Origin of the sequence: Streptomyces sp. NPDC088707, from assembly GCF_044752725.1 — a bacterium.
Lineage (GTDB): Bacteria > Actinomycetota > Actinomycetes > Streptomycetales > Streptomycetaceae > Streptomyces.
The window spans coordinates 1-57,119 of sequence record NZ_JBIVLV010000015.1 but is presented as its reverse complement, the minus strand read 5'-3'; the positions used below and the strand labels follow the sequence as shown (position 1 = coordinate 57,119).

General features: G+C 72.9%; 47 protein-coding genes and 3 tRNA genes. 25 read left to right on the top strand and 25 right to left on the bottom strand.

The annotated features are described in order from the left end of the window. Positions 1-23: 23 nt before the first annotated feature. Positions 24-1,049 (bottom strand): aldo/keto reductase, encoded by a 1,026-nt coding sequence (locus ACIP84_RS34315; RefSeq protein WP_355966613.1) that lies wholly within the window; start codon positions 1,047-1,049, stop codon positions 24-26. Continuing rightward, complete coding sequence (locus ACIP84_RS34310) at positions 1,046-1,489, bottom strand: MerR family transcriptional regulator (RefSeq protein WP_355966615.1); 444 nt, start codon at positions 1,487-1,489, stop codon at positions 1,046-1,048. The genes ACIP84_RS34315 and ACIP84_RS34310 overlap by 4 nt, the downstream gene beginning before the upstream one ends. Before the next feature lie 51 nt (positions 1,490-1,540). Between ACIP84_RS34310 and ACIP84_RS34305 the strand changes: the two genes are divergently transcribed. Then, positions 1,541-2,371: a serine hydrolase domain-containing protein gene (locus ACIP84_RS34305; RefSeq protein ID WP_401803343.1), complete on the top strand. Its 831-nt coding sequence runs from the start codon at positions 1,541-1,543 to the stop codon at positions 2,369-2,371. 23 nt (positions 2,372-2,394) lie between these two features. Here ACIP84_RS34305 and ACIP84_RS34300 read toward each other — a convergent pair whose 3' ends face one another. Genes ACIP84_RS34300 through ACIP84_RS34280 form a run of 5 tightly spaced genes read right to left on the bottom strand, consistent with a single transcriptional unit; the run spans position 2,395 to position 8,237 of the window. Beyond that, positions 2,395-3,078: a hypothetical protein gene (locus ACIP84_RS34300; RefSeq protein ID WP_401803340.1), complete on the bottom strand. Its 684-nt coding sequence runs from the start codon at positions 3,076-3,078 to the stop codon at positions 2,395-2,397. Continuing rightward, on the bottom strand, positions 3,075-4,634 hold the full coding sequence (locus ACIP84_RS34295; RefSeq protein ID WP_401803337.1) for an ATP-binding protein: 1,560 nt from the start codon (positions 4,632-4,634) through the stop codon (positions 3,075-3,077). The genes ACIP84_RS34300 and ACIP84_RS34295 overlap by 4 nt, the downstream gene beginning before the upstream one ends. Then, positions 4,631-5,323, bottom strand: coding sequence for a response regulator transcription factor (locus ACIP84_RS34290; RefSeq protein ID WP_030321847.1), 693 nt, complete (start codon positions 5,321-5,323; stop codon positions 4,631-4,633). Before ACIP84_RS34290 ends, ACIP84_RS34295 begins: the two co-directional genes overlap by 4 nt. Before the next feature lie 47 nt (positions 5,324-5,370). Further along, entirely contained in the window at positions 5,371-7,065 is a 1,695-nt protein-coding gene (murJ, locus tag ACIP84_RS34285) for a murein biosynthesis integral membrane protein MurJ (protein ID WP_401803334.1), read from the bottom strand. Further along, entirely contained in the window at positions 7,062-8,237 is a 1,176-nt protein-coding gene (locus tag ACIP84_RS34280; protein ID WP_355966625.1) for a peptidoglycan bridge formation glycyltransferase FemA/FemB family protein, read from the bottom strand. Before ACIP84_RS34280 ends, murJ begins: the two co-directional genes overlap by 4 nt. A 206-nt stretch (positions 8,238-8,443) precedes the next feature. Here ACIP84_RS34280 and ACIP84_RS34275 point away from each other — a divergent pair, with 206 nt between their 5' ends. Continuing rightward, positions 8,444-9,622, top strand: coding sequence for an Ig-like domain-containing protein (locus tag ACIP84_RS34275; RefSeq protein WP_401803331.1), 1,179 nt, complete (start codon positions 8,444-8,446; stop codon positions 9,620-9,622). Between the two features lie 19 nt (positions 9,623-9,641). On the opposite strand, the gene ACIP84_RS34270 is transcribed toward ACIP84_RS34275, so the two are convergent. After that, the gene (locus ACIP84_RS34270) at positions 9,642-10,400 is read right to left on the bottom strand and encodes a pirin family protein (RefSeq protein WP_401803328.1); all 759 of its coding nucleotides are present in this window, start codon (positions 10,398-10,400) and stop codon (positions 9,642-9,644) included. A 153-nt stretch (positions 10,401-10,553) separates the two neighbouring features. On the opposite strand from ACIP84_RS34270, the gene ACIP84_RS34265 reads away from it, so the two are divergent. The 5 genes from ACIP84_RS34265 (at position 10,554) to fabF (ending at position 15,439) form a co-directional block, all read left to right on the top strand. After that, the gene (locus ACIP84_RS34265; RefSeq protein WP_073917732.1) at positions 10,554-11,735 is read left to right on the top strand and encodes a CdaR family transcriptional regulator; all 1,182 of its coding nucleotides are present in this window, start codon (positions 10,554-10,556) and stop codon (positions 11,733-11,735) included. A gap of 89 nt (positions 11,736-11,824) precedes the next feature. Beyond that, on the top strand, positions 11,825-12,742 hold the full coding sequence (locus ACIP84_RS34260) for an ACP S-malonyltransferase (RefSeq protein ID WP_401803325.1): 918 nt from the start codon (positions 11,825-11,827) through the stop codon (positions 12,740-12,742). A gap of 18 nt (positions 12,743-12,760) precedes the next feature. Further along, positions 12,761-13,792, top strand: a complete 1,032-nt coding sequence (locus tag ACIP84_RS34255; RefSeq protein WP_401803322.1) for a ketoacyl-ACP synthase III — start codon at positions 12,761-12,763, stop codon at positions 13,790-13,792. Between the two features lie 56 nt (positions 13,793-13,848). Continuing rightward, positions 13,849-14,097, top strand: coding sequence for an acyl carrier protein (locus ACIP84_RS34250; RefSeq protein ID WP_015033413.1), 249 nt, complete (start codon positions 13,849-13,851; stop codon positions 14,095-14,097). A gap of 79 nt (positions 14,098-14,176) precedes the next feature. Next, a complete protein-coding gene (fabF, locus tag ACIP84_RS34245; RefSeq protein WP_355966637.1) occupies positions 14,177-15,439 on the top strand; it encodes a beta-ketoacyl-ACP synthase II in 1,263 nt (420 codons plus the stop codon). 315 nt (positions 15,440-15,754) lie between these two features. Here fabF and ACIP84_RS34240 read toward each other — a convergent pair whose 3' ends face one another. Next, positions 15,755-16,249 (bottom strand): DUF3145 domain-containing protein, encoded by a 495-nt coding sequence (locus ACIP84_RS34240; protein ID WP_030321864.1) that lies wholly within the window; start codon positions 16,247-16,249, stop codon positions 15,755-15,757. A 259-nt stretch (positions 16,250-16,508) separates the two neighbouring features. Here ACIP84_RS34240 and ACIP84_RS34235 point away from each other — a divergent pair, with 259 nt between their 5' ends. Next, a complete protein-coding gene (locus tag ACIP84_RS34235; RefSeq protein WP_355966641.1) occupies positions 16,509-17,450 on the top strand; it encodes an SGNH/GDSL hydrolase family protein in 942 nt (313 codons plus the stop codon). Positions 17,451-17,507: 57 nt separating this feature from the next. Here the strand turns inward: ACIP84_RS34235 and ACIP84_RS34230 are convergent, their stop codons facing one another. Continuing rightward, positions 17,508-19,979 (bottom strand): glycoside hydrolase family 3 protein, encoded by a 2,472-nt coding sequence (locus tag ACIP84_RS34230; protein ID WP_401803317.1) that lies wholly within the window; start codon positions 19,977-19,979, stop codon positions 17,508-17,510. A gap of 147 nt (positions 19,980-20,126) precedes the next feature. Between ACIP84_RS34230 and ACIP84_RS34225 the strand changes: the two genes are divergently transcribed. Both ACIP84_RS34225 and ACIP84_RS34220 read left to right on the top strand, forming a co-directional pair. After that, positions 20,127-20,702, top strand: coding sequence for a TetR/AcrR family transcriptional regulator (locus ACIP84_RS34225; protein WP_319309180.1), 576 nt, complete (start codon positions 20,127-20,129; stop codon positions 20,700-20,702). Further along, positions 20,699-21,412, top strand: a complete 714-nt coding sequence (locus ACIP84_RS34220) for a carbon-nitrogen hydrolase family protein (RefSeq protein WP_401803314.1) — start codon at positions 20,699-20,701, stop codon at positions 21,410-21,412. Before ACIP84_RS34225 ends, ACIP84_RS34220 begins: the two co-directional genes overlap by 4 nt. A gap of 133 nt (positions 21,413-21,545) precedes the next feature. Here the strand turns inward: ACIP84_RS34220 and ACIP84_RS34215 are convergent, their stop codons facing one another. Beyond that, a complete protein-coding gene (locus ACIP84_RS34215; RefSeq protein ID WP_401803312.1) occupies positions 21,546-23,732 on the bottom strand; it encodes a M4 family metallopeptidase in 2,187 nt (728 codons plus the stop codon). Positions 23,733-23,878: 146 nt separating this feature from the next. Between ACIP84_RS34215 and ACIP84_RS34210 the strand changes: the two genes are divergently transcribed. Then, positions 23,879-24,841: a LysR family transcriptional regulator gene (locus tag ACIP84_RS34210; protein WP_401803309.1), complete on the top strand. Its 963-nt coding sequence runs from the start codon at positions 23,879-23,881 to the stop codon at positions 24,839-24,841. Positions 24,842-24,868: 27 nt separating this feature from the next. Here ACIP84_RS34210 and ACIP84_RS34205 read toward each other — a convergent pair whose 3' ends face one another. The 4 genes from ACIP84_RS34205 to ACIP84_RS34190 form a co-directional block, all read right to left on the bottom strand. After that, complete coding sequence (locus ACIP84_RS34205) at positions 24,869-25,693, bottom strand: pectate lyase (RefSeq protein ID WP_401803307.1); 825 nt, start codon at positions 25,691-25,693, stop codon at positions 24,869-24,871. A 13-nt stretch (positions 25,694-25,706) separates the two neighbouring features. Beyond that, complete coding sequence (locus ACIP84_RS34200) at positions 25,707-26,549, bottom strand: EI24 domain-containing protein (protein WP_401803304.1); 843 nt, start codon at positions 26,547-26,549, stop codon at positions 25,707-25,709. 149 nt (positions 26,550-26,698) lie between these two features. Beyond that, a complete protein-coding gene (locus ACIP84_RS34195; protein WP_355966659.1) occupies positions 26,699-27,121 on the bottom strand; it encodes an organic hydroperoxide resistance protein in 423 nt (140 codons plus the stop codon). A 64-nt stretch (positions 27,122-27,185) separates the two neighbouring features. Continuing rightward, positions 27,186-28,205: an NADP-dependent oxidoreductase gene (locus tag ACIP84_RS34190; protein WP_355966661.1), complete on the bottom strand. Its 1,020-nt coding sequence runs from the start codon at positions 28,203-28,205 to the stop codon at positions 27,186-27,188. A 115-nt stretch (positions 28,206-28,320) separates the two neighbouring features. Between ACIP84_RS34190 and ACIP84_RS34185 the strand changes: the two genes are divergently transcribed. After that, the gene (locus ACIP84_RS34185) at positions 28,321-28,758 is read left to right on the top strand and encodes a MarR family winged helix-turn-helix transcriptional regulator (RefSeq protein ID WP_231074866.1); all 438 of its coding nucleotides are present in this window, start codon (positions 28,321-28,323) and stop codon (positions 28,756-28,758) included. 102 nt (positions 28,759-28,860) lie between these two features. Here the strand turns inward: ACIP84_RS34185 and ACIP84_RS34180 are convergent, their stop codons facing one another. Then, on the bottom strand, positions 28,861-29,268 hold the full coding sequence (locus ACIP84_RS34180; RefSeq protein ID WP_401803300.1) for a MerR family transcriptional regulator: 408 nt from the start codon (positions 29,266-29,268) through the stop codon (positions 28,861-28,863). Positions 29,269-29,339: 71 nt separating this feature from the next. On the opposite strand from ACIP84_RS34180, the gene ACIP84_RS34175 reads away from it, so the two are divergent. After that, on the top strand, positions 29,340-30,248 hold the full coding sequence (locus tag ACIP84_RS34175; protein ID WP_401803298.1) for an NAD(P)-dependent oxidoreductase: 909 nt from the start codon (positions 29,340-29,342) through the stop codon (positions 30,246-30,248). A gap of 45 nt (positions 30,249-30,293) precedes the next feature. Here the strand turns inward: ACIP84_RS34175 and ACIP84_RS34170 are convergent, their stop codons facing one another. Beyond that, the gene (locus ACIP84_RS34170; protein ID WP_401803296.1) at positions 30,294-31,304 is read right to left on the bottom strand and encodes a hypothetical protein; all 1,011 of its coding nucleotides are present in this window, start codon (positions 31,302-31,304) and stop codon (positions 30,294-30,296) included. 251 nt (positions 31,305-31,555) lie between these two features. Here ACIP84_RS34170 and ACIP84_RS34165 point away from each other — a divergent pair, with 251 nt between their 5' ends. The 4 genes from ACIP84_RS34165 (at position 31,556) to ACIP84_RS34150 (ending at position 37,081) form a co-directional block, all read left to right on the top strand. Then, positions 31,556-32,617: a rod shape-determining protein gene (locus ACIP84_RS34165; RefSeq protein ID WP_030321900.1), complete on the top strand. Its 1,062-nt coding sequence runs from the start codon at positions 31,556-31,558 to the stop codon at positions 32,615-32,617. Between the two features lie 54 nt (positions 32,618-32,671). Further along, a complete protein-coding gene (locus tag ACIP84_RS34160; RefSeq protein WP_401803294.1) occupies positions 32,672-34,243 on the top strand; it encodes a GAF domain-containing protein in 1,572 nt (523 codons plus the stop codon). A gap of 99 nt (positions 34,244-34,342) precedes the next feature. Next, complete coding sequence (locus ACIP84_RS34155; protein ID WP_401803292.1) at positions 34,343-35,578, top strand: nitrate/nitrite transporter; 1,236 nt, start codon at positions 34,343-34,345, stop codon at positions 35,576-35,578. A gap of 60 nt (positions 35,579-35,638) precedes the next feature. Further along, positions 35,639-37,081, top strand: coding sequence for an acyl-CoA synthetase (locus ACIP84_RS34150; protein ID WP_401803289.1), 1,443 nt, complete (start codon positions 35,639-35,641; stop codon positions 37,079-37,081). 76 nt (positions 37,082-37,157) lie between these two features. Here ACIP84_RS34150 and ACIP84_RS34145 read toward each other — a convergent pair whose 3' ends face one another. The 4 genes from ACIP84_RS34145 to ACIP84_RS34130 form a co-directional block, all read right to left on the bottom strand. Next, positions 37,158-40,844, bottom strand: coding sequence for a S8 family serine peptidase (locus tag ACIP84_RS34145; protein WP_401803286.1), 3,687 nt, complete (start codon positions 40,842-40,844; stop codon positions 37,158-37,160). Positions 40,845-40,999: 155 nt separating this feature from the next. After that, positions 41,000-42,292, bottom strand: a complete 1,293-nt coding sequence (locus ACIP84_RS34140) for an MFS transporter (RefSeq protein ID WP_401803283.1) — start codon at positions 42,290-42,292, stop codon at positions 41,000-41,002. Continuing rightward, a complete protein-coding gene (locus ACIP84_RS34135; protein WP_401803280.1) occupies positions 42,289-42,735 on the bottom strand; it encodes a GNAT family N-acetyltransferase in 447 nt (148 codons plus the stop codon). The genes ACIP84_RS34140 and ACIP84_RS34135 overlap by 4 nt, the downstream gene beginning before the upstream one ends. Before the next feature lie 35 nt (positions 42,736-42,770). Further along, positions 42,771-46,199, bottom strand: coding sequence for a BTAD domain-containing putative transcriptional regulator (locus ACIP84_RS34130; protein ID WP_401803278.1), 3,429 nt, complete (start codon positions 46,197-46,199; stop codon positions 42,771-42,773). Between the two features lie 209 nt (positions 46,200-46,408). Here ACIP84_RS34130 and ACIP84_RS34125 point away from each other — a divergent pair, with 209 nt between their 5' ends. From ACIP84_RS34125 to ACIP84_RS34115, 3 genes are all read left to right on the top strand, one after another. Further along, complete coding sequence (locus ACIP84_RS34125; RefSeq protein WP_401803276.1) at positions 46,409-47,176, top strand: SDR family oxidoreductase; 768 nt, start codon at positions 46,409-46,411, stop codon at positions 47,174-47,176. A gap of 114 nt (positions 47,177-47,290) precedes the next feature. Further along, positions 47,291-48,019 (top strand): NAD(P)H oxidoreductase, encoded by a 729-nt coding sequence (locus ACIP84_RS34120; protein ID WP_401803273.1) that lies wholly within the window; start codon positions 47,291-47,293, stop codon positions 48,017-48,019. Next, positions 48,016-49,497, top strand: a complete 1,482-nt coding sequence (locus ACIP84_RS34115) for an MFS transporter (RefSeq protein WP_401803270.1) — start codon at positions 48,016-48,018, stop codon at positions 49,495-49,497. The genes ACIP84_RS34120 and ACIP84_RS34115 overlap by 4 nt, the downstream gene beginning before the upstream one ends. A 72-nt stretch (positions 49,498-49,569) precedes the next feature. On the opposite strand, the gene ACIP84_RS34110 is transcribed toward ACIP84_RS34115, so the two are convergent. Then, positions 49,570-50,052 carry a MarR family transcriptional regulator gene (locus ACIP84_RS34110; protein WP_355970285.1) on the bottom strand — a complete coding sequence of 161 codons (483 nt, stop codon included), beginning with the start codon at positions 50,050-50,052 and terminating at the stop codon, positions 49,570-49,572. A gap of 113 nt (positions 50,053-50,165) precedes the next feature. Here ACIP84_RS34110 and ACIP84_RS34105 point away from each other — a divergent pair, with 113 nt between their 5' ends. Beyond that, positions 50,166-50,582 (top strand): organic hydroperoxide resistance protein, encoded by a 417-nt coding sequence (locus ACIP84_RS34105; RefSeq protein WP_055603198.1) that lies wholly within the window; start codon positions 50,166-50,168, stop codon positions 50,580-50,582. 233 nt (positions 50,583-50,815) lie between these two features. Then, a complete protein-coding gene (locus ACIP84_RS34100; protein ID WP_401803265.1) occupies positions 50,816-52,870 on the top strand; it encodes a phosphocholine-specific phospholipase C in 2,055 nt (684 codons plus the stop codon). 297 nt (positions 52,871-53,167) lie between these two features. Here the strand turns inward: ACIP84_RS34100 and ACIP84_RS34095 are convergent. From ACIP84_RS34095 to ACIP84_RS34085, 3 genes are all read right to left on the bottom strand, one after another. After that, positions 53,168-53,244 (bottom strand) — tRNA-Ile (locus ACIP84_RS34095). Between the two features lie 166 nt (positions 53,245-53,410). After that, positions 53,411-53,483 (bottom strand) — tRNA-Asn (locus ACIP84_RS34090). Between the two features lie 5 nt (positions 53,484-53,488). Further along, positions 53,489-53,561: transfer RNA gene (locus ACIP84_RS34085), tRNA-Asn, on the bottom strand. Between the two features lie 191 nt (positions 53,562-53,752). Here ACIP84_RS34085 and ACIP84_RS34080 point away from each other — a divergent pair. From ACIP84_RS34080 to ACIP84_RS34070, 3 genes are all read left to right on the top strand, one after another. Continuing rightward, on the top strand, positions 53,753-54,064 hold the full coding sequence (locus tag ACIP84_RS34080) for a YtxH domain-containing protein (RefSeq protein ID WP_355970290.1): 312 nt from the start codon (positions 53,753-53,755) through the stop codon (positions 54,062-54,064). Between the two features lie 30 nt (positions 54,065-54,094). Beyond that, the gene (locus ACIP84_RS34075) at positions 54,095-55,534 is read left to right on the top strand and encodes an FGGY family carbohydrate kinase (protein WP_355970293.1); all 1,440 of its coding nucleotides are present in this window, start codon (positions 54,095-54,097) and stop codon (positions 55,532-55,534) included. A 137-nt stretch (positions 55,535-55,671) separates the two neighbouring features. Further along, positions 55,672-57,119 (top strand): ABC transporter ATP-binding protein (locus ACIP84_RS34070; RefSeq protein WP_401803262.1); only part of this gene is annotated, 1,448 nt, incomplete at its 3' end.

The window sequence follows — 57,119 nt, the reverse complement described above, 5'->3', positions numbered from 1 at the left end:
GGGCCGGCGGGACGCGGGGTCCCTCAGGCCTCGCGCGACACCGCCGTGAAGCGCATGTCCGGGTAGCGGTCGCCCGCCACCAGACCGGCGATCGGCTCGAGTTCGGCGAGTTCGGCTCCGGTGAGGGTGATCCGGGTGGCGGCGGCGTTCTCCTCCAGGCGGGAGCGCTTGCGGGTGCCGGGGATGGGGACGACCGTCAGGCCGTGCACGGAGGCCCGCTGCTGCACCCAGGCGAGGGCGATCTGGGCCGGGGTCGCGCCGTGCGCGGCGGCGATCTTGCGGACCGGGTCGAGCAGGGCGGCGTTCCGCTCCGCGTTCTCGCCGGTGAACCGGGGCTGGTGCCGGCGGTAGTCGCCGCCCGTGAGGTCCTTGGCGGCGTCGGCGAAGGATCCGGTGAGGAAGCCGCGGCCGAGCGGCGAGTACGGCACGACGGTGACGCCGAGTTCGGCGGCGGCGGCGACGGCGCTGCGCTCCACGTCCCGGGAGAAGAGCGACCACTCCGACTGGAGGGCGGCGATCGGGTGGACGGCGTGGGCCTCGCGCAGTTCGGGCCCGGTGACCTCGCTGAGGCCGAGCTGCTTGACCTTGCCCTCCCGGACGAGTTCGGCCATCGCGCCGACGGACTCGGCGAGCGGGACCTGCGGGTCGCGGCGGTGCATGTAGTAGAGGTCGATGGTCTCGACGCCGAGGCGGCTAAGGCTGCCCTCGACGGCGGTCCTGATGTACGCGGGGTCGTTGCGGATGCCCCGGTAGGCGGGGTCGTCGGCGCGCCGCTCCAGGGCGAACTTGGTGGCGAGGGTGACCTCGTCGCGGTGGGCGGCGAGGAACGGGGCGAGGAACCGCTCGTTGGCGCCGCTGCCGTAGGCGTCGGCGGTGTCGATCAGGGTGACGCCGGCCTCCAGGGCCGCGTCGAGGGTGTCGCGGGCGGCGGCCTCGTCGGTGTCGCCGTAGAACTCGCTGATGCCCATGGCGCCGAAGCCCTGGACGCCGATCGCGGGTCCGTCCTGGCCGCCGAGCCGTACGGTGTCGATCCTGGTCGCGCTGGTCATGAAGACGTGCCTCCGCATGTGGTCCCGTAATGACTGATCTTGATGTCGAGCACGGCGAGCGTGTCCTGGAGTTCGGTGATCCGGGAGAGCACGTCGCGCCTGGTGGTCTCCAGGAGTTCCCGCCGTTCGTCGCGGGTGTGGTCCCCCTCGCGGACGAGCTCCGCGTACCGGACCATGTCGGCGACCGGCATCCCGGTCAGCCGCAGCTTGCCGACGAAGGCGAGCCAGCCCAGGTCCCGCTCGGTGAAACGGCGCTGGCCGGTGTGCGAGCGGTCGACGTGCGGCATGAGTCCGATCCGCTCGTACCAGCGCAGGGTATGGGCGGTGAGCCCGGTCAGGGCCGCGACCTCGCTGATCGTGTAGTACGCCCGGGGGATCCGGGTAGCGCTCGTACTCGTGCCTGTCGTCGTGCTCGTGCTCGTGCTCGCCATCACGCTCATGCCCCCACGCTAAAACGTTGGAGTGCACTCCAAGCAAGTAGGCTCGGCCCCATGCAGAGCAGCGTGCCGAGCCTGGCGTCGATCGAGAACTGGCCCGTCCCCACCGCGGCGGCCGCCGTGGTCCGCGCGGACGGCACCCTGGCCGGGTCGTACGGCCCCACCGGGCAGCGCTTCCCGCTGGCCTCCGTCACGAAGCCGCTCGCGGCGTACGCCGTCCTCGTCGCGTACGAGGAGGGGGCGATCGACCTCGACGAGCCGGCCGGGCCCGAGGGCGCGACCGTACGCCATCTCCTCGCCCACACCTCGGGGCTCGCGTTCGACGAGAACCGGGTCATGGCCGCGCCGGGCACCCGCCGGATCTACTCCAACGCCGGTTTCGAGGCTCTCGGCGACCACCTCGCCAAGGCGACGGACATCCCCTTCGCCGAGTACCTGCACCAGGCGGTCCTGGAGCCGCTGGGCATGACGTCGACGTCGCTGGAGGGCTCGCCCGCCAAGGACGCCGTCTCGACCGTGGACGACCTGGTGCGGTTCGCCGCCGAGGTGCAGGCGCCGCGGCTGCTCGACCCGCGCACCGTCCTGGACGCGATGAGCGTCGCGTACCCCGGTCTGACCGGCATCCTGCCCGGTTACGGACACCAGCGGCCCAACGACTGGGGCCTCGGCTTCGAGATCCGCGACGGCAAGTCCCCGCACTGGACGGGTGCCCTGTCCTCGCCGCGTACCTTCGGGCACTTCGGGCAGTCCGGCACGTTCCTGTGGATCGACCCGGACGCGCGTGCCGCGTGCGTGGCGCTGACCGACCGGCCCTTCGGGGCGTGGGCGGTGGAGGCCTGGCCGCCGTTCACCGACGCGGTCCTCGCGGACCTGCGGACGGCCTGAGACACGGCTGTCCGCGGACGCGGTCAACCGTCGCAGCGGGCGGTGGGCAGGGTGCCGTCCGGGCCGTTGAGCGACACCTCGACCAGGCCTTTCGCGTCTTCCGCGAAGGCGGTCGTGCAGATCAGCTGGCGGACGGCCGCCTCGGACAGCTTCTTGACGGGGAAGGGCGTCCGGACCCAGACCAGCCGGCGCGCCGGGTTCCCCTGCGGGGCGTTCCCCTCCGAGGCCTGCAGCATGGTCGGGGCCTCCCCCTTCGCCTCGGGCAGGGCGGTGGTGATGCCCGCCGCCCTCTCGTTCTCCCGGGGGCCGGCGAGGAGCATGGCGAGGATCTTGTCGGTGACGATCCCGCTGCGGTCCAGGTCGTCGCGGGATATCTCGTAGCCGGGACCGAACACGTCGGTCGGGACGTTCTCTCCCGAGTCCCCCGACGGGGAGGTGGCGTCCGGGAAGGGCCGGCTGAGGTCGCGGGCCACCGGCATCGACCGGCCGTCGGGCCCGACGAAGTAGAGCACGATCCGTTCCTCGGGCATCGGCGGCGCGACGTGGAGCGTCGCCGCCCCGCCCGCCTCGACGACGTCGGTCTTCTGTATGCCGCAGCCGGCCAGCGCGGGCGGGGCCAGCAGGGCGAGCAGGGCGACGGCGGCCGCGCCGCGGCGCTTCGCGCCCGCTCGCCGGCGGGGCACGGCGGTGGCCTCCGGGATGTTCACAGCGGCATCCGCACGGTGAAGACGGCCCCGCCCTCGGGGTCGTTGGCGGCCGTGACCGTGCCTCCGTGGAGCCGTACGTTCTCCAGGGTGATCGCGAGACCGAGGCCGCTGCCCGCCGAGCGGGTACGGGCCTGGTCTGCCTTGTAGAAGCGGTCGAACACGTGCGGCAGGACGTCCGGGTGGATGCCGGGGCCCCGGTCGGCGACCTCCGTCACGAGCCGGTCCCCCTCGGCCCAGAGCCGGACCGTCACCGGAGCCCCGCCGTGCCGCAGCGCGTTCCCGACGAGGTTGGCGACGACCACGTCGAAGCGGCGCGGGTCGAGCCGGGCCCTGATCCCCTCCGTGAGGTACGGGACGACCTGCTCCGGGTCGGTCCAGTACCGGTGCTGGAGGGTTTTGCGGACGCAGTCGGCGGCGTCGACCTCGTCGGTGTGCAGCTCGGCGGCGCGGGCGTCGAAGCGGGAGATCTCCATGAGGTCTTCGACGAGCACGGCGAGCTTCCCGGTTTCGGCGCTGATCAGGCGGACGGCGCGGGCGGTGTCGCTGTCGAGGCTCCCGGCGTCCTCGTCGAGGACCTCCGTGACGGCGAGCATCCCGGCGAGCGGGGTGCGCAGTTCGTGCGAGACGTCGGAGGCGAAGCGGCGGGCGCGGGCCTCGGCGTTGCGGAGTTCCGCGACGGAACGTTCCAGCGCGGCGGCCGACTCGTTGAACGTCCGGGCGAGATCGGCGAGTTCGTCGCTGCCCTTGGCGTGGATACGGGTGTCGAGCCGGCCTCGGCCCATGCTGTGGGCCGCGTGGCGCAGCTCCCGTACCGGCCGGAGCACGCCGCGCGCGGCGATCAGGGCGGGGATCAGGGCGATGGCGAGCGCGGGCAGGGCGCCGTCGCGGGCGGCCGTGACCATGGCCTCGACGTTCGCCTCCTCCTCGTCCAGTTCCATGACGGCGTAGAACACGAGACCGGTGCGCTGCGGCGGGCCCTCGGGCGAGCGGGCGAAGAAGACGGCGGGAACGGCCATCGTGAGGTACGGGGTGCCGTTCTTGACCACCCGCTGGAAACTGCCGTGCGGGACGGCCTCGTCGTCGGCGGCGCGGGCCCGCAGCTCCGGGGTGATGACGGAGGAGGTGGGCCGGTCGGTGGAGGAGACGCGGAGGGTGCCGTACTCGGCGTAGACGCGCCAGGTGCGGGGCTTGCCCTGGCGGGCGACCAGCATGAGCGAGTCCCGCAGCATCTCGGGCTCGACGGGCAGGGTGATGCCGAGCGCGTCGACCTGCTCGCGGAAGGCCGAGACCGCGGTGTCCTGGGTCTGCTCCAGGATGGCGTTGCGGGCGGCCCGGTAGGTGAGGGCGGCGGTGGTGCCGCAGCCGACGGCGGCGACGAGCAGGAAGGCGAGGACGAGCCGGGTGCGGAGACCGAAGGGGTGCGGCCGCAGCCGCGGGCTGCGGCCCCCGCGGCGGGACGCGCGCCCGCGCCCGGTCGCCCCGTGACCGTCATGGCCGCCGTGACCGCCGGGCCCCTCGTCCCCGGTGTCCTCGTCCGGGGTGACGCAGGCCTTCACTGCGGGCCCAGCGGACCGAAGCGGTAGCCGAAGCCGCGGAGGGTCTGGATGTAGCGGGGGTCACCCGGGGTGTCCTCGATCTTGTTCCGCAGCCGGCGGACGCAGGCGTCGACCAGCCGGGCGTCCCCGTGGTAGCTGTGCTCCCAGACGTGTTCCAGGAGCTGCTGCCGACTGAAGACCTGCTCGGGCGCGGCGGTGAGATGGAGCAGCAGCTTCAGCTCGGACGGGGCGAGGGCGATCCGCTCGCCCGCCTTGGCGACGGTGAGACCGGCCCGGTCGATGGCCAGCTCCCCGTGGAACTCGACGGCGGCCCGGCCGCCGGCCGGCTCCTCGATGCGGCGCAGCACGGCCCGTATCCGCGCCTCGATGACCTCGGTACGGGCGGGCTTGACGATGTAGTCGTCGGCGCCGGCCTCCAGACCGATGACGACGTCGAAGTCGTCGCCGCGGGCGGTCAGCATGATGATCGGCAGCTGGCTGCTCTCGCGGACCCGGCGGCAGACCTGGACGCCGTTGATGCCGGGCAGCATGAGGTCGAGCAGCAGCAGGTCCGGCCGGAACTCCGCGAGCGCGTCGAGCCCGGCCTCCCCGGTGGCGGCGGTGCGCACCTCGTGCCCGCGGCGGCGGAGCCCGAGCTCGACGCCTTCACGGACGGAGGGGTCGTCTTCTATCAGGAGCACGCGGGGCATCTGTGAAGTATCCAAGGTCGAAGGGACCCTCCTGCCGGAGGGGTGGCTCAGGTGCGGTGGGCGAGACCGCGCAGCCGGCCGGTCCCGGCTCCGATGAGGGACTGGACCTCGGTGAGCCGGAGGGGCTGGGCGAGGACGGCGAAGACGGTGAGGACGGTCAGCGCGCCGGCGGTCCCGGAGGGGACGGCCCCGGCGGGACCGGTGAGGTCGGTGACGAGGAGCCCGTAGCCGGCGGCGGGCACGGCGGCGAACAGCAGCCGCGCGAGCGCGGAGACGGAACCGCCGGAGGCCGGACCGCCCGCGCCGCCGGAGGTCGGACCGGGCGCCGGGCCGGTCCCGGGCGCCGGGCCGCTCCCCTTGAGCCGCCTCCTCAGCACGTACGCGGTGAGGCCCCAGCCCGCCCAGAGGGCGAGCGTGTACCCGGCGGCCATGCCGGCGACGGCCCACCTGATGGGCAGGTACTGGTACGCGGCGAACGACAGCCCCGCGTTGAGCCCGGCGATCACCAGGTTGAGCAGGAACGGGGTACGGGTGTCCCGCAGCGCGTAGAAGGCGCGGTTGCACACGTACTGACCGGAGAGGGCGACGAGGCCGGGCGCGAAGGCCATCAGGATCCAGGACATCGCGCGGATGTCGTCGCCGGTGGTCGCTCCGTACCGGAAGACGACCGTCATCAGCGGGACGGCGAGCGCGAGGAGGGCGCAGGCGGCCGGGACGACGGCGGCCTGGCTGGTCCGCAGGGCGTACGAGACGTCCCGGCGGACCCCCGCGAGGTCGCCGTCGGCGGCGGCGGCGCTCATCCGGGGCAGCAGCGCGGTGACGAGGGAGACCGTGATGATGCCGTGCGGGACGGACCACAGCAGATAGGCGTTGTTGTACGCGGCGAGGCCGCCGCCGCTGACGCTGCCGCCCGCCGAGGTGGCGAGCAGGGTGGTCAGCCAGTACGCGCCCTGATTGGTGAGAACGAGCAGGACCAGCCAGCCGGCCGAGCGCAGCGGGGTGGCGAGGCCGCTGCCGCGCCAGTCGAAGCGGGGCCGCCAGCGGAAGCGGGCGGCGCGCAGCGAGGGCACGAGGGCGAGCGCCTGGATCACGATGCCGGCGGTGGTGCCCCAGCCGAGCAGGGCGGTCTCCCCGGGGGTGAGGGTGCCGCCGTCGCTGACCACGAGGAACAGGGCGAAGACGGAGACGACGACCACGTTGTTGAGGACGGGCGTCCACATCATGGCGCCGAAGCGGCCCCGCGCGTTGAGGACCTGGCCGAGGAGGGTGAACAGGCCGAGGAAGAAGATCTGCGGAAGGCACGCGCGCGCGAAGGCGACGGTCATCTCCCGCTGCTCGCCGACGTAGTCGGTGTACGTGTCGACGATCAGGGGTGCGGCGAACACCGCGCCGGCCGTGAGGGCGACGAGGGCGAGCCCGCAGAGGGTGAGCAGCCGGTCGGTGTAGGCGACTCCGCCGTCCTCGTGCTCCTTGGCGGCCTTGACCAGCTCGGGGACGAAGACGGCGTTGAGGGCGCCGCCGAGGAGGAGCGTGTAGATGATGGTGGGGACGGTGTTGCCGACCGCGTAGCCGTCGGCGACGGCGGCCGCGCCGAGCGCGGCGGCGACGACGGAGGCGCGGACGAAGCCGGTGGCACGGGAGACGAGCGAGCCGGCGGCCATGAGCGCGCCGCTGCGCAGCGCGGACGGCTTGGCCTTCGCCCGGCCCCTGCCGGGCCTTTCCGCGGTGAGCGTGGCCGTCATCGGCGGGCCAGATACGCCTGGAAGGCGCGGAACAGCGCGTGGTTGGTCGTGCCCTGCATCGGTGTCTCCCACTCCCCCAGCGTCTCGACGACCTGTCCGCCCGTGCCGAGCTTCCAGCGGAGGAGCCCGTGGGCACGGTCGCCCGGGTCGAGGGTGGAGGGTACCCCGCGCAGGTCGTAGACGGCGGCGCCGAGCGCGTGGGCGTCGAGCATCATGCGCCACTGGAGGGCGTTGGAGGGCCGGACCTCGCGGCGGTGGTCGGCGGAGGCACCGGTCTGGTACCAGACGCGGCCGCCGACGGTGACCATCGTGTGGGCGGCGAGGATCTCGCCCTCGTGGCGGGCCAGGTAGAGCTTCATCCGGCCGGGGTGTTCGGCGTTGAGGACGGCGTACTGGCGCTCGTAGTAGGCGAGGGAGCGGCCGAGCCGGAAGCCGTCGCGCTCCTCGGTGACGCGGAGCAGCCGGTAGAACTCGGGGAGGTCGGCGGCGGATCCGACGGTGATCTCGACCCCGGACTTGCGGGCCTTGCGGACGTTGCGCCGCCATTCCTGGTTGAGGCCGGTCCACAGGTCGTCGGGGGTGCGCCCGGTGAGCGGCACCTGGAAGACGTGCCGGGGCTGGGCGTCGGCGCCGTCCTCCGACTCGCCGCCGCAGCGGCGCCAGCCGCGGGCGCGGAGCCGTTCGGCGACGGCGGTCCCCAGCGGGTCGACCTCGTCGGCGAGGACGTCGGAGAGCCGGCGGCCGGGTCCGGCGGCGGCCTTGACGGTGGCGGCGTTCCACCGCCGGTAGGCGGGCCCGGGGCCCATGCGTACGGCGAAGGCGCCGCAGGAGCGGAGATACCCGAGGAGCGGGCCGAGCCAGCCGTCGATGTCGGCGTCTGCCCAGTCGGCGACGGGGCCTTCCGGCAGGTAGGCGAAGTACTTGCGGGTGCCGGGGAAGGGCCGCAGGAGGACGAGGGCGACGCCGGTCAGTCCACCGGACTCCGGTCCCCAGCCGATCAGTTGGTGCTGCCAGCCGTCCTTCACCTGGGCCCAGGCCGGGACCTGGAGGAAGCTGGGCCCGCCCGCACCGGAGCGGGACGCGAGGAAGGCGCGGTAGACCTCGGGGGTCACGGGGCCGAGCCGCAGGGCGCGGCGCTCGGTGGGTGCGGCCGTCACGAGCAGGGCTGACACAACGGAGCCTCCTTGTTCCGCCCCTCGGTGGTGGGGCGCACAGCAGGCTCACAGCCGAATTCGACGGAGTCGCGCGGCGAATGTGACCGGACGATGACCGTTTTGCCGCAGGCCTCGTCATACGGGCCCCGGGCCCCCGTGCGGCGCGGGGAGCGACCTACAGTCCGAAACATCCCACTCACTCCTCATCACTGCGGAGGTCTCCCGTGCTGCGCATACGCACACCCCGTCCCGTTCTCGCGGCAGTCGCGCTGACCGTCTCCCTGACGGCCTGTTCGGCTCAGGCGGCGAGCGGTCCCGGGGGGACCGGTGCCCCCGCGGCGGACGCGTCGAAGGGACCGCCGGCGAAGGTGACGGTCGTGGACCCGGCGGCCGGCGCCCCGGTGACGGTGACGGCGACGGGCGGCACGATCTCCGAGGTGAAGGTCGTGGACGCGGACGGCGGTTCGCTCGCGGGGCGCGCGGCCGCGGGCGGCACGCGCTGGGTCTCGGACCGCAAGGCGGCGCCGGGCACCGCGTACACCGTCGAGGTCACCTCGCGCACGGCCGACGGCAAGGAGTCGACGACCCGGTCCTCCTTCAGGACCGCCGAGGCGGACAAGGTCAACAAGCTGACCCTCGCCCCCGGCAAGAACACCACCGTCGGCATCGCCCACCCCGTCTCGATCGTCTTCGACCTGCCGGTGACGAAGAAGGCGGACGTGGAGCGGCAGTTGAAGGTGACCACCTCGAACGCGACCGAGGGTTCCTGGGGCTGGGTCAAGGACTACTCGGGCCGCGACAGGGCGGACTGGCGCCCCCGTACGTACTGGAAGCCCGGTACGAAGGTCACCCTGGAGGCGAATCTGAACGGCACGGACTCGGGCGGCGGTTGGTTCGTACGGGACTACCGCACCGGCTTCACGATCGGGGCGGCGCAGATCGTCAAGGTCGACCTGGACCGCCACAAGCTGACCCTGAGCAAGGAGGGCCGCACGGTCCGCACGATCCCGGTCTCCGGCGGCACCCCGGGCGGCGACAAGCGGTCCTGGCGGGGCACGGCCGTGCTGATGGCGAAGGAGGGCACCATCAACATGAACTCGGAGACGGTCGGCCTCGGTGACGCCTACGACAAGATGGTCGACTACTCGATGCGGCTGACCTGGTCGGGCATGTACGCGCACGCGGCCCCGTGGAACGCGCCGTACTTCGGCAACGCCAACAAGAGCTCGGGCTGCATCGGCATGAGCGACGCGAACGCCGCGTCCTTCTACGGCGCGGTGAACGTCGGCGACCCCTTCGAGATCACCGGCAAGGACACCAAGGGCACGGTCGACGAGGGCAACGGCTACGGGGCGTGGAACCTGAGCTGGGAGCAGTGGAAGAAGAAGAGCGCGCTCGCCTGAAGCCACGGCCCCCGGTCGCTCAGCCGAGGGCCTTGCGCCAGTCCCGCATCTCCCAGATCAGGACCTCCGCATCGGTCGTGGCGACGAGGGTGTGCCCCCGGGCGTCGGTGAGGCGGGCGGAGTCGCCGGGGCGCAGCGGCTCGCTGCCGGGCTTCCCGCCGTCGAGCTTCCCCTCGTCGGGCTTCTCCCCGCCGGGCTCCTCCCTGCCGGGCTTCCCCTCGCCGGGCTTCCCCTCGTCGAGCCCGACCGTGCCGCGCACGACGTGGACGTACGCGAAGTCGGCGGCCGGCAGGGCGACCCGCTCGCCCGCCGCGGGCCGGCGGACGTGCAGCCGCGCGTCCGCCGCCGGGAGGTCGTACGGCTCCGCGAGCCCGCGCACCACCTCGTACGAGGGCTGCCCGCCCGGCGACAGCGGTGCGAGCCACATCTGCACGAAGACGAGCGGCACGCCGGCGTCGTTGCGTTCGACATGCCGCACTCCCCCGGCGGAGCTCAGCCGCTGGAGGTCACCGGGGCGGACGACCGTGGTGTGGCCTGCCGTGTCGTGGTGGGTGAGCTCCCCCTCGACGACCCAGGTGACGATCTCGGTGTGGCTGTGCGGATGCTCGTCGAAGCCCGCGCCGGGCGCCAGCCGCTCCTCGTTGCAGGCGAGCAGGGCGCCGAAGCGGAGGTTGTCGGGGTCGTAGTGCGGCCCGAAGGACAGGGCGTGCCGGGTCTCGATCCCGGCGGCCGGGTCGCCCCCGGGGTACCGCTCCCCCGCGCGCTGGATGCGTATCACGGGCCCTACGGTAGTGCGGCCGCCCGGGGTCTCACCCGGGTCCCGCCGCGAGGCGCTCCCGGAGGTTCCGGCGTCGTCCGGCCGCCGACCCCGCCGGGGACGAACCCGCCCCGACCCCGCACGCTGCCGTCCCGATAAGGCAGTCTTGTCCCCGTGCCAGAACCCACGAACGCCCCTCACCCGCACGCCGCGACCCTGAAGCGCCTCGAACAGTCCTCCGGGCGGCTCGCCGCCAACGCCATTGCCCGCATGGACGAGACGCTGCCGTGGTACCGGGCGATGCCGCCAGAGAACCGGTCGTGGATCGGTCTGGTCGCCCAGGCCGGTATCGCCGCGTTCACCGAGTGGTTCCGGCACCCGGAGACCCCGCAGGCCATCTCGACGGACGTCTTCGGCACCGCGCCCCGCGAGCTGACCCGCGCGATCACCCTGCGCCAGACCGTCGAGATGGTGCGGACCACCATCGAGGTCATGGAGACGGCGATCGAGGAGGTCGCCGCCCCCGGCGACGAGTCCATCCTCCGCGAGGCGCTCCTCGTCTACGCCCGGGAGATCGCCTTCGCGACCGCCCAGGTGTACGCGCAGGCCGCCGAGGCCCGGGGCGCCTGGGACGCGCGCCTGGAGTCGCTCGTGGTGAACGCGGTCCTCTCCGGCGAGGCCGACGAGGGCGCGGTCTCGCGGGCCGCGGCGCTCGGCTGGAACTCGCCGGACCATGTGTGCGTGATCCTCGGCACGGCCCCCGACGGTGACAGCGAGCTGACCGTGGAGGCGATCCGCCGCGCGGCCCGGCACGCCAAGCTCCAGGTCCTCACCGGCGTCCTCGGCAACCGGCTGGTCGTCATCGCCGGCGGCAACGACAACCCGCTGGCGGTGGCGAAGGCCCTGATCGGCCCGTACGCGGCGGGCCCGGTCGTCGCGGGCCCCGTCGTCCCCGACCTGCTGGCCGCCACGCGCTCCGCGCAGGCCGCCGCGGCGGGCCTGAAGGCCTGCTCGGCCTGGCAGGACGCCCCCCGCCCGGTCCTCGCGGACGATCTCCTGCCGGAGCGCGCCATCGCCTCCGACCCTTCGGCGCGCGAGCAACTGGTGGAGGAGATCTACAGACCGCTGGAGGAAGCGGGTTCGGCGCTGCTCGAAACTCTCAGTGTCTACCTGGAGCAGGCCAGCAGCCTGGAAGGCGCGGCCCGGATGCTGTTCGTGCACCCGAACACCGTGCGCTACCGGCTTCGACGTGTGACCGACGTCACCGGCTGGTCACCCTCTGATGTCCGCTCCGCGTTCACTCTGCGGATCGCGCTCATTCTCGGACGCTTGGCCGACGGAGATCCGCAGTCCTAGACTTTTGTCGAACACCAACAATTCCCCCGACGGTTCTTCGTCCCTGTCCCCACGGGCGCTCGGAGCCGTCCGCAAGAGAGAGTGTGAGGGTGCTCGTACTCGTCGCTCCCGGCCAAGGCGCCCAGACGCCCGGCTTCCTGACTCCCTGGCTCGAACTCCCCGGCGCCGCCGACCGCATCGCGGCCTGGTCGGACGCCATCGGGCTCGACCTCGCCCACTACGGCACGAAGGCGGACGCGGACGAGATCCGTGACACCGCCGTGGCCCAGCCGCTCCTCGTCGCCGCCGGCCTGCTGTCCGCCGCCGCCCTCGGTGACGTGACCCCCGGCGTCGTCGCCGGTCACAGCGTCGGCGAGTTCACCGCCGCCGCGTTCGCGGGCGTCCTCGACGACACCGCCGCGCTGCGTCTCGTACGGACCCGTGGGCTCGCGATGGCCGAGGCCGCCGCGATCGCCGAGACCGGCATGTCCGCGCTGCTCGGCGGCGACCCCGAGGTCACCGTCCCGCACCTGGAGAAGCTCGGCCTGACCGCGGCCAACGTGAACGGCGCGGGCCAGATCGTGGCCGCCGGCACCATGGAGCAGCTGGCCGCCCTGGAGGCGGACAAGCCCGAGGGTGTCCGCCGGGTCGTCGCGCTCAAGGTCGCCGGCGCCTTCCACACGCACCACATGGCCCCGGCCGTGGCGAAGCTGGAGGCGGCCGCGAAGGAGCTGTCCCCGGCCGCCCCGACCACCCGCTACGTCTCGAACAAGGACGGGCAGGTCGTCACCGACGGCGCCGAGGTCGTGGCCCGCCTGGTCGGACAGGTCGCGAACCCGGTCCGCTGGGACCTGTGCATGGAGACCTTCCAGGCGCTCGGCGCGACCGCGCTGATCGAGGTGTGCCCCGGCGGCACCCTGACCGGCATCGCCAAGCGCGCCCTGCCGGGCGTGTCCACGGTCGCCCTCAAGACTCCCGACGACCTCGACGCGGCCCGTACGCTCATCGCTGAGCACGCGGCCGTCTGACAAGGAGTGTCGAGAAGCATGTCGAAGATCAAGCCCAGCAAGGGCGCCCCGTACGCACGGATCCTCGGTGTCGGCGGCTACCGCCCCACCCGGGTCGTGCCGAACGAGGTGATCCTCGAGAAGATCGACTCGTCCGACGAGTGGATCCGCTCGCGCTCCGGTATCGCCACCCGTCACTGGGCCTCTCCCGAGGAGACCGTCGCCGCCATGTCGGTGGAGGCCTCGGGCAAGGCCATCGCCGACGCCGGGATCAGCCCCGAGCAGATCGGCGCCGTGATCGTCTCCACGGTCTCGCACTTCAAGCAGACCCCGGCCGTCGCCACCGAGATCGCCGACAAGATCGGCGCCGGGAAGCCGGCCGCGTTCGACATCTCCGCCGGCTGCGCGGGCTTCGGCTACGGCCTGACGCTCGCCAAGGGCATGGTCGTCGAGGGTTCCGCGGAGTACGTGCTCGTCATCGGTGTCGAGCGGCTCAGCGACCTGACGGACCTGGAGGACCGCGCGACGGCCTTCCTGTTCGGCGACGGCGCCGGTGCCGTGGTGGTCGGCCCCTCCGACGAGCCGCACATCGGCCCCACGGTCTGGGGCTCCGAGGGCGACAAGTCCGAGACGATCAAGCAGACCGTGCCGTGGAACGAGTTCCACGTCGGTGACGTGTCCAAGCTGCCTCTCGACAGCAGCGGCGAGATCAAGTTCCCCGCCATCACGCAGGAGGGTCAGGCGGTCTTCCGCTGGGCCGTCTTCGAGATGGCGAAGGTCGCCCAGCAGGCGCTGGACGCCGCCGGCATCGCGCCGGACGACCTGGACGTCTTCATCCCGCACCAGGCGAACATGCGGATCATCGACTCGATGGTGAAGACGCTGAAGCTGCCGGAGCACGTCACGGTCGCCCGTGACGTCGAGACCACCGGCAACACGTCCGCGGCCTCGATTCCGCTCGCCATGGAACGACTCCTGGCGACCGGCAAGGCGAAGAGCGGCGACACGGCGCTCATCATCGGCTTCGGGGCGGGTCTCGTCTTCGCCGCGACGGTCGTTACCCTCCCCTAGGCACTCCGGTTCTCCCGGAAGCCTTTTCACAAGTAATCACAAGAAGGAGCGCCACCATGGCCGCCACCCAGGACCAGATCGTCGAAGGCCTCGCCGAGATCGTCAACGAGATCGCCGGCATCCCGGTCGAGGACGTCCAGCTGGACAAGTCCTTCACCGACGACCTGGACGTCGACTCGCTCTCCATGGTCGAGGTCGTCGTCGCCGCCGAAGAGCGCTTCGACGTCAAGATCCCGGACGAGGACGTCAAGAACCTCAAGACGGTTGGCGACGCTGCCGACTACATCCTGAAGCACCAGGCCTGATTCGGCCCTCGCTGACTCGGTCCGCCACCCGGCGGTGGCGCCGTATTCCGACCATCACACACATGGAGAACGAATTCCTGTGAGCTCGACCAATCGCACCGTGGTCGTCACCGGTATCGGCGCAACCACACCGCTGGGTGGCGACTCCGCGTCGACCTGGGAAGGTCTTCTCGCGGGGCGCTCCGGCGTCCGGCCCCTGGAGGGCGAGCGCTTCGCCGAACTGCCCGTGCAGATCGCCGCGACCGCCGCCGTCGACCCCGGTGACGTCCTGCCCCGCCCGCTCGCCCGCAAGCTGGACCGCTCGGCGCAGTTCGCGCTGATCGCGGCCCGTGAGGCCTGGGCCGACGCGGGCTACACCGCCCCCGCCGGCGAGGACGCGTCCGTCGCGCCCGAGCGGCTCGGGTCGGTCATCGCCTCCGGCATCGGTGGCGTAACGACTCTGCTCGACCAGTACGACGTGCTGAAGGAGAAGGGCGTCCGCCGCGTCTCCCCGCACACCGTGCCCATGCTCATGCCCAACAGCCCCTCCGCGAACGTGGGCCTCGAGGTGAACGCCCGGGCGGGCGTCCACACCCCGGTCTCCGCGTGTGCGTCGGGTGCCGAGGCCATCGGCTACGCCGTCGAGATGATCCGTACCGGCCGTGCCGACGTGGTCGTCGCCGGCGGTACCGAGGCCGCGATCCACCCGCTGCCGATCGCCGCCTTCGCCAACATGATGGCGATGTCCAAGAGCAACGACGAGCCGACGAAGGCCTCGCGTCCCTACGACACCGGCCGTGACGGCTTCGTGCTCGGCGAGGGCGCGGGCGTCGTGATCCTGGAGTCCGAGGAGCACGCGAAGGCCCGTGGCGCCCGCGTCTACTGCGAGGTCCTCGGCCAGGGCCTGTCGGCCGACAGCCACCACATCGCGCAGCCCGAGCCGACCGGCCGGGGCATCGCCGCCGCGATGCAGAACCTGCTCGACGCGACGGACCTCAAGCCGTCCGAGGTCGTCCACCTCAACGCGCACGCCACGTCGACGCCGCAGGGCGACGTCGCCGAGATCAAGGCGCTGCGGAAGGTCCTGGGCGACGACCTGGACCACGTGGCGATCTCCGCGACGAAGTCGATGACCGGCCACCTTCTGGGCGGCGCGGGCGGCATCGAGACCGTCGCGACGGTCCTGGCGCTCCACCACCGCCTGGCCCCGCCGACGATCAACGTCGACGAGCTGGACCCGGCGGTCGACGCGGACATCGTCCGCGACGAGCCCCGCGCACTCCCGCAGGGCACGATCGCCGCGATCAACAACAGCTTCGGCTTCGGCGGCCACAACGTGGTCCTGGCGTTCCGCACGGTCTGACCCGCACGTCCGACACACAGGAGGCCCGCCCCCGCCCTGGGGTGGGCCTCCTTCGTGTGCCGGCGCTCAGCGCAGCGACCCGGGCGGGCACGACGCCGTCCCGCTCGGCCGTCGTGACCAGTCGGCCGTCGCGGACGACGTTCCGGGCGGTGCGCCCGTCGCCGGCCCCCGGGAACGTCGCCGCGGCCCCGAACGCGGCGCCCGACAGCAGAACGTCGGCCGTGACCGGCGCCGTGCGTTCTCGCGTCACTTCTCTCCCGCCCGGCGCGCCCCCGCGCACCCGGGCGGGATCTGCCGCTCGCCGGTGACGGCCGGTCAGACGACCTGGTGCAGCCAGCGGACGGGGGCTCCCTCGCCCGCGTACCGGAAGGGCTCTAGTTCGTCGTCCCAGGGCTTGCCGAGCAGCCGGGCGATCTCGGCCTCCAGCTGGGTCTCGCCCTGCGCGGAGCGGGCGAGCGCCGCCCGCAGCCGGTCCTCGGGGACCAGGATGTCGCCGTGCATGCCGGTGACGGCGTGGAAGATGCCCAGGTCGGGGGTGGCGCTGTAGCGCTCGCCCTCGGCGGTGGGACAGGGCTCCGCGGTGACCTCGAAGCGGAGCATCTGCCAGCCGCGCAGTGCGGAGGCGAGTTCGGAGGCGGTGCCGGTACGGCCCTGCCAGGAGAACTCGGCTCTCCAGGTGCCGGGGGAAGCCGGCTGACGGATCCAGTCGAGCTGGACCCTCGCACCGAGGACACCCGCCACCGCCCATTCGACGTGCGGGCACAGCGCGCGCGGTGCGGAGTGAACGTACAGGACTCCACGTGTCGTCACCGGGACCTCCAGTGTGGGACGAGGTTCGCCTTTCCCAGCGGCCTCAGTAAACAGCATCAGGAGCAAAAGGTCACAAACCCTCAAAAAGGGGACAGGATGTGACGTGATGTAATTTACCGGAGCCGGTCGGCAAAGGTGCCTCTGGTTCGACGGGGGAAAAGCTACCGTGCCGCACCGTCATCGGTGTGACGTACGGTCGGTCCGGGGGCGGGTGAACACGAAGCTTTCACCCGCCAGGACGCCGAAGGAGGGGCCGGGGATGCGCGGCCGACGCAGAATCCGTACCGCTGTCGCCACCGCGACGGCGGCGCTCCTGTGCGCGGGGGCGCTGTCCGGCTGCACCGCCGGGGAGCCCGCGGCGAAGCCCCCGGAGGCGGGTGCCACCCCGAAGACGACACCCGGGACGACACCCGGCACGGCATCCGAGGCGGCCCCGGAACCGGCCCCGAGGCCGACCTCGCTGTGGGACGTCTCCCCCGCCTCCGTCGCCGCCGTCGGCGACTCCGTCACCCGCGCCTTCGACGCCTGCGCGGTCCTCGCGGACTGCCCCGAGTCCTCCTGGGCGACGGGTACCGACACCGCCGTGAACAGCCTCGCGCTGCGCCTGCTCGGCCCGGAGAAGGTCGCCACCCGCAGCTGGAACCTGGCGCGGACCGGGGCCCGGATGGCCGAGCTTCCGGAGCAGATGGCCGTGGCGGCCGCCGAACGTCCCGCGCTGGTCACGGTGATGATGGGCGCGAACGACGCCTGCCGCGCCACCCCGGACCTGATGACCCCGGTCGCCGACTTCCGGACGCACTTCGAGACGGCGCTCGCCCGGCTGCGGAAGGGCGCTCCGAAGGCGCAGGTGTACGTGGCGAGCGTGCCGTCCCTGATGCATCTGTGGTCCACGGGGCGGGTCATCCCGAGGGGGCTGGACGTGTGGAAGCTGGGGATCTGCGGCGCGATGCTGTCTGACGCGGAGGACCTGAGCGCCGCGGCGGAGCGGCGCCGCGCCGAGGTGCAGGACCGGGTGGTCGCGTACAACCGGGTGCTTTCGGAGGTGTGCGCGAAGGACGAGCGCTGCCGGTACGACGACGGGGCGGTCTTCGGGTTCCGTTTCGACACCGGCCAGTTGAGCCCCTGGGACTTCTTCCATCCGAGCCGCGACGGGCAGGCGCGGCTCGCGGAGCTCGCGTACCGGCGGATCACGAAGGAGTGAGGACCCCGGGGCGGTTGTCAGGTGCCGCCCCGGGGCCGGTCGTGGGGACCCCCGCCGTCAGATCTCGACCGTGGTGGTCAGGCGGGCGTCCGTGAGGGAGTGCGCCGCCAGGACCTCGTACGTCCCGGCGACGAGGGTCCAGTCGTCCTTCTCCTCGTCCCAGATCTCGAAGGCGCGGCGGGGCAGCTCGATCGCGGTCTCGACGGTCTCGCCGGGGCCCGCCTCGACGTTCGCGAAGCCGGTCAGCCAGCGGGCGGGGCGCTCCACGGAGTCGTCCACGGGCGCCAGGTAGAGCTGGACGACCTCGCGGCCGGCGCGGTCGCCGGTGTTGGTGAGCCGGACGGTCACGGTGTCGGGTCCGGCCGTCAGGGTGTCGTACGACCAGCTCGTGTAGCCGAGCCCGTGACCGAAGGCGTACGCGGGGACGGCGCCGGCCTTGTCCCAGGCGCGGTAGCCGATGAACACGCCCTCGGTGTAGTCGAGTTCGCCCTCGGTGGGGGTGGTCTCGGTGACGGGGGCGTCGGCGAGGGCGACGGGCCAGGTGGTGGGGAGGCGGCCGCCGGGTTCCTCGGCGCCGGTGAGGACGTCGGCGAGGGCCGCGCCGCCCTCCTGGCCGGGGAACCAGCTGAGCAGGACCGCGGCCACGTCCTCGCGCCAGGGCAGTTCGACCGGGGAGCCGGCGTTGACCACGACGACGGTGTTGGGGTTGGCGGCGGCGACGGCCCGGACGAGGTCGTCCTGGCGGCCGGGGAGGGCGAGGTCCTTGCGGTCGAAGCCCTCGGACTCGACGCGTTCGGTGGTGGCGACGACCACGACGGCGGTGTCGGCGGCACGGGCCGCCTCGACGGCCTCGGCGATCAGTTCGTCGGGGTCACGGCGCGGACCGAGGTGGACGAAGGAGAACATGACGGCCGGCAGCGGGGCTGCGAACTCCTTGTCGAGGGTGTGGAGCAGGGACACCTCGACGGTCTCGCCCGCGGTGAGCGCGACCTTGGCGCGCTCGACCGGAGAGCCGAAGAAGGCCTCGAAGGGGTCGGTCTCGGGGCCCATGGCCTGCACGCCCTCGTAGACGGTCGCGCCGTCGACGGTGAGGGTGTACGCGCCGAGGCCGCGGGTGCCGAAGGAGTGCTCGCCGGACTCGCGCGGGGTGAAGGTGCCGACGACCTCGATGGAGGCGAGGGCCTCGTGGGTGACGCCGGGCGGGAGGTCGTCGCCGATCCACTGGACCTGGCCGTTGGGCAGGGAGCCCTCGCCGAGCACGGCGCCGGAGGCGTCGCGGCAGCGGGCGCGCAGGGTGAACCCCTGATCGGCGGGCGCGAGTTCGTCGCTGGGATCGGCGCCGACGGTGAAGGTGAGCGTGCCCCCTTCGGGGCCGGCCGCGAGGGCGGCGGTGAGGCCGGCCAGCGGGGAGACGACGTGCTCGGGGAAGACCTGGGCGGAGCCGCCGCCGAGGACGCGGGCGTCGCGGGCGGCGGCGCCGGAGAGGGCGACGGTCGTTCCGGCGGCGAGGGGCAGGGCGCCGTTCTCGTTGCGGACGAGGACGAAGCCGCGACGGGCGACCTCGCGGGCGAGCGCGTCGCCGTCGAGGGGGGCCGGGGGTTCGGTGACGACCGGCGGGGCGCCTTCGAGGACGCCGACGCGGGCGGCGAGCCGCAGGACGTTGCGTACGGCCGCGTCGACCGCGGTCTCCTCGACCTCGCCGGCGCGGACGGCGGCGGCGAGCGCCTCGCCGTAGACGGTCTGCGGGCCGGGCATGGCGACGTCGAGGCCGCCCTCGATGTCGCCGGTGGTGGAGCGGGCGGCCATCCAGTCGGAGACGTTGTAGCCGTCGAAGCCCCACTCGCCGCGCAGGACCTCGTTCACGAGGTGGCGGTTCTCGGTCATGGTCACGCCGTTGACCCGGTTGTAGGCGGTCATGATGCCCCAGGGGTGGGCGTTCCTGACGATGGCCTCAAAGGGGGCGAGGTAGAGCTCGCGGAGGGGGCGCGGGGCGATCCTGTTGTCGACGGTGAAGCGGTCGGTCTCGGCGTCGTTGGCGACGAAGTGCTTGACGGTGGTGCCGACGCCGCCGTCCTGGACGCCCTGGACGTAGCCGGTGCCGACGGCGCCGGTGAGGAAGGGGTCCTCGCTGTAGGCCTCGAAGTGGCGTCCGCCGAGCGGGGTGCGGTGCAGGTTGACCGTGGGCGCGAGCAGGACGTGGATGCTCTTGCGGCGGGCCTCCTGGGCGAGGAGGCGGCCCGCGCGGCGGGCGAGGGCGGGGTCCCAGGCCGCGGCGAGCGCGGTCGGGGACGGCAGGGCGACGGACGGGTCGTCGGCGGTCCAGCGGACGCCGCGGACGCCGATGGGGCCGTCGGACATGACCAGGGACTCCAGGCCGATCTCCGGCAGGGCGGGCAGGGACCACATGTCCTGGCCGCCGAGCAGCCGGGTCTTCGTGTCCAGGTCGAGCTTGGCGAGCGCCGCCTCGACGACCTCTTCCCGTGCGGCGTCCGCCGCTGCCCGTGCCGTGTCCGCGCTGGTCTCCGCCATGGCGTACCTCCTCGTTGACGTACCGATGACCCCGATGACGCCATCGTGCACCCGGCTCCCTGTAGATCGGTAGGTGATGTTACTTCTTCGTTACCTTAGGACGGGGTACGGTCCTGTCGGAACGACGAGCGGAGAGGGGCCACGGCGATGGTGCGGGCCAGGAGCGAGGAGCGGCGGGCGGACATCCTGCGCGCGGCCCTCGAAGTGATCGCCGAGCGCGGCTACCGGGGCGCCACCCTCGGCTCCGTCGCCGAGCGCGTCGGGCTCACCCAGCAGGGGCTCCTGCACTACTTCCCGACGAAGGAGGCGCTGCTCGTCGCCGTCCTGGAGGAGCGCGACCGCTGGGACACGAGCGGCGGCCGGGACCGCGAGGGCTGGCGGCTCGACCTGCTCGAATCGCTCGTCGAGTACAACGCCATGCGGCCCGGCATCGTGCAGACCTTCTCCGCGCTGCTCGGCGAGAGCGTGACGGACGGGCACCCGGCCCGGGAGTTCTTCACCGAGCGGTACGCCCTGGTGCGGACGAACATGGCGCAGGTGCTGCGCCTGGAGTTCGGCGACCGGCTGCCGAGCGGGCTGAGCCCCGAGCGCGCGGCGCCGCTCCTGACGGCGGTGATGGACGGACTCCAGTACCAGTGGCTCCTGGACCCGACGGCGGTGGACATGCCGGCCGCCTTCCGCGACTTCCTGCACCTTCTCCACGGAACGGACCATCGATCGTGATCGTCGCAGCCACCCAGTTCGCCCCGGTCGCCGGGGACATCGCCGCCAATGTGCGGACCGTCGCCGACATGGTGCGGGCCGCCGGGGCCGAGGGCGCCCGTGTGGTCGTCTTCGCCGAGCTCTGCCTCAGCGGGTACGAGCCGACCCTGATCCGGGACCGCCCCGACCTGGTCCTCACCGAGGACGACCCCCGCCTGGAACCCGTACGGGAGGCCTGCCGCGCCGTCTCGGCGGCGGCCGTCGCCAACGGGCCGGTCCGGACGGCGGACGGCCGCCCCGCCCTCACGACGCTGGTCATAGGACCGGAGGGCGAGCTCCTCACCCGGTACGACAAGCAGCATCTGTACGGGATCGAGCAGGAGGTCTTCGCGCCGGGCACGGCCGACGGGCGGTTCACGCTCGACGGGGTCCGGTTCGCCACGGCCACCTGCTACGACAACCGCTTCCCCGAGCTGGCCGAGCGCGCCGCCGCCGACATGTGCGCGGTGTACCTGGCGAGTTCGGTGCTCTCCGCGGACAACGACTCGTTCGACACGGTGTATCCGGTACGCGCCCGGGACTTCGGCCTGTACGTGGTGCTCGGCAACGTCCTCGGGGCCAACGAGGACGGTGTGGGCGGCGGCGCGGCCGGTACCTGGGGCCCGGACGGCGAGCGGATCGCCGACGCGGGCCCGGACAAGCCGGGGTTCGTGCTCGCCGAGGTCGGCTGACCCGCGGCGCCGGCTCGGAAGGAGCCGGGCGGCCGGCTCACGGGAAAGGGCCGGGCGGCCGCGGGACATCGGCCGCCCGGCTCCGGACCGCCGTCACGGAACCCCCTGGTCCGCGACGGCGCCCCGTCCCCCGTTACGGGGCGCTCAGGCCCAGCGTGTACGCGCCGGAGCCGCTGTACGCGTGGACGATGTACCGGTAGTAGCCGGCGGTGCCGTAGTAGCTGGTGTCCTCGTCGGCCGTCGCGGTGCCGCCGACGGCGACGTCCACCCAGCCCGAGCCGTTCCACTTCTGCAGGTAGAGGTCGAAGTCCTTGCCGGCCGGGCCGCGCAGGCAGCCCACGTGGGTGCCGGAGGTCGCCGCGTAGTAGTAGGAGCCGTCCGGCTGGACCGCCCGCTGGCCGGAGGTCAGGCTGCCCTGGTAGGTGTGCTCGGAGTTCGCGCAGCCGGTGGGCGGGGTCGTGGTGCCGACCGACAGCTGGTAGGTGACCGTGTGGGTGGCGGAGCCCGTACCGGTGACGGTGATCGGGTAGGTGCCGTTGGCCGTGCCCGCCGCGACCTGGACGGTCATCGTGGACGAGGAGCCGGAGGTCACCGAGCTCGGGCTGAAGGAGACGGTGACACCGCTCGGGGCGCCGCTCGCGGAGAGCTGGACGGTCTGCGCGCTGCCGCCGGTGGTGCTGGTGTTCACCGTGGAGGTGACGGAGGCACCGGGCTGGACCGAACCGGAGGACGGGTTCAGGGCGAGCGAGAAGTCCGGGGTGGTGGTGCCGCCGCAGTCGGTCTCACCGGACTGGGCGGGCACGCCGATCGCGTTCCAGGCCGCCTTCACCGCGTTGCACTCGACGCTGCCGTAGGTGTTCTTCGCGCTGGTCAGGGTCGCCCTGCGGGCGGCCAGGTGGTTCCAGGAGGAGGTCTTCATGAGCAGGGCGCCCATGAAGATCTTGCCGGCCTTCTGGATGCCGATGCCGGTCACGGACGACGGACCGCCCGAACATATGGGGCTGTTGGGCTTGCCGCCGCCCGGGTTGGAACCCTCGGCGAGCAGGTAGAACCAGTGGTTCTGCGGTCCTGCCGCCGCGTGCACCTCGGTGCCCGAGGTCAACTGGGGGTAGCAGTTGGGGTCGTTGCCGACGAGCGAGGGGTTGTACATGTTCCGGATCGGCTTGCCGTCGCCGAAGAAGTTGACCTTCTCGCCGACCGTGTAGTCCGGGGTGTCGTTCGGGTTGTTGGCGTAGTGCTCGGTGAGCGCGCCGAAGATGTCTCCGGTGGACTCGTTGAGCCCGCCGTTCTCGTTGGAGGAGCCGGCGCTGCCCGGGGTCCGGTCGAAGATCTCGTGGCCGTACTCGTGCGCCACGACGTCGATGCCGGTGAGCTGGTTCGAGCCGGTCTGGGCTCGGCCGTAGGTCGTCTTCGTACCGTCGTAGTAGGCGTTGACCTCGGAGAGTCCGGCGCGGGCCGGGACCATGCCGCCCTGGCCGTTCTGGCCGTTGTAGCCGAACCACTCCTTGAGCATGGAGTGTTCCTTCTGCGCCGCGTACATGATGTCGACGCAGGCGGTCACCAGGTCGTTGGCGCCGTTGTTGCCCCACGGCGAGGAGCCCGTGTACGCGCTGCCGTTCTGTCCGCCGCACTTGAAGCCGCCGCGGCTGGTGTCGGTCATGGAGCTCGCGGCGGTGTCGATGGTGACGTTGCCGTTGTGGTAGCCGCGGCCGTCGGCGTGCAGGATCTTGTCGGTGGCCCGGGCGACGGAGCCGGTACGGGCGTCGACGAAGGTGTCGAGGGAGCTCGGGGCGTCCTGCGCGGTCCGGCCGATGACCAGGGTGTGCCAGGTCAGCACCGCCTTGCCGCCCTTGAGGAGCACGGTCAGCTCGGGGGCGCTCGCGCTCTCCACCGAGGCCAGCTGCCGGCGGGCGGTGGCGAGGGCCGCGTCGGCGGTCACCTTCGCCCGGGTGGAGACCTTGATGGCGGGCGCCGGGGCGCCGGTGACCTCGCGGACCCTGCCGGAGCTGTCGGAGACGACGACAGCGTCGCCGCCGACGACCGGGAGGCCGCGGTAGGTGCGCTCGTACGAGGCGTAGTACAGGCCGTTCGCCCAGGGGGTGACGGACGTCCGGACGAGGTCCTCGTCGGCGCCGTGCCGGAGCTCGTCGAGGCCGCTGGCCGCGGCGCCGTCGGCGGCGGCGAGCGCGAGGGACCTGCCGTGGCCCGGGGGTACGGGCTGCGCCTGCGGGGCGGCGGTGGCGGTGCCGGCGAGGGCGGTCGCGAGGCTCGCCGAGAGTGCCAGGGCGGCCACGGCCGCCGTGATTCTGCTGGGGTGCAACGTCTGCTCCGATCGGGGTGGGATCGTGGTGGGGGAGACGGATCGTCGCGCCGAGTATGGGCGTGGACATGACTGGTTAGGGACATCTCATCCGGCATAAGACGCGGGTTATGGTGCGGCCGCGCGGTGCTGCGTACGCTGCTGAAATGCAGCTGGAGTTGAGGCATCTGGAGGCGGTCTGCCGGATTGCGGAAGCGGGCAGTCTGGGACGCGCGGCCGGCCGGCTCGGGGTCTCTCAGCCGGCGCTCTCCGCGCAGCTCCGGCGCATCGAGCGGGTCGCGGGAGGGGAGCTCTTCCTGCGCGGCCGCAACGGCGTGGAGCCCACCCCGCTGGGCGAGTTCGTCCTCTCCAAGGCGCGGCTCGTGCTCGGCGAGATGGACGCGCTCGCCGCCGGCGCGCGGGCCGTCGCGCCCGGCACCCCGCTGCGGCTCGGCTGCATCCTGCTCGTCCTGGTCGACGGGCTGCTCGGGCAGTTGGAGCGGGTGATGGCCGGTCAGGACATCTCGGTGACCGTGGAGCACTCGGCGACCACCCTGACCCGGCAGCTCGGCGCGGGCCGGTACGACGCCGTGCTGTACGGGGAGGTCAACGAGCACGAGGTCGCCCTGCCCGAGGGCACCACGGCCAGGACCCTGGTCCCCAGGGAGCCGTTCTGCGTGCGCCTCTCGGCCGGGCACCCGCTGGCGGGGAAGGAGCGGATCGCACTGGCCGAGCTGGCCGGCGAGTCCTGGATGACGCTGGTGGAGGACGACGACGGCGGGCCCGAGGCGCTGGTCGCCGCCTGCGCGAAGGCCGGGTTCACGCCCTCGCTGCGGCACCGGGTCGCCGACCGGAAGATGCACTACGACCTGATCGCCGCGGGCCGGGCGATCTCGATGAGCCAGCCGACGGCGCCGCACGCGGAGGGCACGGTCCTGCGCCCCCTGGAGGGCGACCCGGTCCTGGGCCGGATCCGGCTGGCCTGGAACAGGGCGGCGGTCCCCGCCCGGCAGGCGGAGCTGCTGTACCGGGCGGCGGTCCACGCCTATCTGGCGAACGTCGGCAACAACGCCTTCTACCGGGAGTGGTGGGACGCGAGGCCGGAACTGCACCCGGTCCTCGACGTCTGAGCCGACGCCGGGACCGGGTGCGGACGCCTAGTCGTACGAGAGGTCGCCGGCGGAGTACCGGCACGTGGTGCCGTCCGGGCCGGTGCCGATCTCCTTGGGCTCCTTGCCGGTGTTGTTGCCGGTGAAGCGGGTGCACGGCTTGATCTTCTTCTTGGTGTCGCCGTGGATCCGGACGTTCCGCAGGGACGCGGTGTCGCCGTAGTTGGCGTTGACCCCGACGATCGACTTGCCGGGCGTGGTGATGTCGACGTCGTTGACCAGGATCGTCCGCTTGTACTGCTTCCCGCAGTTGCCGCAGGACCGGACGAGCTTGCCGAAGTCGGAGACCTGGAACCTGGTCACGACCAGCTTGCCCGCGCCGTTGAACTGGAAGACCTTGTCGGACGCGCTCCTCGCGCCGCCGCCGTACACCGTGTAGACCGATGACGCCGAGGCGCCCTTGAAGGTGGCGGCGTCCTCGCCGACGTTCTCCCACCAGACGTTCTGCAGGGTGCAGCTGCCGAGGCAGTGGACCCCGTCGGCGGCCGGGGAGCCGATGATCACGTTCTTGAGGACCGCGCCGTCCTTCAGGACGAAGAGCGGCTGCTGGTTCTCGTCCTGGCCGTCCGAGCCGAGCTCACCGGTGCCGTGGAAGCGCTGGAGCTTGCCGTCGTAGGTGCCGGAGACCTCGATGGAGGCGGGGACCGGCTTGCCGCCCTTGGCCTGCGGCCAGGCGGGCAGGGCGCTCGCGGCGCCCGCCGGGGCGAGCAGGGTCGTGGTGACGATCGCCGCCCCGGTGACCCCGAGGGCGCTCAGGCCGCCGATGATCGCCCGCCGACGGCCCGTCTTCCGCTTGTGTGACGCTGAGGTCATGATGCTTCTTCCTTCAGTGGGGGAGGTGGTGCACCCCCTGGTCGCCACCGGAGGAAGGAAGGTTGCCGCCCGGATGACCGTTTTCCCGGGAGTTCTCGTCCCGGTGGTCGTCGCCACCGGTCTCGCCGCCCAGCTCGCGGGCCATCAGGGTGGCCCCGGCGACCGCTCCCGGCATCAGGAGGACGGCGACGAAGGGCACGATGAAGGCGAGGGTCAGCGGAACGCCGAAGCCGAGGACGGCCATCCGGCGCCCGCGCAGCAGCTGGAGCCGCTCCTTGAGCTCGACGCCCCGGCGCTGGAACGCGACGGACGTCAGCTCCTCGGCGAGGAAGAAGCCGGAGACGCAGAAGCCGATGACGGGGACGACGGTCTGGCCGATCACCGGGATGAAGCCGCAGGCGAAGAGCAGGACGCCGTAGAACGCGACCCGCAGCAAGACCCGCAGGCTGTCACGGGCCGAGATCCACAGCTCGCGCCAGAGCGGAAGCCCGGACTCGGGCACCTCACCGCCCTCGCTGCGGTCGACCTCCTCGGAGAGCGACTCGTAGAACGGCTGGCCGACGAGCAGGGTCACGGCGGTGAAGGTGATGACCGCGAGGAAGAGGCCGAGGGCGACGACGAGGGCGGTCAGCGTGCCGCGGAAGATCCCGCGCCAGGGAGAGCTCCAGTCGTCGGCGAAGGGGGTCACCCAGGCGGCCAGGTCGTCGGCTCCGTAGCCGAGGCCGACGAGCGCGCCCGCGTAGAGGACGAGGGTCACGAGTCCGGGCAGCAGCCCGAATCCGAACCACCGTCCGTGCGTGCCCACCCACTTCTGGCCCTTTACCAGGTAACCGAAACCCACCCCGAGATCGCGCATGAGGGTCACCCTATCGGGGCCCCCGCGGCGGCCCGCACGCAGCGAGGACCGCACCCCGACGACGGTCGGGGGCGGTCCTCGGACAGCGGTCGGTCAGTGGCCGGTCACGTCCCTGACCGGCTCGTGGACCGGGACGTCGGCCGGTGGGCTCAGACGGCGAGCTCGACCGTGATGTTGCCGCGGGTCGCCTTGGAGTACGGGCAGACCTGGTGCGCCTTCTCGATCAGGCTCTTCGCCGTCTCGGCGTCCACGTTCGGGATGGCCGCCGAGATCTTGACGATGATGCCGAAGCCGTCGTCGTTCTTGCCGATGCCGACCTCTGCGGTGACCGTCGAGCCGGAGATGTCGGCCTTCTCGTTGCGGGCGACGACACCGAGCGCGCCCTGGAAGCAGGCGCTGTAGCCCGCCGCGAAGAGCTGCTCGGGGTTGGTGCCCTCGCCGGAGCCGCCCATGGTCTTGGGCGGGTTCACGACGAAGTCGAGCTTGCCGTCGTCGGTGGCGACACGGCCGTCACGACCGCCCTCGGCGGTGGCGACGGCGGTGTAGAGGACGTCGGAGTGCTGGATCGGCATGCGAGGTACTTCCTTCATGGGTTCGCCGCGACTCGCGCCCACGATCGCGGCGGCTGAGGGAAGACTAACCGGTCACCGAGACGATCATCTTTCCGGTGTTGTCACCGCGGAGCAGTCCGAGGAAGGCGTCCACGCCGTTCTCGATGCCCTCGACGAAGGTCTCGCGGTGCTTCAGCTCGCCGGCCGCGAGCCAGCCGCCGACCTCCTGGACGAACTGCTGCTGGAGGCCGTAGTGGTCGCCGACGAGGACGCCCTGGAGGCGGAGCCGCTTGCCGATGATCATCGCCATGTTGCGCGGGCCCGGGACCGGCTCGGTGTCGTTGTACTGGGCGATCATGCCGCAGATGGTGGCGCGGCCGTGCACGTTGAGCGAGGAGATCGCGGCTTCGAGGTGGTCGCCGCCGACGTTGTCGAAGTAGACGTCGATGCCGTCCGGGGCGGCCTCGCGGAGCTGGTCCTTGACCGGGCCGTTCTTGTAGTTGAAGGCGGCGTCGAAGCCGAGCTCCTCGACGAGGAACTTGACCTTCTCGTCGGAGCCGGCCGAGCCGATCACGCGGGAGGCGCCCTTGAGGCGCGCCATCTGGCCGACCTGGCTGCCGACGGCACCGGCGGCGCCGGAGACGAAGACCGCGTCGCCCTCCTTGAAGGAGGCCACGTCGAAGAGGCCGGCGTAGGCGGTGAGGCCGGTCATGCCGAGGACGCCGAGGTAGGCGGAGAGGGGGGCGAGCGCCGGGTCGACCTTGGTGGCGTGCTGGGCCGGGACGTCGGCGTACTCGCGCCAGCCGAGGCCGTGCAGGACGTGGTCGCCGACGGCGAAGCCCTCGGCGTTCGAGGCGATGACCTCGCCGACCGCGCCGCCGTCCATGGGGCGGTCGAGCGCGAACGGCGGGATGTACGACTTCACGTCGTTCATCCGGCCGCGCATGTACGGGTCGACCGAGAAGTGCAGGTTCCTGACCAGGATCCGGCCCTCGGCGGGCTCGGTGACGGGGGTCTCACGGAGCGCGAAGTCCGCGGGGGTCGGCCAGCCGTGCGGACGGGCGACGAGGTGCCACTCACGGCTGGACGCGGGAAGAACGGACATGAGCACGGCCTCCAGAGAACGTACGAAAAGCTTCAGATCGCAAAAGATTCACTACCTGAAACAACCATGCACCTAGATATTTTATGTTGTCAAGCATCTGGGTAGGATGGCGGACATGGCCACCCCACGCACGGACCCCGTGACCCTCGAAGTCGTCGAACTGATCGGCACGGTCGTCGCGCGCTACTACGAGGAGTACGAGCAGGCCGCCGCGCAGCACGCGCTGACCGGCGCGCAGGCCCGTGTCCTCGGCCTGCTCTCACTGGATCCGCTGCCGATGCGCCGGATCGCCCAGAAGCTGAAGTGCGAGCCGTCCAACATCACCGGGATCGTGGACCGCCTGGAGGCCCGTGGCCTGGTGGAACGACGGCCCGACCCGGCGGACCGCCGTGTCAAACTGGCCGTCCCCACGGAGGAGGGCCGCGCGACGGCCCACCGGCTGCGCGAGTCCCTGGACTTCGCGCGCGAGCCGCTCGGCGAGCTGACGGAGGCCGAGCGGACGCTGCTGCGGGACCTGCTGAAGCGGATGCTCGGCGTCCAGCCGGACGTCTAGAGCGTCGAAGGAAGCCGGGCCGGCCGGGAGAGGCCCGCTCGGGACCCGCTCGGGACCGGCCCGCTCGGCGCCCGAGGGACGGCGCGCGGGACGCCGCGCCGCTCAGGCGGGGACGGGGGCCCGGCCGGAGCCGTCGAAGGGCGGATAGTTCTCGGCGCCCGTGCGTTCGGCCGCGTCGATGTAGACGGCGAGCGCGTCGCGCGACCGGGCCAGCCGTTCCATCTGGTCCTCGATCCGCCCCATCCGCGACCGCATGGCGGCCAGCAGCTCGGGGCAGCCGGCCAGCTCAGGGACCTCGCCGACCGCGCACGGCAGCAGGTACGCGATGTCCTCCGAGGACAGCCCCGCGCCGAGCAGATGCCGGATCTGCCTCACCCGCAGCACGGCGCTCTCGTCGTACTCCCGGTACCCGTTGGAGCCCCGGCCGGCCTCCAGGAGGCCCTGGGCCTCGTAATAGCGCAGCTGATGGGTGTGGACACCCGTCCGACGGCCTAACTCCCCGATCCGCACCGCAACCCCGCCCTCGTCCGCTCACGCGCTCGCTTGACCTTCACACCGGTATCAACGTCCACGATGCTGTCATGACCGACAGAACAGCCGCACCTGTGAACGCATCCGCCGCCGCCCCCGTGACCGTCATCGGACTCGGCCTGATGGGCCAGGCCCTCGCCGGCGCCTTCCTCAGGGCCGGACACCCCACCACCGTGTGGAACCGCACGAGTTCCAAGGCCGCCGCACTGGTGGCCGAGGGCGCGCACCTGGCGCCCTCGATCGGCACGGCGCTCGACGCGAGTCCCCTGACTATCGTCTGCCTCACCGACTACGACGCCGTGCACGAGCTGCTCGGCACGGACGAGGTGAAGCTCGACGGCACGACCCTGGTCAACCTGACCTCGGGCGACTCGGCGCAGGCCCGCGAGGCCGCCCGCTGGGCCGGCCGGCGCGGCGCCCGCTACCTGGACGGCGCGATCATGGCCGTTCCGCCGGTGATCGGCACCGCCGAGGCGGTCATCCTGCTCAGCGGCCCGAAGGCGGACTTCGACGCCCACGGCGCCACCCTCGAAGCGCTCGGCACCGTCACCCACCTCGGCGAGGACCACGGGCTGGCGTCCCTGTACGACGTGGCCGGCCTGGCCATGATGTGGAGCGTCCTGAACGCCTGGCTCCAGGGCACGGCCATGCTTAGGAAGGCGGGCGTCGACGCGGCCACGTACGCGCCGTTCGCCCGGCAGATCGCCGCCGGAGTCGCCGACTGGCTCCCGGGGTACGCCGAGCAGATCGACGCCGGCTCCTTCCCCGCCGAGGTGTCCGCCCTGGAGACCGACGCGCGGGCGATGGAGCACCTGATCGGGGAGAGCGAGGCGCTGGGAGTCAACGCCGAACTCCCGAAGCTGTTCAAGGCGATGGCCGACCGCGCCATCGCCGCGGGCCACGGCGGCGAGCAGTACCCGGTCCTGATCGAGGAGTTCGGCAGGCCCGAGGCCGACTGACACCGGCTCACACCGGCCGGCGGGCCTCCGACGGGCTGCCGCCGCTCAGACGCACCACCAGAGGAACGGGGTGCACGTCTTGGTCGGGCTCGGGCTCGGGGTCGGGGTCGGCGTGGGGGTCGCAGTGGCGGTCGTGGCCGTGCCCGAAGGGGTCGGACCGGTGGCGGTGGGCGTGCCGGACGGAGGCGTCTGGGGCTGCGTGGCCGACGGGGTCGCGGTGGGGGTCGCGGGCCGGGTCACCGGGTCGGTGGGCGTCGACGACTGCCCGGGGGCGCCCCCGTCCCCGCTCCCCGCGCCGGGGCCCGTACCGGAACCCGTACCCGCACCCGTGCCCGGTCCTGCGCCCGATCCCGTGCCCGTGCCGCTGCTCGTGTCCGCGCTCACCTGGCGGGGGCGGGTCGGGGCGGACGTGACCGGCGAGGGGTTGCCGCCGTCCGGTGCGGCGGTGGTCCCGACGGGCTCAGGGGCCAGCGGGGACTCGGTGACGTCGAGCTCCTCCACCGCAGTGGCGGCGCCCGCCCGCTCCGGTTCCTCCATGGCGAGCCGGGCCATGCTCAGCGAAGCGGCCGCGAGCACCAGGCCGAGGGTTCCCACCAGGACCGTACGGCCCCGGCGGCTCCGCCCTCGGCGGCCGCCCCTGCGCTCGGCGGCGCGGCTCCGGCCGGCGGACCGGCCCTGCGCGGCACCGCGGGCGGCACGGCGGCCGCCGGGGGCCGGGCGGGGCGGTTCGAGGACGTCGAGTTCGTAGACGTGCTCGGGCGCCGGCGCGTACGCGTGCCCGGGACCGGTCTCATGCCCGGGACCGGTCCCGGGCCCGCGGCCGGTCTCATGCCCGGCACCGTACTCGTGCCCGGCGCCGTACTCGTGCCCGGCGCCGTACTCGGACCCGGGCCCGGCGGGCCGCACCGGCTGGGCCGACGGGAACGCCTGGGCGGGCTCGGCCGGCCGGCCGGGTATGTGGGGGGTCTCGTACCGCAGTTCCTCGACGGGAGTCCCGCACCCGGCACAGGCGAGGGCCCCGTTGAGATGCCGCCGGCACGCGTGGCAGTAGTCCATGGGGCCCGCAGGCTATGCGGCCGGGTACCGCCACAGGTAGCCGCGGAAGTGAGGATTGTGTGAGGAAACCGCAGGTCGTCGGCGGTGCGTCGCGATTCTCCCACTTCGGTAGGTCCTGCCGGGCCCGCCGGAGCGGGCCCCGGGCGGCGCAGCCCAACGCGCGCCGCGCCCCGGACGGCCGGACGATCAGGAGGAACGCGTAACGCGAACCCACCTCGCCCGTGCCAGCACCGCACTCCGGAGGATCCGCCGTGACCGTCAGCCTTGAGCAGCTGCGTCGTTGCCATGTCGCCGTCGACCTGGGTGCCGCCCGCACCCGGGTCTTCGTCAAGGGCGCCGGACTCGTCGTCGACGAGCCGAGCGTCGCCGCCGTCAACACCCGCACCGGAGCGCTGATCGCCGTCGGCGCGCTGGCCGAGAAGATGACCGGCCGCACCCCCGACTACATCCGGGTCGTCCGTCCCGTCTCGGGCGGCACGGTCGTCGACATCGAGATGGCGCAGCGCATGCTCCGTCACCTCCTCGGCGAGAAGCTGCGCCGCCAGCTCCGCCGCAAGCCCCGGCTGCGCGCCGCCGCCTGCACCCCGCACGACAGCGACCCGCTCGCCCAGCGCGCCGCCGTCGAGACCCTCGTCGGTCTCGGGGCCCGCCGCGTCGAGCTGGTCGACACGCTGATCGCGGCGGCCGTCGGCTGCGGCCTGCCCGTCGAGCAGCCGACCGCGACGATGATCCTGGTGTGCGGGGCGGCGACCACGCAGGTCGCGGTGCTCTCGCTCGGCTCCATCGTCACGGCGGAACGGATGCCGGTGGGCGGTGACGCCATCGACCACGCCGTCATCCAGCACCTGCGCCACCACCACGAGCTGATGCTGCCGAGCCAGTCGGTCCGCCCGCTCCAACTCGCCCTCAGCGGGAACGGCCTGACGCCCCACGGCCCGGCCTGGACCGAGATCCACGGCCGTGACGTCGCCACGGGCCTGGCCCGTTCGGTGACCGTCGACACCGCCGCCGTGCGGGAGGCCATCCACACTCCGCTGACGGCGGTCCTCGACGGCATCGGCAAGGTGCTGCGGGACTGCCCGCCGGACCTGGTGGCCGACCTCGCGGACCGCGGGATCATGATGGTCGGCGGCAGCGCCCTGCTGCCGGGGCTCGACCAGATGCTGCGCGAGGCGACCGGGATGCCGGTCCACATCGCCGAACGGCCCGACGTCTGCGCGGTCCTGGGCCTCGGCGCGATGCTGGAGGGCAAGGTCCAGCCGATGGTCCTCGACCCCCTGTCGGAGCGGAACCCGCTGACCGACGAGGACTGAGGACCGGCCGGACACAATCCCGCGAAACAGAACGATTCGTACGACAATGAGACCATGACGATCATGGACGAGGACCGGGACGAGGACCAGGACCAGGACCAGGACCGGCACGGGGACACGGACGAGGACGCGCCCCGGCTGCCCATGCTGCTCGAAGCCGTCCTCAGCGTCGGCACGGACCTCGAACTCCGCACCACCCTCCAGCACATCGTGGACTCCGCCACCGAGCTCATCGGGGCCCGCTACGGCGCGCTCGGGGTCGTCGACCCCGAGCGCCGCCGGATCACCGAGCTCTTCACCGCCGGCCTGACGGACGAGGAGCGGCGGCGTGTCGGGGGCCTCCCCGACGGCCACACCGGACTGCTCGGCGCCCTCATCCAGGACCAGCGGCCGCTGCGGATCGACGACCTGACGGCCGACCCGCGCTCGTCCGGCGTGCCCGGGGGGCACCCGGAGATGCGCACCTTCCTCGGCGTCCCCATCCGGGTCCACACCGAGGTCTTCGGCAATCTGTACCTCACCGAGAAGCGCGACGGCGCCTTCACCGAGGCGGACCTCTCCCTGCTCCGGGTCCTCGCCTCACAGGCCGGCATCGCCATCGGCAACGCCCGGCTGTACGAGACCGCCCGGCAGCGCGAGCGCTGGATCGAGGGCGCGGCGGCGGTCACCACGGCCCTGCTGACCGGCGCGTCCGCCGAGAACGCCCTGATGACCGTCGCCGAGCAGGCCCGCAACCTGGCCGGCGCCTCGGCCGGAGTCGTCCTCCAGCCCACCCCCGGGGGCGGGATGGAGATCGTCGCCGCCTCGACCACGGACGACCCGGGCGAACTGGTGGGGACGGCGATCGCACCCGGCTCCCCCGTGCTCGTCCAGCTCCTCGGCGGGGAGCCCGTGTTCGTCGAGGACTCGGCGACGGACCCCCGGATGACCACCCCCGTCCGGTCCCGCTTCGGACCGTCGATGATGCTGCCGCTGCAGAGCGGCGGAAAGCTCATCGGCACGCTCGCCCTCCCCCGGCGGCGCGGCGACCGGCCGTACACGGCCGTCGACCGGCTCCTCGCCTCGCAGTTCGCCTCGCAGGCGGCGCTCGCGCTGGTCCTCGCCGACGCGCGGCACGACCGGGAGCGGCTCGCGGTGTACGAGGACCGGGACCGGATCGCCCGCGATCTGCACGACCTGGTCGTCCAGCGCCTGTTCGCCACGGAGATGATGCTGGAGTCCACCCGGCGGCGGGCGGTCGGCTCCTCCGAGGACGACGCGCTGCTCGGGCGGGCGGTGGACGAGCTGGACTCCACGATCCAGGAGGTCCGTACGACCATCTTCGCGCTCCAGCAGCCCCCGGCGGACGCCCCGACGTCCTTCCGGGGGAAGGTGCTGCGGGAGACCGGCGGGGCGGCGGTCCTGCTCGGCTTCCAGCCGTCCGTGCACTTCGCCGGAGCCGTCGACACCCTCATCGACGAGGAGACGGCCGGCAGGCTCCTGGCCGCCCTGCGCGGGGCGCTCGCGGCGGCGCACCGGCGGTCGGGGATCGCCGCGCTGACCGTGGAGGTGTCGGTCGGGGGCGAGGGGGCCGGGCTGCGGGTCACGGACGACGGCACTCCGCCGACGACGGTGGCCTGGCCGTAGGTCGGGCACGGGGACGCCCGTACGAAACCCCGTGCACGGGGGCACTCGTACGGAGCAGTCCCGCGCGCCCCCCGCCCCTCCCCGATCTTGACTGGAGGCGTGGACACCGAGACCAAGCCCCCGACCACGGCGGCCTACCGCAACCTGGTGACGGCCACCATCGGCTTCACGCTCACCTTCTGGGCGTGGGATCTGATCGCGCCCCTCGCCAGCTGGTACGGCGACCGGCTCGAACTCAGCTCCTTCGAGCAGTCGCTGCTCGTCGCGGTCCCCGTCCTCGTCGGCTCGCTCGGCCGCATCCCGGCCGGCGCGCTGACCGACCGGTACGGCGCGAGGCTGATGTTCCCGCTGGTCTCGGCGCTGACGATCATCCCCGTCCTGCTGCTCATCGTGGTCAAGGACACCTACGGCCTGCTGCTGGTCGTCGCGTTCCTCCTCGGGCTCGGCGGCACGACGTTCGCGATCGGCATCCCACTGGTGAACTCCTGGTTCCCGCCCGAGAAGCGCGGCCTCGCGCTCGGCGTGTTCGGCATGGGCATGGGCGGTGTGGCGCTCTCCGGCTACTTCACCCCGCGCATCGCGAAGCACGGCGAGAACCTGCCGTTCATCGTGGTCGCGATCGCGCTGGCGGCGTACGCGGTGCTCGCCACGTTGCTCATCACCGACCGGCCCGACCGGCCCGTGCCCACCGCCTCCCTGGCGACCCGGCTCGGCGCGGCGGGGCGGCTGCGGGTGACGTGGGAGCTGTCGGCGCTGTACGCGATCGGCTTCGGCGGCATCGTGGCGTTCGGCGTCTACCTGCCGACGTATCTGAAGACCTGGTACGAGCTCGACCCGACGGACGCGGGAACCAAGGCGGCCGGATTCGCGCTGGTGACCGTCGTCTTCCGGCCGATCGGCGGCTGGCTCTCGGACCGGATCCATCCGGCGCTCGTCACGGCCGCCGCGCTCGGCGTGGTGGCGCTCCTCGCGATCGTGCAGGCCTTCGACCCGCCGCTGAATCCCGGCGGCACGATCGCCCTGCTGATCATGGCGGCGGGCCTGGGCACGGCGAGCGGTTCGGTGTTCGCGCTGGTCTCGCAGGTGACCCCGCAGGCGAAGGTCGGCAGTGTGACGGGCATCGTCGGCGCGATGGGCGGGCTGGGCGGGTTCCTGCCGCCGCTGGTGATGGGCGCGATCTACAGCGCGAAGGGCTCGTACTCGATCGGCTTCATGCTGCTGTCGGACCTGGCGCTGGCGGGCTGTGTGTACGCGTGGGGGCGGATGCGCGGAATCCGCCCGGAGGGCGCGGACCCGGCGCCGGAGGCGACGAAGGTCGCGGCGGGCCGCCCCTGACGGACGGCAGAATGCCTCCCGGAACCCTCGATCTCGACATCGACCCGAGGAGTACGACCGGTGAGTGCGCTCTTCCCGGCCCTTGCGGCCCCTTCCGACCGGCCCGCGCTGCGCTGCGGCCCGGTCACCCTGACGTACGAGGAACTGGCGCGGGCCGCCGGGGCCCTGGCCGCCCGGATCGAGGGAGCCGGGCGGGTCGCCGTCTGGGCCACGCCGACCGCGCACACGGCCGTCGCGGTCGTCGGGGCCCTGCTGGCCGGCGTGCCCGCCGTACCGCTCAATCCGCGGACGGGCGAGCGCGAGCTGGCGCACGTCCTCGACGACAGCAGGCCCACGGCCGTGCTCACCGGCGCCGAGGACGTGCTGCCCGCCGGCCTCACCGGGCTCCCCCGGGTCGTCGTGGACCTGGCGGCGAGCGGCCCGCCGGTCGCGGAGGCGGCCGACGCCGAGTCCCCGGCCCTGATCGTCTACACCTCGGGCACCACCGGCCCGCCGAAGGGTGTCCTGCTGTCCCGGCGGGCGGTCGCCGCCTCGCTGGACGCGCTCGCCGACGCCTGGTCGTGGACGGCCGACGACGTCCTCGTGCACGCGCTGCCGCTGTTCCATGTGCACGGGCTGATCCTCGGGATCCTGGGGCCGCTGCGCCGGGGCGGCGAGGTCCGGCACCTGGGGGCGTTCTCGGTGGAGGGCGTGACACGGGAGCTGGGCGGCGGCGGCACGATGCTGTTCGGCGTGCCGACGATGTACCACCGGCTCGCGGACGCGCTCGCCGAGGACCACGGACTGGTCCGGGCGTTGGCCGGGGCGCGGCTCCTCGTCTCCGGGTCGGCGGCGCTCCCGGTCCACGACCACGAGCGGATCGCGGCGGCGACGGGCCGGACGGTCGTGGAGCGGTACGGGATGACGGAGACGCTCATGAACACCAGCGTCCGGCCGGGCGGCGCCCCGCGCCCCGGGACCGTCGGCCCCCCGCTCGCGGGCGTGGACCTGCGGCTCGTCGAGGAGGACGGCTCCGTGGTGGAGGAGCTCGACGGGGAGACGGTCGGCGAGGTGCAGGTGCGCGGCCCGAACCTGTTCTCCGGCTACCTCAACCGGCCGGACGCGACGGCCGCGGCCTTCGACGGCGACTGGTTCCGTACCGGCGACGTGGCGGTCAGGGAGCCGGACGGCGCGGTGCGGCTCGTCGGCCGCAAGGCGACCGACCTGATCAAGAGCGGCGGCTACAAGATCGGGGCGGGCGAGATCGAGAACGCGCTCCTCGACCACGCCGGGGTGCGCGAGGCGGCCGTCACCGGTGAGCCCGACCCCGACCTGGGCGAGCGGATCGTGGCCTGGGTGGTGCCGGAGGACAGGGAGAAGCCCCCGACGGGGGAGGAGCTGGCCGAGCACGTGGCGCGCCTGCTCGCCCCGCACAAGCGGCCCCGGGTGGTGCGCCTTCTCGACGCTCTCCCCCGCAACGACATGGGCAAGGTCCTCAAGAAGTCCTTGAGCGCCGCGGGGTGAGCGGACGGAGCCGGGCCCCCTCCCGCGGTGAGCGGGAGGGGGCCCGGCCGGCCGTGCCTGACAGGTGGCCGCGTGACTACTTCACGCCCACCGCGCGGATCAGTTCCTGCGTGACCGAGCCGCCCCGGTCGTCGCTCGCCCCGGCCCGCAGCGAGACGGAGGCCGCGCCGGCCGGGACGCGCAGTTCGCCGTCCCAGGCGGCGCCGTGCCGCGCCTTCTTGAGGGCGACCTTCGTCCAGGTGCTGCCCTCGTCGTAGGAGACCTCCAGGGTGCCGCCGGTGATGGTGCCGGTGCCGGTGGCGCCCTTCACGTATGCGGCGAAGATCCCGACGGGCAGCTTGCGTCCGGCGCGGACGTCACCGTTGATGTCGGTGTCCACGTCGAAGCCGAGGTTGAGCATCGGCAGGTAGGTGATCCGGTCGGACGGGGTCTCGGCGGATCGGAAGGTCCACTCGCTGTGGCCCTTGCCGGCGAGCCGCCAGCGCGTCGGGTCGAGCGCGGTGTCGGTGACGACCTTGTAGGTCGCCTCCTCGGCCGGGGCGTCCCAGGCGTAGGCGCCGGAGCTCATCTTGCGGTCGACGCGGGTGCCGTTGACGTACACCTCGGTGTACTGGGTCATCGAGTCGTCGTTCCACACGTTGCCGAAGCCGGTGTGGTCGGTGCCGGAGTCGCCCCAGCCGGGGGTGTTGAAGCGCAGGTCGTTGCCGACGCGCTGCTGGCCCCAGCCGAGGCCGGTGCCCAGCCACGGGTGCCAGACGGGGCCGAACCAGTCGAGGTCCACCCGGCTGCCGCCGCCGTAGGACGGGGTGCCGCCGCGCTCCTCCAGGGAGTCGCCGAGGTCGACGGACTCGTGCCAGCGCTGGCCGGTGCCGGTGGAGACGTACTCGGTGCGTTCGGCCGGGAAGGAGATCCACTCCTTGAAGCCGAAGCCGATCGGGAAGGTGTCGGTGATCGAGTAGCGGAACTCGCCGCCCAGTTCCCTGCGCTTGGTCGGCGCGTGGAAGGTGGAGCTGATGGTGGCCAGTTCGTCCCGGCCGGGACGGAAGACCAGGTCCTTGCCGATGGCCCCGGGGTGGCCCTCGGAGAGGTCGTACGTGAACGGGGTGAAGCGGGTGCCGGTCAGGTCGACGCGCTTGCCGCGGGCCGCGGCGGCGGCGAGCCGCTGGGCGTCGGCGGTGTTGACGGTGGCGACGGCGAGCGGCCGGTCCTCGTAGTCGGCGGTGCCGAAGAACTTCATCAGCCGGCCGGGCTGGTCGTCGGTGACGAACAGGGCCCTGGCGCCCGCGTCCTGGGCGTGCTGGGCGAGCTGCTTCGGGTCGGCGCCCTCGGTCAGCCGGACGAGGACGGCCTTGCCGGCGACGTTCCTGCCGGTGTACTCGGCGGGGGTCCCGGTGCCCGCGTCGACGACGCCGAGACGGTGGCCGCCCTCCAGGAGAGTGCCGCCGCCCTGCGGCGTGGCCTCGGAGAGCCGGGTGCCGTCGACGCTCGCCTCCAGCATGGGCTTGCCGAGGCGCCAGACGGTCCGGTACTCGAAGGTGCCGGTGGCGGGCCTGGCGGTGGGCGCGGCGAAGATCGAGTCGTACGTCGCCGGGACCTGGACGGCGCCGCCGTAGGAGGCGCCGTTGGCCTTCCGGTCGAACTCCATCAGGAGCTGCCGGGTCTCGGTGCGCTTCTCGACCTCGGCGCGGATCTCGCGGAGCTGCCGCCCGTCGAGGGTGATCTCGCGGTCGCGGTCGAGGGTGATCTCCGGCGCGGTGAGGAAGCCGAGGCCGAGGGAGTCCTTGCCGTGGGAGCCGCGCACGTCGAGGAAGCTGTCGACGGTGTACGTGCCGGGCTTGAGGCGCAGTTCGAGGGTGCCGGACTCGCCGACCGTGGCCGGGAAGGGGTCGACGCCCGGGGTGAGCTGCTGCACGCCCAGGTAGGCGGGGGTGGCGGCGCCGTCACGGTCCTTGACGTGGACGGTGAGGGTGTAGCGCTCCTCCTCCTTCACCAGGCCGAGCGCGGTGTGCGCGACGACGGTGCCGGCGGCGGTGGCGGTGACCCGGCCGGAGGACTGGCCGACGGGGGCCTTGGCGCCGTCACCGGTGACGGTGGTGCTCGCGGTGCCGTGGGCGGGGACGGTGAGGGTGGTGTCGGCGAGGGCGGCGACACCGGCCGGCATGCCCTCGACGGCCAGGTTCAGCGCGACCGGGGCGTCGGAGGAGTTGGTGTAGGTGACGGTCTTCGTGACGGGCTCGTTCGCCTCGTACGGCCAGGCGACGTAGCCGAGGTCGGCGGAGCCGGTCGCGGTGACGTTCGCGGCGATCGCGGCGGCCACGTCGACCCGGCCGGAGCCGAGCGCGTACGAGGAGGCGTCGAGCGTCTTCGACGAGGACATCAGCGCGCTCTTGAGCTGGGCGCCGGTCCAGTCGGGGTGCCGCTCGGCGAGCAGCGCGGCGACGCCGGCGACGTGCGGGGTCGCCATCGACGTACCGCTCATGGAGGTGTAGAGGCCGCTGCCGGGGACGAGCTGGGAGCGGGCGGCGAGGATGTCCACGCCGGGCGCCGACAGGTCGGGCTTGAGGGCCTGGTCGCCGTAGCGGGGGCCCTGGCTCGTGAAGTAGGCGGCCTCGTCGGCGGAGTCGACGGCGCCGATGGTGAGGGCGGAGTCGGCGGCGCCGGGCGAGCCGATGGAGCCGGGGGCGCCGGAGTTGCCGGCGGCGATGACGAAGAGGGCGCCGGTCTCGGCGGTGAGGGTGTTGACGGCCTGGGCCATCGGGTCGGTGCCGTCGCTGGGTTCGCGGGAGCCGAGGCTCATCGAGACGATCTTCGCGTCGATGTCCTTGGCGGCCCACTCCATGCCGGCGATGATCTCCGACTCGGAGCCGGAGCCCTCGTCGCTGAGGACCTTGCCGACGGCGAGGGTGGCGCCGGGGGCGACGCCCTTCTCCTTGCCGTCGGAGCCGGCGCCGCTGCCGCCGACGGTGGAGGCGACATGGGTGCCGTGGCCGTTGCGGTCGGCGACCTCCTGGCCGGCGATGAACGACTTGGACTCGGTGACCCGGCCCGCGAGGTCGGGGTGGGCGAGGTCGGCGCCGGAGTCGAGGACGGCGACCTTCACGCCCTTGCCGGTGAGCCCGGCCTCCCAGGCCTTCGGGGTGCCGATCTGCGCGTTGGACTCGGCCATGGCGGCCTTGACCCGGCCGTCGAGCCAGACCTTGGCGGGGGCGGCGGTCCGCGCGGCGGGGGCGGCGGTGAAGCCCTGCCAGAAGGCGGCGGGGTCGGTGGCGGTGACGGCGGCGCCGCCGATGCTGGGCAGCGGGCGGACGGTCTCGGCACCGCGCGGGGTCGCCGCGGCGGTCCGGGCGCCCTTGCCGCCGTAGGTGACGATCAGCGGCAGGTCGCCGGTGATGCCCTGCGCGACGAGACCGGTGACGTCGAAGAGGCGGGGGTCGAGCGCGCCGGAGGCCAGGTAGGGGCGGGCCTCGTCGGGGACGACCGTGACCCGGCCGTTCGCGATCTGGCTGCGTATCGCGCCGGTGGCGCCCTCGGCCCGGTCGACGGTGACGGTCTGCTGCCCGCCGCCGAGGTCGGTGAGGGTGACGCGGTCGCCGGTGACGAGGGTGACGGTGGTGCTCGCCGCCGCGCCCTTGAAGGTGTCCGGTACGGCTGAGGCGGTGGTCCCGGCGGCGGCGGTCTGCCCCGCCGAGAGCAGCACGAGGGAGATGCCCGCGGCGGTCAGCGCGGCCCTCCCTCTGTCGAAGGGCGTGGTCCTCGACGTCATCGTTCGAACTCCTCGTGGACCCGGGGTCGGGGGTGTTTCCGGGTGCCGCGAGGAGTCTTGGTCAGGTGGAGGGGAGTTGACTCCGTTCCGTCCTGGCGGTTATGCGCCGTGGCGGCCAACCGCCAGAACAGGACGTGCCGTTCGGGGAGAATTGCTCACGGAGTCGGGTCGAGCGCGTCGTACCGGCGGAAACCGCGCCCGTACAGGGCGAGGAGACCGACCGCGACGACACAGGCGATCCCGCCGCCCGTGACGGCGACCGCGGGCGAGGTCAGATCGGCCACGGAGCCCGCGAGGAAGTCCCCGAGCCGGGGCCCGCCGGCGACCACCACGATGAACACGCCCTGGAGCCTGCCGCGCATCTCGTCCGGCGCCGCGACCTGCATCATCGTGTTGCGGAAGATCATCGAGACGGTGTCGGAGTACCCGGCGAGGGCGAGCAGGAGCAGCCCCAGCCAGAGGTTCCGGGTGAGACCGAAGACGGCGATGGCGGTCCCCCAGCAGGCGACGGCGATCAGGATCGCCTGCCCGTGGTGCCGGATGCGGCCCTGCCAGCCGGAGAGCACCCCGCCGAGCAGCGCCCCGAACGCGGGCGCGGCGACGAGGAGTCCGGCGGTCTTCGCGTCGCCGCCGAACCAGAGCACGGCGACGGCGGGGAACAGGGCGCGGGGGTGGGCGAGGATCATCGCGCAGAAGTCCGAGAAGAACGTCATACGGAGGTTGGGCCGGGTCGCGAGGAACCGCAGCCCGTCGAGGACGGAGGCCCGCTTGCCGCCTCCCTTCCGGTCCGGGAGCATCGACGGCAGCCGCCACATCGCGTAGAGGCTCGCGGCGAAGGCGACGGCGTCGACGAGGTACGCGGTCTGGTACCCGGCGAAACCGACGATCAGCCCGCCGAGGCTCGGCCCGACGAGCATGCCGAAGGTCGTGACCATCGAGTTCAGCGCGTTGGCGGCGCGCAGCTGCTCGGGCGGCAGGAGCCGGGGGATCATCGAGGAACGGGCGGGCGAGTTGAGCGCGGCGCAGACGGCCTGCAGGGCGACGATCCCGTAGAGGAACCAGACCCGGTGGAACCCGGCGAACGCGGCGCCGGCGAGCGCGACCGACAGCACGGCGGAACCGCAGGCGCTGTAGAGCCCGAGCTTGCGGCGGTCGACGGTGTCGGCGATGGCACCGCCGTACAGCCCGAAGACGACGAGCGGGACGAGCGAGAACAGTCCGACGAGTCCGACGGAGAAGGGCGACCGGGTGATGTCGTACACCTGGAGGGAGACGGCGAGCGCCGTCATCCCCTGCCCGACCCAGGAGACGGTGCTGCCGAACCAGAGACGGCGGTAGTGGGCGGAGGTCCGCAGCGGGGTGAGGTCGGCGAAGAGCCTGCGGCGCTCGGCGCGCTGGGGCTCAGGGGGCTGATGCTGTGACTGGGGCTGGGGCTCCGTGGCGGTCACGCGATGTCGTACCGGAGCTCGGGGCGGTCCCAGTGGATGCGTCCGGCGGCCGGAACGGTTCCGCTGCGGACGGCGCCGGTGCGCAGGTAGAACTCCTCGGCGGGCGGATGCGCGACGACCCGCACGGTCGTGAGCCCGGCGGCCCTGGCCTGCCCGGTCATGTGCTCCATGAGCAGCCGCCCGATGCCGAGCCCCTGGGCGCTGTCGGCGACGAACGCGAGGTCGAGCTCGGCGTCGTCGACGAGCAGCGCGTAGAACCCGAGCACCCGGTCGCTCGCGTCGACGGCGACGAACACCGGATGGTGCTCGATGTACGCACCCCCGACCTGGTACCCCTCGACCATCGTGGCGTAGTCCCCCCGATAGGCCCGGGAGCTTCTGACCAGCCGGGTGAGCCGCTTGGAATCGTCGGCGACGGCACGCCGGACAGTGAACTCGGACATGGGGCGAGTATAGGGGTGAGTACGGCAGTTGATCCTTACGTTTTGGTCAAGGGTTCAAGCGTCGGATCCGGGGCCCGCGCGGGCGGCGCCGCCTCCGTCACCGCCCGTTCGTGGGGCAGGGTCGTGCCGTGGGTGAAGGCTTCGGTGAAGGCCTCCGGGCCCAGGGCCGCGCGGGCCGTCGTCTCCGTGGCGTCGACGTCAGAGCGTTCCGCCGCGGGCAGGGGCGCGCCCGTCGAGGCGCGGAGCGCCGACGCCGCCCCGAGGAGGAGGGCGGCCCCCTTCGCCCGGCCCGCGCCCGCGTGGGCCGAGGCCAGGCCCTCCAGGGCGAGGGCGACCGCGCGCGGGTCGCCGGAGGCCAGGGCGGTGCCGTAGCCCTCCTCCTGGAGTTCCAGCGCGCCCGCCGCGTCGCCGCGCGCGAGCGCCGAGAAGCCCAGCTCGGCCAGGATCAGCGCGTTGGCCGAGTCGAGGCCGACCGCCCGGTGCCAGTCGAGGACCTCCCTCATGTGCGCCTCGGCCTCGTCGATCAGGCCCTCGCGTCTGGCGCCCAGGCCGAGGCCGAGGACCGCGTTGATCTCGCCCGCCCGGAACCCGATCTCGACCGCCCGCTCCCGGGCCGCCGCGTGGTACGCCCGCGCCTCGGCCAGATCACCCCTCAGCAGGGCCGTACGCCCGATCCCGGCCAGCAGGTCCGGCACCTCGGCCGTCAGGCCGAGGCCCTCCGCCGCCGCCAGGCCCGCCCGCTTGAGCCGGTCCGCCCGCTCGTACTCCCCGTGGATCTCGGCGACCGTCGCCAGCGGGTACACCGACCACAGTCGGCAGCACGCGTCGCCGACCTCGGCGAACAGCGCGTCCGAACGGGCCGCGTCCTCCTCGGTGCCCGCCACGTCGCCGCCGAGCAGCCGCTGCACCGAGCGGTCCGCGAGTGCCGCCGCCTCGACCCAGCGGTCCCCGTGGGCCCGGGCCCCGTCGAGCGCCTCCCCCGTCAGCCGGCCGCCCTCGCTCTGGCTGCCCGTCCCGCAGAGCACGTGCGCGAGGAACCAGCGCGCCCACGCGTGGTCCGAGGGCCGGAGCGGTTCGGTCGCCTCGTAGGCCGTGAGGGCCTTCGCGATCCGCTGCCGCCGGTCCGTGCCGTCGCCGCCCATGATCGCCAGGCCCGTGCGCCAGACCTCCACGCGGGCGCGGAGCGCGCGCTGTTCGGGGGGCGCCTGGCCCTCGGCGGTCTCCGCGGTCTCCGGGGTCTGCGCGGCCTGCGCGGCCTGCGCGGTCTTCGGGAGGGCCGCCCGCAGTGCCGCCGTCGCGTGGCGGAGCGCCTCGCCCAGGCGGCCCCGCATGACCCAGTACCAGGCGAGCGCGTCGACGAGCCGGAGCGCCGCCCCGGCGTTCCGCCCGGTGCCGGGCGCGGCGAGCGCCCGGTCCAGGGCGGCCCGCAGGTTCGCCGTCTCGGCGTCGAGGCGGGCGAGCCGGCGGCGCTGGTCCGGGCCGCGCAGGGCCGGCTCGGCGTCCTCGGCCAGCCGCAGGTAGTGGGTCAGGTGCCGGTCCCGTACGGCCTCCGTCTCGCCCGCGTCCTCAAGACGTTCGAGGCAGTACGCGGCGACGGACTCCAGGAGCCGGTAGCGCGGTCCGTCAGGACCGTCGACCGCCACGACGAGCGAGCGGTCGACGAGGCGGGCGAGGAGTCCGAGGACGTCCCCGGCGGACACGTCACCGGCACCTCCGGATGCCGTGCCGCCCGGCATCGCGCCTCCCGACGTCGCACCACCCGCGCATACCTCCTCCGCCGCCCCCAGCGTGCAGCCCTCCGCGTGCACGGCCAGGCGCCGCAGCACCGTCCGCTCCTGCTCGCCGAGCAGTTCCCAGCTCCAGTCGATGACCGCCCGCAGGGTCTGCTGCCGGGCCGGCGCGCCGCGCAGCCCCGCGTCGAGCAGGCGGAAGCGGTCGTCGAGCCGCGCCAGGAGCCCGTGCACCCCGAGGGCCCGGACGCGGGTCGCGGCCAGTTCCAGGGCGAGCGGGATGCCGTCGAGCCGGCGGCAGACGGCCCGTACCGCCTCCCGGGTGGCCGGGTCGAGCGCCGCGCCGGACCCGAACCCGGGCGCCGAGGCCGCCGCCCGTGCCGTGAACAGCTCCACCGCGCCGTCCCCGTCGAGCGGCTCCACCGCCCACAGCGTCTCGCCCGCGAGGGCGAGCGGCTCCTGGCTGGTGGTCAGGACGACGAGGCCCGGCGCCGTGCGCAGCAGCAGCTCGGCCAGGGAGGCCGCCTCGTCGACGACGTGTTCGCAGTTGTCGAGGACGAGCAGCGTGCGCTTGCCGCGCAGGACCTCGGCCAGCCGCTCCGCCGTGGTGAGCGCCCGCTCCCCCTCGGGCCGCAGCCCCCACACCCCGTCGTCGCGGAGTTCGAGCGCGGCGGCGACGACCTCGGCGAGCTCCCCGCGCGCGCCGGCGAACTCGACGAGCCACACGCCGTCCGCGAACTCCTCGCGCGCCTGCCCGGCCGCCTCCAGGGCGAGCCGGGTCTTCCCGACCCCGCCGGGCCCGGTGAGCGTGACGAGCCGCCGCTCGGTGAGCAGCCCCCGCACCTCGGCGACGGCCGCGTCGCGCCCGACGATCCCGGTGAGCGGTGTGAACAGATTGCCCCGCACGGGCCCCCCGCTCGCGGTCGGCCCCGGCGTCGCACGGACCGTGCCGGGCGGCGCGGCGGACGGCGCGGCCGCCGGCGCCGAGAGCGAGGGGTCCTGGCGGAGCATCGCCGCGTGGAGCGCGGTCAGTTCGGGGCTCGGGTCGAGGCCGAGTTGGTCGGCGAGGAGGGTGCGCAGCTCCTCGTACCCGGCGAGCGCCTCGCTCTGCCGGCCCGCCCGGTAGAGGGCCCGCAGCTGCACCGCCCGTAGCCGCTCGCGCAGCGGATGCAGGGCGACGAGTTCCGCCAACTCCCCTGCCAGTACGTCCAGTTCTCCGGCATCGAGGCGCGCCTCCGCCAGTGCCTCGCGGACGGCGAGCCGTTCCTCCTCCAGCCGGTCCGCCGCCGCCCGCGCGAACGGCTCCTCCGCGAACCCGGCGAACGCCGGGCCCCGCCACAGGTCGAGCGCCTCGCCGAGCAGGACGGCCCTCTCGCGTGGGTCCGCCCTCTCCCGCGCCCGGGCGGCGAGCCGCGCGAACTCCCGCGCGTCCAGCGCCCCTTCGGGTACGGCGAGGAGATAGCCGGGTGCCTGCGTGACGACGAGGTCGCGCCCGCCGGGCTCGGCCTCCTCGAAGGCGCGGCGCAGCTGGGAGACCTTGGCCTGGAGGGCCCGCAGCGGGTTGCCGGGCGGCTCGTCGCCCCACAGGTCGTCGACGAGCCGGAACGCGGCGACCGGCCGGCCCGCATCGACGAGGAGCGCGGCGAGCAGGGCCCGCACCTTGAGTTCAGGGACCCGGACGGGCGTGCCGTCCTCGGTCCGTACGGCCGTCTCCCCCAGCACCGCGAATCGCATACGGCCACCGTAACCCGGCTTCGATCACCCGCCCGTGCCGGTCCGAACAGGCCCGTTCCACAGCCGAACCCGGCCCGTACCGCACCCGAACCCGGCCCGTTCCCCGCCCGAACCAGGCCCGAACAGAACCCGAGCCGTTCCCGAACACCCCGCCGCCAGAGTCATCCCTGTCAGCAGGAAACGACACACGGAACACCAAGGAGCAGGACATGAGCAGCAACAAGCCCCTCGCCGGCAGGACCGCCCTCGTCACCGGCGGCAGCCGCGGCATCGGCCGGGCGATCGCCCTCCGCCTCGGCGCGGACGGCGCCCGGGTCGGCGTCCACTACGCAAGCAACGAGACGGCCGCGAAGGAGACGGTCGCCGCGATCGAGGCGGCCGGCGGCTCCGCCTTCGCCCTCCGCACCGAACTGGGCGTCCCCGGCGACGCCGACGCCCTCTGGGCCGCCTTCGACGCGGCGACCGAGGGCGACCACGGTCTCGACATCCTGGTCAACAACGCCGGGATCGCCGGCCCCGGCCAGATCCACGAGGTCGAGGAGGCCGACTACGACCGGGTGTTCGCGGTCAACGCCAAGGCTCCGTTCTTCATCATCCAGAAGGGCCTCGACCGGCTCCGCGACGGCGGCAGGATCATCAACATCTCCTCCGGAGTCACCAAGGTCGCCTTCCCGGGCATGACCTCGTACGCCGCCGCCAAGGGCGCCGTCGAGGTGCTGACCCTGACCCTCGCGCAGACGCTCGGCTCCCGGGGCATCACGGTCAACGCGGTCTCGCCGGGCACGATCGAGACCGACATCCACCCGTGGATGGCCGACCCGACCGCCAAGGCGCACGCCGCCGGGTTCTCGGTCTTCAACCGGGTGGGGCAGCCGGGTGACGTGGCCGACGTCGTCGGCTTCCTCGCCTCCGACGACTCCCGCTGGGTCACCGGCCAGAACATCGACGCGAGCGGCGGCTCCGGCCTCGGCCTCTGACGGCCCCGGTGCCGGCCGCCCGAGGGCGGGCCCGTGACCATCCCGGGCCCGCCCCGCCCCCCGAACGCGCCCACGCCCCTCCCCTCCCCCTCCCCTGTGAAGGAACTCCAGGTCATGGCAGCTCACACGCTCCTCGTCCTCGCCCACCCCCGTACCGACTCGCTCACCGCCCAGGTCGCCGCCCGGCTGCACGCCCGCCGCAAGGACGAGGGCGGCACCGTCGACGTACTCGACCTGTACGCCGAGGGGTTCGACCCGGCGCTCCGGCCGGAGGACGAGCCGGACTGGGAGAACCGCGAGAAGGTCTACTCCCCGGAGGTCCGCGCCCACATGGACCGGATCCTCGCCGCCGACGAGATCGTGGTCGTCTTCCCGGTCTGGTGGTTCACCCCGCCGGCCATCCTGAAGGGCTGGATCGACCGGGTCTGGAACTACGGCTTCGCGTACGGCCGGAGCCGCCCCCGACTGGCGGGGAAGAGGCTGCTCTGGCTGGCCCTGATGGGCGGGACGCCGGAGGAGATCGAGCGGCTCGGCATGACCGACGCGCTCGGTCTGATGCTGGTGACCGGCATCTCCGAGTTCTGCGGACTCCCGGACGCCGCCCTCCGCGTCCTGCACGGCACCGAACTCTCCGGAGTGCCTGTGGAGTTGCGGGCCGGCCGGGTATCGGAACTGCTCGACGAGGCCGAGCGGACCCTGGCGGAGGCACTCCCCGGCGCGGCCGCGAACCCCACCCCCGCGGTCCCCACCACCACGACGGCGACCACCACCGCGGCCACCGCCACCAGGACCATCAGGACCACCACCACCGAGAACACCGAGAACGAGGAGCCGGCACGATGACCACGACCCTCGCGGAGAACACCGCGACACCGCCCCGGGCCGGAGCCCGCCAGTGGCTCGGCCTCGCCGTCCTCCTCCTCCCCGTCACCCTGATGACCGCCGACCTCGGTGTGCTGTGGCTCGCCACCCCGTACCTCTCGGCCGATCTCCGGCCCAGCGGCGCCCAGTTGCTCTGGATCACCGACATCTACGGCTTCCTCACCGCCGCCACCCTCGTGATCATGGGCACCCTCGGTGACCGGCTCGGCCGCCGCAAGCTCCTGATGGCCGGTTCGGCCGGCTTCCTGCTCGCCTCCGTCCTCGCCGCCTACGCCCCGAACGCCGGGACGCTGATCGCGGCCCGCGCCCTCCTCGGCATCGCCGGGGCGGCGGTCCTGCCCTCCACGCTCGCCCTGATCAGCCACATGTTCGCGGACGCCCGGCAGCGGGCCACGGCGATCGCGATGTGGGTGACCGCCCTCTCCGTCGGGCTCGCGATCGGACCGGTCGTCGGCGGTGTGCTGCTCGCCTCCTGGTGGTGGGGCTCGGTCTTCCTGATGGGCCTGCCCGTCATGCTGATCGCGCTGGTCACGGCTCCGCTGCTGCTCCCCGAGTACCGCGACCCGAACCCCGGGCGCCTCGACCCGGCGAGCGTGCTGCTCTTCCTCCTCGCCGTCCTGCCACTGGTGTACGGCGTCAAGTCCCTCGCCGCGCACGGCCCGACGGCCGAGGCGGGCGTCGCCTTCGCCCTGGGGCTGACCTTCACGGCCCTCTTCGTCCGCCGCCAGAACCGTCTGGAGTCCCCGCTCCTCGACCTGCGGCTCTTCAGGAACCGGGCCTTCACCGGCGCCCTGCTCACCCTGCTCCTGGGCATGACCGCGCTCAACGGCGTCGAGTACCTGGTCCCGCAGTACCTCCAGGCGGTCGCCGGACTGCCGCCGCTCGAAGCCGGTCTCTGGCTGCTGCCCGGAGCCGCGGGCCTGATCGCCGGCTCGCAGCTGACGCCCTTCGTGGCGCGGAAGATCCGCCCGGCGTACGTCCTCGCCGGCGGGCTCCTGATCTCGCTGGCCGGATACGCGGTGATCGCCCTGGCCGAAGGGGTGACCGTGGCCGCCCTCGGCCTCGCGGTCATCATGTTCGGCGCGGCGCCGATCAGCGTCCTGGGGACGGCCCTCGCGGTCGGCTCCGCCCCCGCCGAGAAGGCGGGCGCGGCTGCCGCGACCGGTCAGACGGCCTACGACCTGGGGCTCGCCCTGGGTATCGCGGTCACCGGCAGTGTGGCGGTCGCCGTCTACCGCGGCGGCATCCCGGCGGACGCGCCGGCCGCGGCCCACGAGAGTGTGGGCGCGGCGCTGGCCCTGCCGGACGAGGGGCTGCGGGAGCAGGCACGGGAGGCCTTCACCACGGCCCTCCACTCGGCGTCGGCCCTGAGCGCGGTCTTCGCCCTGGTGACGGCGGCCGTGGTCCTGACCCTGCTCCGCAAGGTCCCCCGCTCCTGACCGCTCCCTCGGGCCGCACCACGAACCGCTCGCCGCGCCCACCGCGCGGCGGGCGGTTCGTGGTGCGGCCGTCTAGCGGCAGACGTTCAGGTCGTCCGGGTCGACGCTGTCGAGTCGGGCGGCCAGGGCGTCGAGGCGTTCCCGCAGGTCGCGGATGTCGGCGAGGTCGAGGCCGGTCGCGGTGGCGATCCGGCGCGGCACGTCGCGGGCCTTCTCCTTCAGCGCGGTCCCCTCGGCGGTGGGCCGGACGGTGACGGACCGCTCGTCCTCGGGGCTGCGGCGCCGCTCGACGTATCCGGCCGCCTCCAGGCGCTTGAGCAGCGGGGACAGCGTTCCGGAGTCGAGCCGGAGGCGCTCCCCGATCCCCTTCACGGGCAGCTCGCCGTGCTCCCAGAGCACCAGCATCGCGAGGTACTGGGGGTAGGTGAGCCCCAGCTCCTTGAGCGCCTCGCGGTAGACGCCGTTGAAGGCTCGGGTCGCCGCGTGCAGCGAGAAGCAGATCTGGTGGTCGAGCCGGAGGAAGTCCTCGTCCGGGACGGTGTCGAGCGTCTCCATGGCTCCAGGATACGCGAGGACGTTTCACACGCCATTGAGTTGTGCACAACTTAATCGTGCGCTATTAATAGAGAGCCACCGCAGCACCCCTCCCGAGGACAGGAACGGACACCATGGACGCGATCTACACCGCTGTCGCCACCGCCAACGGCCGCGAGGGCCGCGCCGTCAGCTCCGACGGCCACATCGACCTCCCCCTCGCCCACCCCCAGGCCCTCGGCGGCAACGGTCAGGGCACCAACCCCGAGCAGCTCTTCGCCGCCGGGTACGCGGCCTGCTTCGCCAGCGCGATGAACCTGGTCGCCCGCCAGGAGAAGATCGACATCTCCGACGCCTCGATCACCGCCGAGGTCTCCATCGGCAAGGACGCCGCGGACGGCGGCTTCGGCCTCGCGGTCGTGATGCGCGCCGAGTTCCCGGACCACCTCCAGGGTGAGGCCGGCGCGTCCCTCCTGGAGAAGACCCACGCGTTCTGCCCGTACTCCAAGGCGACCCGCGGCAACATCAAGGTCGACCTCGTCGTCGAGTAGTTTTCTGTCGCTTCACGTACGCCCCCGATGGTCATCGACCGTCGGGGGCGTTCGTTCGTGAGTTCTTCCGTTCGAGCACGGGGGATTCGTCTCCCGTACGACGGGCAGTCATGGAACGGCCCCCGGCCGGTGGTTCACGGGCGCTCTCCTTGGGGCGCCCATCGGCCGGTCAGTCCGGCCACCGCACGCGCACCCCCACCCGTGCCCGTCCCGACCCGGAGGAGAACTCCCCCATGGCCGACCTCGACCGTCGCCGGTTCCTTCAACTCGCCGGCGGCACCGCCGCGCTGACCATGCTCTCGGAGAGCATCGCGCGCGCCGCCGCCATCCCGGCACAAGGCTCCACCGGCACGATCCAGGACATCGAGCACATTGTCGTCCTGATGCAGGAGAATCGTTCCTTCGACCACTATTTCGGGGCGATGAAGGGCGTGCGGGGCTTCGGCGACCCCCGCCCGGTCACCCTGCCGAGCGGAAAGTCGGTCTGGAACCAGTCGGACGGCAGCAAGGTCACCCTGCCCTTCCGCCCGGAGAGCGCGAAGCTGGGCATGGAGTTCCTCCAGGGCCTCAACCACGACTGGGCGGGCGGCCAGAGCGCCTTCAACAAGGGCAGGTACGACAACTGGGTCCCGGCCAAGACCAAGGCCACGATGGCGTACCTCACCCGCGAGGACATCCCGTTCCACTACGCGCTCGCCGACGCGTTCACGATCTGCGACGCGTACCACTGCTCGTTCATCGGATCGACCGACCCGAACCGCTACTACCTGTGGACCGGCCACACCGGCAACGACGGCACCGGCGGCGGCCCGGTCCTCAACAACGCCGAAGCGGGCTACGGCTGGAAGACCTACCCGGAGCGCCTGGAGGCGGCCGGGGTGTCCTGGAAGATCTACCAGGACATCGGCGACGGGCTGAACGCGGCCGGCTCCTGGGGCTGGATCAACGACGCCTACCGCGGCAACTACGGCGACAACTCGCTCCTGTACTTCAACACGTACCGCAACGCCCAGGCCGGCGACCCGCTGTTCGAGAAGGCCCGCACGGGCACGAACGCCAAGGCCGGCGAGGGCTTCTTCGACCGGCTGCGCGCCGACGTGCAGGGCGGCCGGCTGCCGAAGATCTCCTGGATAGCCGCCCCGGAGGCCTTCTCCGAGCACTCCAACTGGCCGGCGAACTACGGCGCCTGGTACATCTCGCAGGTCCTCGACGCGCTGACCTCGAACCCCGACGTGTGGGCCCGTACGGCGCTGTTCATCACGTACGACGAGAACGACGGCTTCTTCGACCACGTCGTCCCGCCGTACGTCCCGGGCTCCGCCGCGCAGGGCCTCTCCACCGTCGCGACCGGGCTCGACCACTTCCCGGGCAAGACCGGCTACGTGGCCGGCCCCTACGGCCTCGGCCCGCGCGTCCCCATGCTCGTCGTCTCGCCCTGGTCCAAGGGCGGCTACACCTGCTCCGAGACCTTCGACCACACCTCGGTCATCCGCTTCATGGAGCAGCGCTTCGGGGTGCGGGAGCCCCAGATCTCGCCCTGGCGGCGGGCCGTCTGCGGCGACCTGACCTCCGCCTTCGACTTCTCGCGCACGGACGCCTCGGCGGCCGCGCTGCCGCCGACGTCCGGCTACTTCCCGCCGGACAGGAACCGCCATCCCGACTTCCTCGCCACCGCCCCGGCGACCGGCACCATGCCCCGCCAGGAGCGCGGCGCCAAGCCCACCCGCCCGCTGAGGTACGCGCCGTTCGTGGACGGCTCCGCCGACACCGCGGCGGGCAAGTACCGTCTCACCTTCGGCGGCGGGCCCTCGGCGGGCGCGCAGTTCTACGTGACCTCGGCCAACCGCACCGACGCGCCCTGGACCTACACGACCGAGGCCGGCAAGTCGATCGCGGACACCTGGAACACGACGTACTCGAAGGGCGTCACCGACCTCACGGTCCACGGCCCCAACGGCTTCGTCCGCCGCTTCCGCTCCCCCGGCAAGACGGCCGTCCCGGAGGTCACGGCCCGCCACAACGCCACCACGGGCACGCTGGACCTCACCTTCACCAACGCGGGTACGACCGCGACGGTGACCCTCATCAACGCCTACGGCGGCGCCCAGAAGACGCTCTCCGTCGCGAAGGGCGCCACGGTCACCCACAGCGTCGCCGTCTCCGCGGCCCACCACTGGTACGACGTCACCGTCACGTCCTCCGCGAGCACGGACTACGTCCGCCGCCTCGCCGGCCACGTGGAGACGGGCACGGCGAGCGTCTCGGACCCGGCGATCCTCACGTACTGACCACCGCGGCGGGAACGCCCCGAGGGCCCGTACGCGTCCACCCGGCGCGTACGGGCCCTCGGGACCGGACAGGGCGTTCGGTGGTGGGGTGTGAGGCGGCTCACGCTCCGACCGGAAGGGGCCGTTCCGCGCCATCCGGGTGATTCACCGGGCGTGTCGCGGGGCCGGTGACCCGGGTCCGGCCTCGGGAGGCCGCAGACTGGGGAAGAGGTGCCGGCCGTGGACGGCGGGCTCGCACCGCCGAACCGTCCGCCCGGTCGGATCACGGGTCGGAACGATTCTGCGGGCACCACGAAGTGGTGGGGCGGGTGGGACTCGAACCCACGGCCGACGGATTATGAGTCCGCTGCTCTAACCGGCTGAGCTACCGCCCCGTACGGTGAGGCGCGTACATGTGTGCGCGCCGTCTGCCGCAGCATAGCCGCTCATACGATCTCCTGCTCCGGAAGATCGGCTCTGCTCGACCATGAAGACCGCACCGCGCTCCGCATGGTTCCCCGAGACGCGAAAAAGGACCCCGAAGGGTCCTTTTCCGTTCCGCTCCCCCGACTGGACTCGAACCAGTAACCCTCCGGTTAACAGCCGAATGCTCTGCCAATTGAGCTACAGGGGATCGCGCTCCCCCGACTGGACTCGAACCAGTAACCTGCCGGTTAACAGCCGGCTGCTCTGCCAATTGAGCTACAGGGGATTGCTGCGTTGCACCGAACGTACCCACTCCGGATGCTCCGGGCGGGCGGTTGCTCGCTGCGACACATACATTAGCGCAAGCAGGGGGGTGCTCCGCCAATCGGTATCGCCGGGGGCACCGCCTGGGCACCGGCGATGCGTCGGAGACGCGTCGGCAGGCATCAAGGAAGCTCTCCAGGGAAGGTGGTGGCTATGCGATACAAGCTGACGTTCGTCGTAGGACTCGCCCTCGGTTACGTGGTCGGCACGCGGGCCGGACGCGAGCGCTACGAGCAGATGAAGAAGTCCGCGAAGGGGTTCGCCCAGAACCCGGCCGTGCGCAACGCCGCCGAGTCCGCCGCCCAGACCGGGCGGCAGGTCGCGGGCAAGGCCGCGCACGTCGTGGGCGACAAGGTCGGCGACAAGCTGCCGGCCTCGGTGACCGAGCGGTTCCACGCGCTGTCCGGGCGCGGCGGGGCCAACGGGAAGGTCGAAGAGGACGACTGGGGCACCAGCAACACCTGAACCGCCCCGCGTGCGGCAGAATCAAGTGTCATGGGGATAGTCGCAGGACTCGACAGCTCAGCGGAGTTCACACGCATCGTCGTCTGTGACACGGACACGGGTGCCGTACTGCGGCAGGGATACGCCCCTCACCCGGGCGAACCCAAGGCCGTCGACGTCGACCCGCAGACCTGGCTGCTCTCGCTCGGGGAGGCCGCCACCGGCGGGCTCCTGGAGGGCGTGCAGGCCATCGGCGTGTCCGCGCAGCAGCACGGACTCGTACCGCTCGACGCGCAGGGCGGCCTGGTGCGGCCCGCGCTCGTGCGCAACGACAAGCGGGCCCAGATCGCCGCCGCCGACCTCGTGGAGTCGCTCGGCGGCCGGCAGGCCTGGGCCGAGGCCGTCGGCTCCGTGCCCGGAGCCGGGCAGCCGGTGGCCAAGCTGCGCTGGCTGGCCCGTACCGAGCCCGAGCACGCCCGGCGAGTCGCGATGGTCCTCCAGCCGCACGACTGGCTGGTCTGGCAGCTCCTCGGCCGGCCCGCCCGGCGCACCACCGACCGCGGCGCCGCCTCCGGCACCGGCTACTGGTCGGCCCGCACCGGCACGTACCGCCCCGACCTCGTCGAGCTGGCCCTCGGCCACCAGGCGGTGCTGCCCGAGGTCCTCGGCCCGGCCGACGCGGCCGGCACCACGCCCGAGGGGCTCCTCATCTCCGCCGGCACCGGCGAGACGATGGCCGCCGCCCTGGGCCTGGGGCTCGGCCTCGGGGACGCGGTGGTCTCGCTCGGCGCCTCCGGCTCCGTGATGGCCGTCCACCACGAGGCCCTCGCCGACCCCAGCGGCATGATCACCTCCTTCGCCGACGCCACCGGCATGCACCTGCCGGTCGTCCACACCTCCAACGCGGTACGGGCCCTGCGCGGCACCGCCGAGATGCTGGGCGTCGACTCCCTCGAAGAGCTGTCCGCGCTGGCCCTGAAGTCGACGCCGGGCGCCTCCGGGCTCGTCCTGCTGCCCTACCTGGAGGGCGAGCGGACCCCGAACCTGCCGCACACCGCGGGCACGCTCAGCGGGCTGCGGCGCGAGTCGATGAAGCCCGAGCACCTGGCACGGGCGGCGTTCGAGGGCATGCTCTGCGCGCTCACCGACGCCATGGACGTGCTGCGCGGACGCGGGGTCGAGGTGCGCCGGGTGTTCCTGCTCGGCGCCGCGGCCGCGCTTCCGGCGGTGCAGGCGCTCGCGCCCGCGCTGTTCGGCGCGCAGGTCGTCGTCCCCCAGCCGGCCGACTACGCGGCGCTCGGCGCGGCCCGGCAGGCCGCCTGGGCCCTCGGGGTGGCGCGGGGCACGCTGTCGCCGTCCACTCCCCCGGCCTGGCAGGGCGCGGCCGCGCAGATCCTGGAGCCGGGTGAGGACCTGGCCGCGGGACGGGCGGTGCGGCAGCAGTACGTGGCCACCCGGGACCAGCTCCACCCGGGCGCGTTCGGTTCGTAGCGTGACGGGGGGGGGATCGCGCCCCGTCCCTCACCTCACCGGGGCCCGAATCCCCGTTCGTAAAGTCTTCCCCAGGGCTCGCCCCGCACCCCTAAACCGAGTCGTAACGCCTCGGGCGTGCGGGCGATAGTGGAGCCGTGCTCATAAGACTTCTCCGAACCCACCTCGGGCCCTATCGAAAACCCATCGCACTGCTCGTGCTGCTGCAGTTCCTGCAGACCTGCGCGAGCCTCTACCTGCCGACCCTGAACGCCGACATCATCGACAACGGTGTCGTCGAGGGGGACACCGGATACATCCTGCGCTCCGGCGCCCTGATGGTCGGCGTCTCCGTCGTCCAGGTCGTCTGCAACATCGGGGCCGTGTTCTACGGCGCCCGCACCGCGTCCGCCCTGGGCCGGGACGTGCGAGCCGCGGTCTTCGACCGGGTGCAGTCGTTCTCCGCGCGGGAGCTGGGGCACTTCGGGGCGCCCTCGCTGATCACCCGTACGACCAATGACGTGCAGCAGGTCCAGATGCTGGTCCTGATGGCGTTCACCCTGATGGTCTCGGCACCCATCATGTGCGTCGGCGGCATCGTGATGGCCCTCGGCCAGGACGTGCCGCTCTCGGCCGTGCTGCTCGCCGTGGTGCCGATCCTCGCCGTCTCGGTCTCCCTGATCGTCCGGAGGATGCGGCCGCTCTTCCGGACGATGCAGGAGCGTCTCGACACGGTGAACCGGGTGCTGCGCGAGCAGATCACCGGCAACCGCGTCATCCGGGCGTTCGTGAAGGACGACTACGAGGAGGAGCGGTTCCGCGGCGCCAACGCGGAGCTGACCGAGGTCTCGATGGCCACCGGCCGGCTGATGGCCCTGATGTTCCCCGTGGTCATGACCGTCGTGAACATCTCCAGCGTGGCGGTCGTCTGGTTCGGCGCGCACCGCATCGACAGCGGCGGGATGCAGATCGGCGCGCTGACCGCCTTCCTCGCCTATCTGATGCAGATCGTGATGGCGGTCATGATGGCCACCTTCATGTTCATGATGGTGCCGCGGGCCGAGGTCTGCGCCGAGCGCATCGAGGAGGTCCTCGCGACCGAGTCCAGCGTGGTGCCGCCGGTGAAGCCGGTGACCGAACTCGGCCGCCGGGGGCATCTGGAGGTCCGCGGCGCGGACTTCCGCTACCCCGGTGCCGAGGAGTCGGTCCTCAAGGACGTCGGGATCGAAGCCCGGCCGGGCGAGACGACCGCGATCATCGGCTCCACCGGCAGCGGCAAGTCGACCCTCCTCGGACTCGTCCCCCGCCTCTTCGACGCCACCGGCGGCGAAGTCCTCGTCGACGGCGTCGACGTCCGCGACCTCGCCCCCGACCTCATGGCCAGGACCGTGGGACTCGTCCCCCAGAAGCCCTACCTCTTCTCCGGGACCGTCGCCACCAACCTCCGCTACGGCAAGCCCGACGCCACCGACGAAGAACTCTGGCACGCCCTGGAGGTCGCCCAGGCCGCCGACTTCGTCCGCGGGCTCGACGAGGGTCTCGACGCGCCCGTCTCCCAGGGCGGCACCAACTTCTCCGGCGGCCAGCGGCAGCGGCTCGCCATCGC

Excerpts from the sequence above, each read along its gene's own strand:
- ACIP84_RS34315 (WP_355966613.1), bottom strand. The coding sequence starts at position 1,049 with ATGACCAGCGCGACCAGGATCGACACCGTACGGCTCGGCGGCCAGGAC.
- ACIP84_RS34310 (WP_355966615.1), bottom strand. The coding sequence starts at position 1,489 with ATGAGCGTGATGGCGAGCACGAGCACGAGCACGACGACAGGCACGAGT.
- ACIP84_RS34305 (WP_401803343.1), top strand. The coding sequence starts at position 1,541 with ATGCAGAGCAGCGTGCCGAGCCTGGCGTCGATCGAGAACTGGCCCGTC.
- ACIP84_RS34290 (WP_030321847.1), bottom strand. The coding sequence starts at position 5,323 with ATGCCCCGCGTGCTCCTGATAGAAGACGACCCCTCCGTCCGTGAAGGC.
- murJ (WP_401803334.1), bottom strand. The coding sequence starts at position 7,065 with ATGACGGCCACGCTCACCGCGGAAAGGCCCGGCAGGGGCCGGGCGAAG.
- ACIP84_RS34255 (WP_401803322.1), top strand. The coding sequence starts at position 12,761 with ATGTCGAAGATCAAGCCCAGCAAGGGCGCCCCGTACGCACGGATCCTC.
- ACIP84_RS34250 (WP_015033413.1), top strand. The coding sequence starts at position 13,849 with ATGGCCGCCACCCAGGACCAGATCGTCGAAGGCCTCGCCGAGATCGTC.
- ACIP84_RS34235 (WP_355966641.1), top strand. The coding sequence starts at position 16,509 with ATGCGCGGCCGACGCAGAATCCGTACCGCTGTCGCCACCGCGACGGCG.
- ACIP84_RS34230 (WP_401803317.1), bottom strand. The coding sequence starts at position 19,979 with ATGGCGGAGACCAGCGCGGACACGGCACGGGCAGCGGCGGACGCCGCA.
- ACIP84_RS34225 (WP_319309180.1), top strand. The coding sequence starts at position 20,127 with ATGGTGCGGGCCAGGAGCGAGGAGCGGCGGGCGGACATCCTGCGCGCG.
- ACIP84_RS34210 (WP_401803309.1), top strand. The coding sequence starts at position 23,879 with ATGCAGCTGGAGTTGAGGCATCTGGAGGCGGTCTGCCGGATTGCGGAA.
- ACIP84_RS34205 (WP_401803307.1), bottom strand. The coding sequence starts at position 25,693 with ATGACCTCAGCGTCACACAAGCGGAAGACGGGCCGTCGGCGGGCGATC.
- ACIP84_RS34200 (WP_401803304.1), bottom strand. The coding sequence starts at position 26,549 with ATGCGCGATCTCGGGGTGGGTTTCGGTTACCTGGTAAAGGGCCAGAAG.
- ACIP84_RS34195 (WP_355966659.1), bottom strand. The coding sequence starts at position 27,121 with ATGCCGATCCAGCACTCCGACGTCCTCTACACCGCCGTCGCCACCGCC.
- ACIP84_RS34190 (WP_355966661.1), bottom strand. The coding sequence starts at position 28,205 with ATGTCCGTTCTTCCCGCGTCCAGCCGTGAGTGGCACCTCGTCGCCCGT.
- ACIP84_RS34185 (WP_231074866.1), top strand. The coding sequence starts at position 28,321 with ATGGCCACCCCACGCACGGACCCCGTGACCCTCGAAGTCGTCGAACTG.
- ACIP84_RS34175 (WP_401803298.1), top strand. The coding sequence starts at position 29,340 with ATGACCGACAGAACAGCCGCACCTGTGAACGCATCCGCCGCCGCCCCC.
- ACIP84_RS34170 (WP_401803296.1), bottom strand. The coding sequence starts at position 31,304 with ATGGACTACTGCCACGCGTGCCGGCGGCATCTCAACGGGGCCCTCGCC.
- ACIP84_RS34160 (WP_401803294.1), top strand. The coding sequence starts at position 32,672 with ATGACGATCATGGACGAGGACCGGGACGAGGACCAGGACCAGGACCAG.
- ACIP84_RS34145 (WP_401803286.1), bottom strand. The coding sequence starts at position 40,844 with ATGACGTCGAGGACCACGCCCTTCGACAGAGGGAGGGCCGCGCTGACC.
- ACIP84_RS34135 (WP_401803280.1), bottom strand. The coding sequence starts at position 42,735 with ATGTCCGAGTTCACTGTCCGGCGTGCCGTCGCCGACGATTCCAAGCGG.
- ACIP84_RS34130 (WP_401803278.1), bottom strand. The coding sequence starts at position 46,199 with ATGCGATTCGCGGTGCTGGGGGAGACGGCCGTACGGACCGAGGACGGC.
- ACIP84_RS34125 (WP_401803276.1), top strand. The coding sequence starts at position 46,409 with ATGAGCAGCAACAAGCCCCTCGCCGGCAGGACCGCCCTCGTCACCGGC.
- ACIP84_RS34120 (WP_401803273.1), top strand. The coding sequence starts at position 47,291 with ATGGCAGCTCACACGCTCCTCGTCCTCGCCCACCCCCGTACCGACTCG.
- ACIP84_RS34115 (WP_401803270.1), top strand. The coding sequence starts at position 48,016 with ATGACCACGACCCTCGCGGAGAACACCGCGACACCGCCCCGGGCCGGA.
- ACIP84_RS34110 (WP_355970285.1), bottom strand. The coding sequence starts at position 50,052 with ATGGAGACGCTCGACACCGTCCCGGACGAGGACTTCCTCCGGCTCGAC.
- ACIP84_RS34105 (WP_055603198.1), top strand. The coding sequence starts at position 50,166 with ATGGACGCGATCTACACCGCTGTCGCCACCGCCAACGGCCGCGAGGGC.
- ACIP84_RS34100 (WP_401803265.1), top strand. The coding sequence starts at position 50,816 with ATGGCCGACCTCGACCGTCGCCGGTTCCTTCAACTCGCCGGCGGCACC.
- ACIP84_RS34080 (WP_355970290.1), top strand. The coding sequence starts at position 53,753 with ATGCGATACAAGCTGACGTTCGTCGTAGGACTCGCCCTCGGTTACGTG.
- ACIP84_RS34075 (WP_355970293.1), top strand. The coding sequence starts at position 54,095 with ATGGGGATAGTCGCAGGACTCGACAGCTCAGCGGAGTTCACACGCATC.